The organism is Zoogloea oryzae (assembly GCF_030161255.1).
Lineage (GTDB): Bacteria > Pseudomonadota > Gammaproteobacteria > Burkholderiales > Rhodocyclaceae > Zoogloea > Zoogloea oryzae.
On sequence record NZ_BSPX01000005.1, the window covers coordinates 1 to 56,428 of the forward strand.

Consider the following 56,428-nt stretch of genomic DNA (forward strand, 5'->3'; position numbering starts at 1 on the left):
CTTTTTAAACTTCGCCGCAAACACCTGACTGCGCAGAAGCAGCCAATCCTCCGGCCTACCCCCCCTCCACCGCGCTGAACAACTGCGCTGCGAAGAGCGCCGAATTATAAAGAACTATCAGAACTCGTCAAGAGGTTTGGGGAAATTAATTCAAAACAGCGTCACACGCGCAAATTTGCATCGATGCCTGCACCTTGGCGTCACCCCTCTCTGGATACCAGGTGACAACGCACCACGCGGGTCGCCGAAACCGAAACTTCGTCCGGATAGCTCGTGCGACATGCGTCGTTCGCAACAGCGCACCGGGGATGAAAGTGGCAACCCTTTGGCGGATTGAGCGGCGATGGCATGTCCCCCTTGGCGCCCGCCCGCTTGGAAAGCCCGGCAGTCTCAATCCTGGGCACGGCATCAAGGAGCATTCGGGTGTAAGGATGGCGCGGATCACGCAGCACCTCCTCGACACGCCCTCGCTCGACAATCCTGCCCAGGTACATCACCGCCACATGGTGCGCGAGGTAATCCACGACAGCCAGGTTGTGGGTGATGAACAGATACGACAGCCCATACTCGGCCTGCAGTTCGCGCAGCAGGTTGAGGATCTGCGCCTGCACCGACACATCCAGGGCGCTCGTCGGTTCGTCGCAGACGATCAGCTTCGGCGACACCGCCAGCGCCCGGGCAATGGCGATGCGCTGACGCTGGCCGCCGGAGAACTCGTGGGGAAAACGATGGCGCATGGCCGCATCGAGCCCGACCCGACGCAGCAGCCCGTCGATACGAGCAGACCGGGCCGACATATCAGGTTCGACGCCCAGCGCCAGCATCCCTTCTTCAAGAATCTCGCCCACGCGCATGCGCGGATTGAGCGACGCAAAAGGATCCTGAAAGATCATCTGCAGATCGCGCCGCAGTGGCTGCCACTGGCGCGGCGACAAGGCCAGAAGATCGTGCTCGCCATAATGGGCGCTGCCGCCGCTTGAAGGCACCAGCTTGAGCAGCGCCTTGCCGGCAGTGGTCTTGCCGCAACCGGATTCACCGACGAGCGCCAGCGTCTCTCCGGCGGGTACATCCAGCGAAACACCGTCCACCGCCTTGACGTAACCCACCACGCGCCGAAACAACCCCTTCCGCACCGGGAAGTGAACCTGTAGCGCATCCACCTCGAGCGCCTTGCCCTCCGCCTCCTGACGGGTGAGCACCGCATCGGGCTGACGGGGCGATTCGACCCAGCCCATCTTTTCGACCGGATCATATAGATGGCAGCGCACCGCCTGCTCGCCGACGCCATGCATGGCGGGCGCCACGCGGCGGCAACGCTCATGGACCTGCGGGCAGCGATCGGCAAAGCGGCAGCCCGGGTGACGCTCGCCCAGTCGGGGAACCTGCCCGACCAGCGTCTCCAGCGCCCTGCCCCGCTGCTCCGACGTGGGGAGCGCCGCGAACAGCTTGCGTGAATAGGGGTGCAGCGGCTCGCTGAAGAAAACCTCCCGCGGCCCGGTCTCGACGAGTTCGCCGGCGTACATCACGCCAACCCGATGAGCCATCCGCGACACCACACCCAGATCGTGGGTGATCAGCAGCATGCCCATTCCACGGCTCACCTGCAGCTCTGCCAGCAGATCGAGCACCTGGGCCTGGATCGTCACGTCAAGCGCAGTGGTCGGCTCATCGGCGATCAGCACCTTCGGATCACCAGCCAGGGCGATGGCGATCATCACCCGCTGCTTCATGCCGCCGGAGAGCTGGAACGGGTACTCACCCAGACGACGCGCGGGATCCGGAATGCCGACGGCCGTGAGCAGCCGCTCGGCTTCATCCCAGGCCGGACGGCCATGCAGCCCCCGGTGACGGACGAGCACCTCGCCGATCTGGTCGCCGACGGTCATCACCGGATTGAGGCTGGTGGCCGGCTCCTGGAAGATCATTGCCAGCCGGTTGCCGCGCACATCGCGCATCTGCGTCTCGGGCATGGTGTGCAAGGCCTCGTCGCCCAGCATGATCGACCCATCGGCAATCCGCCCACCAGCAGGCAGCAAGCCCATGCAGGCCAGCGCCGTCATCGACTTGCCGCAGCCCGATTCGCCCACCAGCGCCAGCGTGCGCCCCGCCGACACCTCGAAGCTGATGCCATCCACCGGACGCAGGGGTTTATCCCTCGGCCCGAGTTCAACCCGTAACTGCTCGACCTTCAGCAAGCTTTGAGCTTCCATTTGGAGTCTGCACATCCCAAAGAAAACGGACCGCCAGGCGGTCCGCTCGAATCCATGAACCGGCTGAGGACACGGACGCGAAAGCGCCCCTCAGCCGACATGTGATCAGTGGTGATGACCACCTTCGCCATGCACATGACCGTGGCCGACTTCTTCGGCGCTGGCCGCACGCACGCTCTTCACGGTGATGTCGAAGATCAGCGCAGTGCCGGCGAGGGGATGATTGCCATCGACAACCACCTTGCCGTCGGCGATGTCGGTGATGCGGTAGACCATTTCCTCGTCGTCGTTATCGCCAACGCGCTCGAAGGACATGCCCACTTCGATGTTGTCCGGGAACAGGGAGGCGTCCTCCACCAGCACCAGTTCTTCGTCAAACTCGCCAAAGGCATCTTCCGGCGCCAGCTTGATCGTCAGCTTCTCGCCAACCTGCTTGCCGTGGAGCGCTTCTTCGATCACGGCGAAGATGCCGTCGTAACCGCCATGGAGGTACACCAGCGGGTGGTGACCGTCGTCGATCATGTTGCCATCCGGGTCCTTGACCGAGTAATCAAGCGTGACGACCGTGTTCTTGGCGATTTCCATTTACATTCCTTGAGTTGAGTTGCTTTACCAGCTGAAAGACTTCGGCCGCGTGGCCACGGGGATTCACATCGTGCAGCACATGGCGGAGCACGCCATCACTGGAAATGATGAAGGTCGAACGACGCACGCTGCGTTTCATGACGCCATCCACCACCGCCGACTGCCACACACCGTAAAGCCTGCACACGTCGCCATCTTCGTCGGACAAAAGCTCGACCGACAGGCCGTGCTGGTCGCGAAAATCAGCGTGGGTGAGGCAGTCATCGGGGCTGATGCCGATCACGATACATTTTTCCTTCGCGAAATCGGCATCGTGATCACTGAAATCGATCGCCTGACGGGTACAGCCGGGCGTGTTGTCACGGGGGTAGAAATACAGCACAACGTGGTGGGTGCCCAGCACCGACGCCAGATCGAACATTTCCATGTCGGCATCGGGCAGGGAAAAGAGCGGTGCGGACTGACCTTCGGTCGGGGCTACCGCTTCGGCGGGGGATTCTAACCGAGCCGCCTTGAGAACTCTACCCGAAGCGTGTTGAGGGCTGACAAGCATGAAAATCTCCTCTGGGGGCTGAGGGCCCGGCAAGCGGAGCCCTGCTGATTAGGCGATTCGGACACGTGCTGTTCTCTGTTCTTCTTGTCTTTGCTTATGATGCCTCGTCAGGCTTTTGGCGCGCGACGGGCACCCTTGAATGAATAGTCCATTGGCGCCCCAGCCTCAAGCGCTTTGTCTTCAGATTTTGATGTTTATCACGAGCAGAGCCCCCCGGAAAGCCCATCTACAGCTTGTCATGCGCAAAACCCTGTATATAATTACATAAGACTTCAGGAGTATGCCGTGTCCGAACAACTCACCGCCCGTCAGCAAGAAATCCTTCAACTCATCCGCGATACCGTCGAGCATGAAGGTCGCCCGCCCACGCGGGCGGAAATCTGTACTGCGTTTGGCTTCAAATCCCCCAACGCTGCCGAAACCCATCTGCGCGCGCTCGCCAGCAAGGGGGTCATCTCGCTGGAAGAAGGCCGTGCCCGGGGCATCCGTCTCGTCGAATCCCTCGGCCTGCCCCTCGTCGGGCGGGTGGCTGCAGGTAGCCCGATTCTTGCCGCCGAGCACATCCAGCGCCGCTTCCATGTTGACCCCAACATGTTCTCGCCCCGAGCCGATTACCTGCTTCAGGTTCGCGGCCAGAGCATGCGCGACGCAGGCATCCTCGACGGTGACCTGCTCGCCGTCCATCGCACCACCGAAGCCCGGGACGGCCAGATCATCGTGGCCCGCATGGAAGACGACGTCACCGTGAAGCGCCTGTCCCGCAAGGGGCCGATCGTCGAACTCCTGCCGGCAAACCCCGACTTTGAACCCATCATTGTCGACACCCGCAACGAGCCGCTGGAAATCGAAGGCCTCGCGGTCGGTTTGATCCGCAACGACAGCCTCTGATCCTCGTCAGCACAAACGGTTGCCCTGCCCTGCAATCGGCAGGCAACCGCGCTGCGGCACCTGGCGTGCAAGGCATGAAGCGTTCACTCACAGCCTAGTTCATTTATTGCCATGGCGCCTCCGGCTGTTTCTGTCCTTCGCTCCCCAGACGCGTTGCAGCATCTAGTGTGGCGTGGCGATCAGGTTGCCTCGGCAGCGCCAGGCATTGCCACCGGCCATCCCACCCTGGATGCCGTACTGCCCGGCAAGGGCTGGCCGGTCGGCGCACTCACCGAAATCCTCGTCCCCCACACAGGTGTCGGCGAGCTCGGCCTGATCCTGCCCCTGCTCCAGCGGGTGCCCGAAAGGCGCTGGGCCGTCTGCATTGCGCCGCCAGGCCAGCTTTATGCGCCGGCCCTCTCTGGCGCGGGCATTCCCCTCGAGCGGCTGCTCCTCGTTGATGCCGAAAGCCCCGCCCATGCCCGCTGGGCGGCCCGCCAGTCGCTCAACTCCCATAGCTGCGAAGCCGTCGTGATGTGGCTGGCCGAGGCTGACAACGGCGCCCTTCGCCGACTTCAGCTGGCTGCGGAAGAAAGCGCCACGACACTTATCCTGATACGGCCTGCCACAGTGGCGGGTCAGCCATCGCCGGCTGTGCTGCGTCTTGCGCTTACGGCACGGGATGGCGGGGTGGACGTGCGCGTACTCAAGCGCCGCGGCCCACAACTGGCCGGCCCAGTTGCCATTGATCTGCCTCGGCTGCCCGTCAGGCCGGCGCCATCGCCCCAATCCACCCAGCCTTCCGGTCATGCCGTCATCCATGCTCTGGTGCGCCCTCTACCTGCCCGATCTGCCCCTGCAGGTCTTCGCACGGGGGCAGGCTGAAACTGGCCCGCTGGCGGTTCTCAGCCCCCGTCCACGCCAACGCGTGCTGGCAGCAACGCCTGCTGCCCAGGCCTGCGGAATCGAAGCCGGGCTCAAACGCGCCAGCGCCCTGGCGCTCCTGCCCAGCCTGACACTGATTGATCGGGATATCGCCCGGGAAACCGCCGCCCTTGCAGAGATCGCTGGCTGGGCCGGGCGTTTCACCTCGTCAGTCAGCCTTGATCCGCCCGCCACCCTGCAACTCGAAATCCGTGCCAGTCTGCGTCTATTCGGCGGGCTCGACCCTGCCTGCGCAGCAATCACCGACGGTCTGACCGAGCTGGGCTTCACCGCCCTGCTCGCCGTAGCACCAACCCCGCTGGCTGCCCGCTGGCTCGCCCGCTGCGCCCCGGGCAGCCAGATCACCGACCCCGCAAAGTTGCCGGAAACCCTCGATGCCCTGCCCCTCGGCACCCTGGCCGACGAGCCCGGCCTCAGCGCGGACACCCTCGAACTCCTCACTGGCATCGGCGCCCGCTGCCTGGGTGATGTCCGTCGCCTGCCCCGCAGCGGCCTCGCCCGGCGTCAGGCCCAGGCGATCACCGATCTGCTTGATCGCGCCTACGGCGCCACACCCGACCCGCGTCGGTGGTATGTCGCACCGGAACACTACACCGCCAGCCTGCCCCTGCCGGCGCCCAGCGATCAGGTGGATACCCTGCTCTTCGCCGTGCGCCGTCTGCTTGGCGGGCTGGGCGGATGGCTGGACGGGCGCCAGGCCGGGCTGGAGCGTTTCTCCCTGGTGCTGGAATTCGAAGCCCTCACCAGCGCCCATCGAGGCCTCGCACGGGAAGCCCGGCTCGACATCGTGCTCGGCACCCTTACCCGCGACATGGCCCGCTGCCAGCTGCTGGCCCGGGAGCACCTGAGCCGCCAGGCCCTGCCGGCACCGGTGGACACCGTGCGCATCGAGGCCGACGCGCCCTGCCCCATCGCCCCGCCCCGCAGCGATCTGTTCGACGCCAAGGCCGGCGAAGACGGCGACCCCGACCTCCTCGTCGCCACCCTGCGCGCACGCCTCGGCCACGAAGCCGTGCGCTGCCTCGCCACCCACCCCGACCACCGGCCGGAACTCGCCTGGCGACGGGTCGATCCCCTCGCCCGGCCACGCGCGAGCGCTGCTTCCGACGCCCTGCCATCCGCACCACGCCCCCTGTGGCTGCTGGCCGAGCCGCGCCCCATCCAACAGCCAGCGGCCGAGAACCTTCTCGCCGGCCCCGAACGCATCGAATCCGGCTGGTGGGATGGCGACGACGCCGAGATCGCCCGGGACTACTACGTAGCCCGCCGCCGCGACCGCAGCCTGGTGTGGGTCTTCCGGGATCGCCGGCCGCCCCACGGGTGGTTCCTGCACGGCTACTTCGCCTGAAACACCCCGCCCCGCCGCGCTACACTACGCCGCCCATGAAATCCCCCGTCGCCCTCTTCCAGCGCATCGCAGCCCTCGCCTGGCCGGTGCTCATTGCCCAGCTCTCATCGATGACCCAGATGGTCAGCGACACCGTGCTCACGGGCCGCTACGGCACCACCGACCTCGCCGCCGTGGCGGTGGGCAGCGGCATCTACATCTCGGTCGTGATGCTGATGGTCGGCATCCTGCAGGCAGTGGCGCCCACCGTGGCACACCATGTGGGCGCCGGTCGCAACGACGAGATCGGGCCCGCCGTGCAGCAGGGCTTCTGGCTCGCCCTGGCGCTGTCGGTGCCCGCCGTGCTCTTCCTGCGCCACCCGGACTGGCTGATGCAGCTCGCCGACGTGAGCCCGGAGGTGGACACCCGCGCCCGGGATTACCTCGCCACCGTCGCCTGGGGATTGCCGGCGGTGTTCCTGTACCGCACGTTCTACGCCTTCACCAACGCCCTCGGGCGAACCCGGGTGCTGATGTTCATCAGCCTCGCCACCACCGCCGTGCACATTCCGCTCTCGTGGGCGCTCATCAACGGCCACCTGGGCCTGCCAGCAATGGGTGGTGTCGGCTGCGCGGTGTCGAGTGCCTGCATCTGCTGGCTGGCTGTGGTCTCAGCGCTGATCCACGTCCAGCGCACGCCCGCCTATCAGCCCTACCACCTGTTCTCCCGCTGGCAACCGCCCCGAGCCGCCCAGCTTGGCGAGCTCCTGCGGCTGGGGCTGCCGATGGGCTTTTCGAGCTTTGTCGAGATCACCTCGTTCACCCTCATTGCCCTGCTGGTGGCCCGGCTGGGCGCCACGGTGGTGGCGGGCCACCGGATCGTCGGCAACCTGTCGGCGCTGATCTACATGCTGCCGCTGGCCATCGCCATCGCCACCTTGGTGCTGGTCGGCCAGGCGCTGGGCGGGCACGACGGCACCGGCGCGCGGCGTGCCGCTCGGGCCGGCATCCTGTTCGCCACCGGGCTATCGACGCTGGTGAGCATCGGCGTGTGGTTCGTCCGCGAACCGATCATGGCCGCCTACACCACCGACCCAGCCGTGCGCGACCTCGCCGCATCGCTGGTGATCTACATCTGCCTCTACCAGTTCTTCGACGCCATCCAGACCGTCGCCGCCCACGCCCTGCGCGGCTACAAGATCACCTTCGGGCCGATGCTGATCCACACGGTGTGTTTCTGGGGCATCGGCCTCGCCGGTGGCAACTGGCTGAGCTTTCACGGGCTGGGCAGCCTGCTGCCGCCCCAGGGCGTGGCGGGTTTCTGGCAGGCTGCAGTGCTCAGCACCGTCGCGGCGTCGGTGCTGTTCGGGTTCTACCTGCACTACGCGTCGCAGGGCGCAACGCGGGATTAACCCGCCAGCCAGCCTTCCCGCAGCGCCATCACCGAAGCCGGTGCATCGTCGGCCAGCGCCAGCTTCGCCACATCGGCCGGCGCGGCGCGCAGTTCCACCTCAAAGCGCATCAGCTCGTCCCGACGGAAGACGTGAATCTCCACCCGCTCGCCGGCCATGCGCCGGGCGAGCTGCTTGTCGAAATTGCCGGACGTGACCTTCAGCCCGTCCAGCGCCACCAGCACGTCACCCGCCGACAGCCCCGCCGCTTGCGCCGGGCCACCGTCAAACACGTTGGCGATCTTCAGCGCGTCGCCGTCGGCGGTGGTGCGCACGCCGATGCCCGGCGCTTCGCTGGGCGCCTCCCAGGCAAGCTCGACGCCAACGCGCTTGAGCCATGCCTCCAGCGGCAGCTCGCCGGCGCCGTCGACGATCTCCCGCAGCCAGTCGCCGAGATCGGCACCGCCCAGCTCGGTGGCCAGTGCAAACAGACCGTCCTCGGCCACGCCCACACCCGTCTGGCCGTGGCGCTGCCACAGGGCCCGCATCAGGTCGTCCAGGCTTGTGCCGCCCTGGCTGTCGGCCCGCAGGTTGAGATCCAGCAGCAGGCCCACCAGCGCACCCTTGGTGTAATAGCTGACGATGGCGTTGGGGCTGTTCTCGTCCTGGCGGTAATACTTGGTCCACGCCTCGAAGGACGACTCTGCCACGCTCTGCTTGCGCCGGCCGCTGCCCTTGTGCACCTGGCTGATGGTCTTGCCCAGAAGGGCCAGGTAATCCGCCCGGGTGATGCGCCCGGTACGCACCAGCATCAGGTCGTCGTAATAAGACGTGAAGCCCTCGAAGGCCCACAGCAGCCGCGTGTAGTTCTCGCGGGAGAGGTCGTAGGGCACAAAGGCCGCCGGCTTGATGCGCTTGACGTTCCAGGTGTGGAAATACTCGTGGCTGCACAAGCCCAGGAACTGCCGATAGCCTTCCGTCGGCGCTTCCATGCCCGCGTGGGGCAGATCGGCCCGGCTGCACAGCAGCGCGGTGGACGCCCGATGCTCCAGCCCGCCATAGCCGTCGCCCACCGCCATCACCAGAAAGACGTAGCGGTCCATCGGCGCCGGTTCGCCAAACAGGCGGATCTGCGCTTCGCACACCGGCTTCAAGTCTTCCACCAGCCGCGTCAGGTCGCAGTCGTGGCGGCCGGTGACGGCCACCGCGTGGGGCACGCCGCAGGCGTCGAACTCCGCCAGCGAGAAGGTGCCCATCTCCACCGGATGGTCGATCAGCGCATCGTAGCTTTCGGCCTGATAGCGGCCAAAGCCGTAGCGCTCTGCGCCAGCCTCCGGCAGGCTGGTAGCCACGCGCCAGCCCGCATCTTCAAGGCCAGCGGGCGGCAGGATGTCCACCAGATGGGCCGCCCCCTCAAAGCCGTGGGCGCACAGGAAGACGCTGGTGCCGTTGAAGAAACCGTGGGTCTGGTCCAGATGCGCCGTGCGCACCGACAGATCCCACGCATAAACGGTGTAGCGCAGCGTCACCGGGCCGCTCACGTCGGCGGGCAGGCGCCAGGTGTGCTTGTCGGGCCGCGTCACCACGAGCGGCGTGTCGCCGCGCTGGGCGCTCAGGCTGACGACGTTCTTCGCGAACTCCCGGATCATGTAGCTGCCGGGAATCCACGCCGGCAAGCTGAACACCTGCCCGGTCGGATCGGGCGCATCGAGGTGCAGCGTGACTTCGAACAGATGGGCAGCCGGCTGGACAGCCTGGATCGTGTAGCGGACGGCGGAATTCATCGAGGCGCTTCATGCAGATTGACGGAAGGCGCCGATTCTACCCGCCACCGCCACACCCGGCCCGACGAAGGCTGCCTAAAATTTAGGCAATGGCACAATTCCCTTTCGGCAGAAGGTGTTGCCCCCCACTCTGGGGAAGTGATCGTTTTGACATCAAGGGGCGAGTGCGCGAAGCCGGCGTGAGATCAGGTGGGACGCGGGATCCGGGAGATGCTGTCCGCGGGAAGCCGCGACCTGGGATATCTGGAATCTGTCGAAAGTAATTAACACCGTGTCACCCGAGGCGGACTTCACGCGCGGGCTGTAACACGGGTCACGCCGCCGCGTCGAGCGCCCCCTCAGGCCCCAGCCCGTCTGGCGTGATCAGCCCGTCTTCGATTGCTTGCGCGTAGACCTTGGCAAAGTGGGCCTCAATGGCCTGCGGAGTGGCGGCTGGCACAGTTTTCAGTGCGTCCTCCAGGATTGCCGCGATTTCTCCGCCCGTGACCTGGTGCCGCGCATGGCCCGCGCCGACATGAGCGTGCCAACCTGGGCAGACGCCTTTCTGGCCGAGTTTCGCCGGCCCGAAAAGCCCAGTGTGGAGCCCGCCTAACTTCGACCACCTGAAGCCCAACGACGTGAGGAGCACCGACGGCCACATCCTTGATGAATTCGTGGCCGCGAGCTGCATCGTCAAGGCCCACTCAGCAGCACTGAGCCCCCTTGCTCGATGACCCCAAAGAACTGAGGCCATCGAGCAAGGCGACTCGCTGCCGCGTTGCACAAAAAAGAGGCGCCGTTACAAATCCGTGACGGATCAACGCAGTGCGGAAGCGCCCCACAACTTACCCACAGGCCTACCCACGCTGGGCGGGGATAAATCCACGTTATCAACAGACCACCATGCACACAGAGGCATCTCGGTGATCACAGCCGGGAATTTCGGTCCTTTATCGACCAGCGGCGACGCCATCAAAGATCTGTCGCAGACGTTGGGTTGCGGGGCTGCGTTCGAGTCCGCCAGGCGATGAGCCCCTCTGATCGATGTCCCCGAACACTTCAGGCATGGATCAAGGAAGCGCCCCACCACGTTGCACGAAAAATAAGCAGAACCTCAAAACCCTGATGGATCAAGGCCGTGCAGAACAGCCCCACAACTTACCCACAGGGCTGCCCACGGCAACCGGGGATAAATCCCCCCCTTTCTGCAGACCACCTGGCTCACAGGGGTGTCTCGATGATTGAAAGCCGGGGGAACACTGGGGCCATGGGGTAGGACAGAGCCACGCAGCATTGCTCAAAAAATAGGCAGCGTTACAAATCCGTGACGGATCAAGGCGGTGCAGAGAAGCCCCACAACTTACCCACAGGCCTGCCCACGGCCGACGGGGATAAATCCACGTTATTAACAGACCACCACGCATACAGGAGTAACGCAATGATCCCAGCGAGGAACCCCGATGCGCGGCGTGCGAGCATCAAGGCGATCAAGACGATGGTCGGCCCCAAGGGGCTGGCGCTCGATGAGGACACCTACCGCGCCATGATCGGCAACGTGGTTGCCGGCAAGCGCAGCCTGAAGGATCGAAGGCCCCGGAGAACCCATCGCGTTGCGTTCAACAGGCGTCAGCGAGGTGGTGCCGAAGAGCCTGCAAGGTGGTCGCCGCAGAGCGATGACCTCCACGAAATCGACTTTGATCTGTAACGAATCCGAGTGCCAAAAGCACCGCAAATCAGTGCCAAAACGGCCGCGAACTTACACCTTTTCCCAGGTCCGCTCGGGAAAACTATCCGTCAAATCGGGGTCAAAACACCCTGCACCAAATTGAGGCAGCGACTCTTTTTCCTTTTCGATCATTAACTTGCTGCACTGCCGCACAGCTTATCCACAGCTTGTCCCCGGATTTTTGTGAATAGATTGAAACTATCCAAAATCCGGTTTAAAAAGAACTGACCTATTTTTAAGCAAGCGTAAAAAACCCTTTTGTGTCCGGCAGATGACAGCGCCCCCCACAGTTTGTCCACAGCCTTGCCCACGCCTGTTGTGGGTTATTCAGGGGATGAAGGGGAGCTGGATCAGGTCGCTGCGGGTGACGCCGGCGGTCATCTGACGACACAGGGCGATGAACTCGCTCATCCCGGCCGTCACGTACTTGCGCTGATGGATGACGAACTGGAACTGCCGGCGCAGATCCAGCTCCGGCGTATCCAGTGGCACCAGGCTGCCCCGGCGGAAAGCCTCGCGCAGCGCCAGCCGCGAGATGCAGCCGATGCCCAGGCCGCTCTCCACCGCCCGCTTGATGGCTTCGGTGTGTTCCAGCTCCAGCCGCACCTTGAGCGGCCCGCCCACGTGGCGCAGGGCCTGGTCGAAGGTCTCGCGGGTGCCCGAGCCCACTTCGCGCAGGATCAGATCCTGGGTCAGCAGCTCATCCACGCCGACCTTTCCGGCCCGGGCGAGCGGATGCCCCGGCGCGCAGAACACCACCAGCTCGTCATCCACCCAGGGCTCGACGATCAGGTCGGGATGCCGACAGCTGCCTTCGATCAACCCCAGGTCGAGTTCATAGTGGGCCACCTGATGGATGATCGTCGCCGAGTTGTGCACCGACAGCTTTACCCGCGCGCTCGGGTGCCGGCGCAGGAAATCCGCGGCGATCAGCGTGGCGAGGTAATTGCCGATGGTGAGCGTGGCGCCGATCTGGATCGGCCCGAAATCCATCTTGCGGGCCAGCAAGGTCTCGATCTCGGCGGCGTGGCCGATGAGCTGCGCCGCGTGGGGCAGCAGCGTCTTGCCCAGCTCGTTGAGGCGCAGCGCCTTTCCGATGCGGTCGAAGAGCTGGGTGTCGAACTGGCGCTCCAGCTCGCCCAGAGCCGTGCTGGTGGCCGACTGGGACAGGGCGAGCTCGTCCGCGGCGCGAGAGACGCTCTGGTGCCGGGCGACGGCGACGAAGATTTCCAGCTGGCGTAAGGTGTACTTCATATATCTATAAAATCGAATAAATATATCAATACAAACCATTTTACAGATTTGTACCACTCACTAGAATTGCTGCATCACAACATCCGTTTCAGGCGCAATCATGAGCAAGCTGAGCACCCAAACCGTCCTTGAAGTCCGTCACTGGAACGAATCCCTGTTCAGCTTCAAGGTCACCCGCGACACCGGCCTGCGCTTCGAGAACGGCCAGTTCGTGATGATCGGCCTGGAAGTGGACGGCCGCCCCCTCACCCGCGCCTACAGCATCGCCAGCCCCAACTACGAAGAGCACCTGGAGTTCTTCAGCATCAAGGTGCCCAACGGCCCGCTCACCTCGCGGCTGCAGCACCTGCAGCCGGGCGATCCGATCGTGGTGAGCAAGAAGCCCACCGGCACGCTGGTGCTCCACGATCTGCTGCCCGGGCGCAACCTCTACCTCTTCTCCACCGGCACCGGCCTCGCCCCGTTCATGAGCGTGATCCAGGATCCGGAAACCTACGAGCGCTTCGAGAAGGTCGTGCTGCTCCACGGCGTGCGCTATGTGTCGGAGCTTGCCTACAGCGAGTTCATCGAGCAGGAGCTGCCCCAGAACGAGTTCTTCGGCGAGGAAGTGCGCCAGAAGCTGGTGTATTACCCCACCGTGACCCGCGAGGAGTTCCGCAACCAGGGCCGCGTCACCGAGGTCATCGAAACCGGCAAGCTCTTCGAAGACACCGGCCTGCCCCCCATCGACCCGGCCCTCGACCGCGCGATGATCTGCGGCAGCCCGGCGATGCTCGACGACTGCTGCAAGATGCTCGACGCCCGCGGCTTCAAGATCTCGCCGCACATTGGCGCCCCGGCCGACTACGTCATCGAACGGGCCTTCGTCGAGAAGTGAGCCTTCCGGCCCGCCCACAAAAAATCCGGCCTCGGCCGGATTTTTTCGTTCACCATGCCGGCGCCTCGGCCAGCCTGGAAATCATCTTGCGCACCGCCACCATCTGCGGCCCGTTGCGGGTGGCGTAATCCACCGCGCTGTAGCCCCACCAGTCCCAGCAGCCCTTCGGGTTGTACACCCAGCGCAGCGACCCCGACGCCCAGCCGCTCCGGGCCACCACCTGCGGATAGAGGATCACCAGCCGGTTCGATTCGGCCCAGGCGTTGTAGCCGGCCCCTTCGGCAAAGCGCCGGCCCAGCGCATCCACGCCCTGCCGGCAGCCATGAAACGCCACATGCACCCGGCAGCCCCCCGCACGGCAGGCGGCCGGCACGTAGGCGAAGCCCTCGTCCGCCATGCTGATGTCGATGGGCGCGCCGCCGATGAAGGGGCGCTGGTCGAAGCTGACAAGGTTGCCAGGCTCCGGCACCACCTTCGGGTTGAGCCCGCCAAGGAGATGGCCGAGCAGTTCGCCCGGCGCATCAAAATCGCCACAGCGGTTGATGAAGGGCGGCTCGGAGGTATCGCAGGCATTGGCCTTGCCGTCGGCCACCGAGATCATCGCGTGGCCGGCGCCGGGCAGCGTCACCAGCCGGGTGGACGCCGCCGGCACCCATTGCTGGTAGAAGGCCATCAGCGCATCGACCACCGGGCGTTCGACCGTGCGGTCGGCACTCCCGGTGAGCACCCACACCTTGTCGTCGGCGAGCGCCGAGGGCGGGTCGATGAGATCCAGCCGGGCGCGGGATTCGATCCGCGGCTTGATGTCGGCGGGCTTGGGCGGCGGCGTCCAGCGGTTGGGCGCCATGCACGCAGTCATGGCCCGGATGACGCTGCCGTCGGCACAGTCGTACGGCCCGGCGGCGAGGATGCCGACACCCCGGACGAGCTTCGAATACGCCACCTGAAACTGCCCCGCCATGTAGCCGCCGGACGAGATGCCCGAGACCGTCACCGCCGAGCCATCTGCCTGCAGCGCCGGCAGGGATGGCGCGGCCATGGCACTCGAAACCGCCAGCCCGGCCGCAGCAAACATCACGCAAGTCCGCTTCATCATTTCACCCCCACCAGTTGCGCGATCACCCCGCCCGCGGCCAGGAGCCCCAGCCCCCCGAAGGCCAGCGCCGCCACGGTAAAGCCCTTCGCCCGCAGCCCGGGCGCCTTCGCGTAGCCCACCGCGTACCACACCCGGCCCACGAGCCACACGCCACCCAGCGCCGCTGCGGCGACGTCGCTCACGTAGGCCGCGCAGATCCACAGGCACGGCAAAGTCATTGTCGCCCATTCGAGGGTGTTCATCTGCACCCGGTAGAGCCGCTCGAACACCGGATGCCCGGTGACGGCAGGCGCGGCCACGCCGTAGCGGTGGCGCCCCTTGCCCACGGCAAAACAGGTGCCAAACATCAGCAAGGCGATCAACAGCGTGACCCCGGCGGTGAGAGGAGAAGAAGACAGCATGGATTCAGGATTCCGGAAGACGAGCGCCATAGCTTACCGTCCCTCCGTCATACTGCGCATTACCGTTTGTTCCGCCACGCGCTCATGTTCCGCATCCTCGTCCAGTTGCTTTCCCCTTATCGTCGTCGTGTCTTCATCGCCGTCATCGCCCTGGTGATCGCGGCCGGCACCATGCTGGCCGTCGGCCAGGGCCTGCGGGCGGTGATCGACAAGGGCTTCTCGGCCGGCGATCCGGCCTGGCTCGATCGCACCCTCGCCACCATGGGCGGGCTGATCGTGCTCCTCGCCGGCGCCACCTATCTGCGCTTCTACAACGTGTCGTGGCTGGGCGAGCGGGTCACGGCCGACATCCGCCGGCGGGTCTTCGATCACCTGCTCACCCTGCCGCCGGCGTGGTTCGAGGCCGGGCGCACCGGCGAGGTGATCTCGCGCCTCACCGCCGACACCACCCAGCTCGAAAACGTCATCGGCTCCAGCCTCTCCATCGCCCTGCGCAACGCGCTGCTGCTGGCCGGCGGGCTGGTGATGCTGTTCACCACCAGCCTCAAGCTCAGCCTGCTCACCGTGGGCGGGGTGCCGCTGGTGGTGGTGCCGATCATCCTGTACGGCCGGCGGGTGCGCAGCCTTGCCCGCGAGAGCCAGGACCGGGTTGCTGAACTGGGCAACCGCATCGACGAGACCATCCACGAGATCCGCATCGTCCAGGCCTATGGCCACGAGGCCGCCGACCGCCGGGATTTTGGCCGGCTGGTCGAATCCAGCTTCGACACCGCCCGCAACCGCGTCGCCAACCGGGCGCGGCTGGTGGCCGCGGTGATGGTGCTGGTGTTCGGCGCGGTGGCCTTCATCCTGTGGGTGGGCGGCCACGACGTGCTGGCGGGCCGGCTGTCGGCAGGCGAGCTGTCGGCCTTCGTGTTTTACGCCGCCCTGGTGGCCGGCAGCGTCGGTGCGCTGTCGGAGGTATGGGGCGACCTGCAGCGGGCCTCGGGCGCCACCGAGCGGCTGATGGAAATCCTGAATGCCACCCCGGCCATCCTCGCCCCGGCCCGGCCCCAGCCGCTGCCCGAGCCCTCCCGGGGTGAACTGGCCTTCGAGCAGGTCCGCTTCTTCTACCCCAGCCGGCCCGACACCCCGGCGCTGGACGACTTCACCCTCACCATCGCACCGGGCGAGACGGTGGCCCTGGTCGGCCCGTCCGGCTCCGGCAAGAGCACCGTCTTCCAGTTGCTGCTGCGCTTCTACGATCCCCAGGCCGGCCGGGTGGTCCTGGACGGCGTGGATCTCACCGCTGCTGACCCGCTCGCCATCCGCCAACGCATCGCGCTGGTGCCCCAGGATGCGGTGATCTTCGCCACCAGCGTGGCCGACAATGTGCGCTACGCGCGCCCCGACGCCAGCCTCGACGAGGTACACGCCGCCTGTGCCGCGGCCTTCGCCGACGAGTTCATCGCCCGCTTGCCCGAAGGCTACGACACCGATCTGGGCGAGCGCGGCGTGCGTCTTTCTGGCGGCCAGCGCCAGCGCATCGCCATCGCACGGGCGATCCTCGCCGATCGGCCGGTGCTGCTCCTCGACGAGGCCACTTCGGCCCTCGACGCCGAGAGCGAGCGCATGGTCCAGACCGCCCTCGACGGCCTGATGCGCCGCCGCACCACCCTCGTCATCGCTCACCGCCTCGCCACCGTCCAGAAGGCCGACCGGATCATCGTGCTCGACGGAGGGCGCATCGTCCAGCAAGGCAGCCACGCCGAACTCGTCGCCCAGGATGGGCTATACGCCCGACTCGCCCAGCTGCAGTTCGTCGCATGACTGCGCCGAGAACTAGTTCCTCGGTGCGTGCACATTCAGCGCGGCAGTCGTCATACTTTAAAATTCGTGTGAGATATTTCGCACATGGCTTCACGGATGTGGAAGGCATCATGCATCCGATGAACACCAGCGTCCGCGCGTCCCCTTTTCGTCCAGACGAAGTCGAATTTCCCGAGTTCGGCACCAACCGGACGACCACCTACACGGTCGAGTGCGCGGACCCTCATCGGCACGACCACGCGGTGCGCCTGCTGATCGAACGCATGTACGAATGGCGCGGCCTCGCGCCCGTCGACACCGACCTCCACGCCACCCGACCCGACCGCATCACCCTGGTGGCATCCGATGAACACGAGATCTTCGGCACCGTCACCCTGGGCCTCGATGGCCGCGACGGCATCCTCGCCGATGCGCTCTACCCCGAAGAACTCAACCGCCTGCGCAGCCGCGGCGCTCGCCTGTGCGAACTCACCCGCCTGGCGATGGACACCCATCACAACGCCAAGGAAGTGCTGGGCGCCCTGCTCCATCTTGTCTACATCCACGGCCGCCTGATCCACGGCGTCACCGACGTGGTCATCGAAGTCCATCCCCGCCACGCCGGGTTTTACCAGCGCATGATCGGCTTCAGCTACATCGGCGAGGAACGCATCTGCCCGCGGGTCAACGCTCCGGCGGTGCTGCTCCACCTGGAGCTCGCCCACATGGACGAGCAGATCGCCCTGTACGGCGGCACCGGTGACCCCTGCGTGCGCACGCTCTACCCTTACTTCCTCTCGCCGGAAGAGCAGGACCGCATCCTCCTCAGCCTCAGTTCGGCCCACTGATCAGCGGCACGCCCCCGCCAGACGTCCAGCCCGGACGACTATGACAGTCCCATTTGACGATAGAATGCCAGTGCCCCTACTCGTCCTGTGGAGACTTCACCCATGCGTCGCGCTGCCTCCTGTTCCCGTCTTGCCCCCACCCTTGCCCTGATCGGCGGCCTGTTCCTCTCCGGCATCGCCCCCGGCGCCACGGCGCAGAGCCCCGAACTCACCGGCACCCTCAAGAAGATCCGCGACACCGGCGTGATCGCCCTCGGCCACCGGGCTGAATCCGCCCCCTTCTCCTTCGTCAATGCCGAAGGCCGGCCCGACGGCTACTCGGTCGACCTGTGCCTGCGCGTCGCCGACAGCATCAAGGAAACCCTCCAGCTGCCCAAGCTGCAGGTGAAGTGGGTGCCCGTCACCTCCGCCGACCGTATCGATCAGGTGACCAGCGGCAAGGTCGATCTCGAATGCGGCACCACCAGCGCCACCCTGTCCCGCCAGGCTTCGGTCGATTTCTCCAATCTGATCTTCGTGGATGGCACCGGCCTGCTTGTCCGCAACGACCGCAACGTGCGTCGCATCGCCGACCTGGCCAATGGAACGGTGGCCGTCACCGCGGGCACCACCACCGAGGCCGCCCTCCGCCAGGCCTTCGCCCAGCGCGCCATCACCGCCACCGTGGTCACCGTCAAGAACGAGCTCGAAGGCCTGGCCGCCGTCGAGGCCGGCCATTTCGACGCCTACGCCAACGACCGCCTGATCCTCATCGGCGTCGCCCGCAAGGCCAGGGATCTGAACGCCCTGTCGCTGGTGGACGAGGACGCCTCCATGGAACCCTACGCGCTGATGATGCGCCACGATCCGAGCTTCCGCCTCGCGGTAAACCGCTCGCTTTCGGCCCTCTACCGCTCCCCTGGCATCGGCGAGATCTACGACCGCTAGTTTGGCGGCTTCGGCAAGCCTGGCCCCCTGCTGGCGGCCATGTACTACCTCAACGCCACGCCGGAATAAGTCATGCCGATCTCGTCCAAGCTTTCGCGCCGCCTTGGCGCACGCGTCTCGGTGGCCGTCCTTGCCCTCTCGCTCACCGCCTGCGCCACCACCGGTGAGCAGGCCGCCACGGCGCCGGCCCCGTCTGGCAACGGCGTGGTGATGAGCATCGCCGAATCCGAGGTGGGCAGCACCACCGGTCGGGTGGTGGGCGCCATCGGCGGCGCGGTGGTCGGCTCCATGCTCGGCGGCAAGATCGGCGCCGGCTCGGGCCGCACGGCCGCATCGCTGGCGGCCAGCATCGGCGGCTCGATGGCCGGCAGCGCCCTCGGCTCCCGGGCCCTTGCCGATCATTATTGGGATGTCTCCGTCCGCTTCGCAGATGGCGTCGACCGCGAGGTGCGGGTCAAGGACCGCCCCAACTACGGCCCGGGCGACAAGGTCAGTGTGCACGACGGCCGGATCATCCGGCGCTGAGCCTCCTCCCGCCGGGCGTCGCCACCAGCCCCCGGGCGGCGATACCCGGCGATTCCCACCCAGCGAGCCCGCAGCACGCACGCCATCGCCCGATGTGCTACTGTCGCCGCCCGCTGGCATGCCCCAAGGCCGCTGCGCTGCCGCACGACACCCTCCCCGCACCAGCCCCCGATCCGCGGATAACCGGCTCCGTGTTGATCGCCTTCGATGACGCGCGGCGCAAGTGTTGGGATAATGCCGCCACCGCGAGATTTTCACCGGATCGCCCCGTGCTTCCGCCTTGAGCGAAACGACGGCGGGCCGTCCCCGAATCCACCCCAATCAATCAGAAAGGCACACACCTTGGCTCAATACGTCATGTCCATGCTGCGCGTCAGCAAGATCGTCCCGCCCAAGCGGCAGATCATCAAGGACATCTCCCTGTCGTTCTTCCCTGGCGCCAAGATCGGCCTGCTCGGCCTGAACGGCGCGGGCAAATCCACCGTGCTCAAGATCATGGCCGGTGTCGAAAAGGAATACGACGGCGAAGTCCAGTGGCAGCCCAACATGTCCATCGGCTACCTGCCCCAGGAGCCCCAGCTCGATCCGGACAAGACCGTCCGCGAAGAGGTTGAATCCGGCCTCGGCGAGGTGATGGAAGCCAAGCAGAAGCTCGAGGAGGTCTACGCCGCCTACGCCGAGCCCGACGCCGATTTCGACAAGCTGGCCGAACTCCAGGCCAAGTACGAGAACATCATCGCCACCAGCGGCGCCGACGTGGAAACCCAGCTCGAGATCGCCGCCGACGCCCTGCGCCTGCCGCCCTGGGACGCCAAGATCGGCCCGCTCTCCGGCGGTGAGAAGCGCCGCGTGGCCCTGTGCAAGCTGCTGCTGTCGCGCCCCGACATGCTGCTGCTGGACGAACCCACCAACCACCTCGACGCCGAATCCGTCGAGTGGCTCGAACAGTTCCTGTGCCGCTTCCCGGGCACCGTGGTGGCCGTCACCCACGACCGCTACTTCCTCGACAACGCCGCCGAGTGGATTCTCGAACTCGACCGCGGCCACGGCATCCCCTGGAAGGGCAACTACTCCAGCTGGCTCGAGCAGAAGGAGCAGCGCCTCGAGACGGAGTCCAAGCAGGAAGGCGCCCGCATGAAGGCCATGAAGCAGGAACTCGAATGGGTGCGCTCCAACCCCAAGGCGCGCCAGGCCAAGAGCAAGGCCCGTCTGGCCCGCTACGAGGAAATGTCCAGCGTCGAATACCAGAAGCGCAACGAAACCCAGGAAATCTTCATTCCGGTGGGCGAGCGTCTGGGCGATAAGGTCATCGAATTCACCGACGTCTCCAAGGGTTTTGGCGACAAGCTGCTGATGGACAAGGTGAACTTCAGCATTCCGCCGGGCGCCATCGTCGGCATCATCGGCCCCAACGGCGCCGGTAAGTCGACCCTGTTCAAGATGATCACCGGCCAGGACAAGCCCGACACCGGCGAAGTGGTGATCGGACCCACGGTCAAGATCGCCTACGTCGATCAATCCCGCGACTGCCTCGACGGCACCAAGACGGTATTCGACGAGCTCGCAGGCGGCGCCGACATCCTCACCATCGGCAAGTTCGAAATGCCCAGCCGCGCCTACATCGGCCGCTTCAACTTCAAGGGCGGCGACCAGCAGAAGCTGGTGGGCAACCTCTCCGGTGGCGAACGCGGCCGTCTGCACCTGGCCAAGACCCTGATGGCCGGCGGCAACGTGCTGCTCCTCGATGAACCGTCGAACGACCTTGACGTGGAAACCCTCCGCGCCCTGGAAGACGCGCTGCTGGAATTCGCCGGCTGCGCGCTGATCATCTCCCACGACCGCTGGTTCCTCGACCGGATCTGTACCCACATCCTGGCGGCCGAAGGCGATTCCCAGTGGACCTTCTTCGCTGGCAACTACCAGGAATATGAAGAAGACAAGCGGAAGCGTCTGGGCGAAGAAGGCGCCAAGCCCAAGCGTATCCGCTACAAGCCGATCGCCCGCTGATCGGCGGTGGTCTTACGGTGGCTGCCACGCGCCGCCACCCACCTCAAAAAAGCGACGCCCCCTTTCGGGGGCGTTGCTTTTTTAACGGCAGCCTGGGCAGTTACGGCAAGGCGACGATGTAGGTCGCACCGAGGTAGCTCACGCTCTGCTTCGGATTGAGATAGACGGTCGTGTTGTCGGAATACACGAAGGGCGTGCCGTTGTAGCCCCAGGTCCACTCGTTGAGCTTGGTACGCTGGTGGATGAAATCCACGCGCACGGCCGAGTTTTTCTCGATCGCATACTTGCCGAACATCCGCGCCGTGAATTGACGGAAGGTCACGTCGGGCAAGCCGCCGGAGGTGGCGAGGAGCGTCTTGCTGGCGGCCGAGGCGCTGGCGTCGAGATCCTGCTGATACTTGTCCTTGTCGGCGCTCAGGAGCAGATCGCCGCCTACGGTCAGACGTCCGGTGGGCTTGCCGTTGATGCCGAGGCCGAAGGTCTCGGTGCGGTTGCGCAGCGCCGCCATGTAGCCGGTGGAGTGGTCGATGTGCGTGGTCTGGTCGCCGCGGGACCAGAAGCCAGTAAGCCGCCAGTCGTCGCTGAGCGCATACACGGCGTCGATGCCGTAGAAGCCCATGTAGCTCGCGCTCAGGCCCTTGGTCGTCGGCGCCGAGAACTTGTCCTCACCCCATTCGGCCATGAACTGCAACGTGAGTCGCTCGGTGGCCGACCAATCGGCCGACGCCCTGATCTTCTCGCGGTTGCGGTCGACCATCGACATCGGGAAGATCGCCGTGCGGCTGTAGATCGCACCATCGGCGGTCGGCGTGACGCCCAGGCCGGTGTTGGGCTTGAGCCAGGTCCCGCCGGAGCGGTCGCTGTTCTGATAGGCGACGGCACCGCTCAGGGTCTCGGTCATCGCGCGGCGCAGCTCGAGGCGATAGCCTGCTTCCTCGGTCTTCTGGCGCAGGCCGCTGAGGCCGGCGACCGAATTCGTCGGCACGAACATGCCGCGGTCGACGGACTCGTAGTCGGCGCCCACGGTGCCACGGAAGCCCGCCGGCAGCTGGTAGCTGGCCTCGGCCTTGCCCACCAGGCGCTTGGGCGAGTAGTTGCCATTGGTGAAGGCCTTGGTGCCTTCGAGGTTGTAGTACTCGATGGGCGTCTTGTCGTTGCGGTCTTCGTAGCGCACGTTGGCCAGCAGCGACAGCTTCGGGATCGGGCGCGAGGTGATGCCGGCCTGGTAGAGCGCGGTGTCAACCTCGCCACCCAGGTTGCTGCGACCAGCGGGCGCGCCGGTGAAGGCGGCAAAGCTGTCGGTCTGGGTCGCGTGGGTGAAGGCGTACTTGAAGTTGGCCTTGGTCGTCGGCGTGAAGGCGTAGTTGCCGCTCAGGAAAATCTGGTGCGCTTGGTTGTCAGGCGGCAGCGCCATCGGCAGCTGCAGGATGCTGCGCAGCTGGGGCGTGAGCGCCGGTGACATCGGATTGCCCACCGGGTTGCCCAGGTTGCCATTGACGGTTGCACCCATCGAGGTGAACTGGTTGTTGTAGAACGAGCCGTAGTAGCCGCCCGACAGGAACAGTTTCTCGGTGGAGAAGTTGAGGCGTGCCTCAAACTGCTGCGTGGTCGAGTTGATCGGCTCTGGCAGCATCAGCAGCGCCCACTGGGTGCCAGAGGCTGGGCACGTCGGCGAGGGCGCGGCGCCCGAGGTGCACTGGAAACCGTTGCCGAACAGGCGGGCGCCGTTCTTGTCCTCGTTGCGGAAGCTGGCCTCGAACTGCAACGAATTGCTGAGCCACTTCTCGACGCCCACCGTGAAGATCTTGCGCTTCAGGTCGAGGTTGAGGTCGTCGCCCGAGCCCGGCGTGGCCAGCCGTGTCACCGACAGCGCGTTGCTGCCGGTGCCGGTCACCGCGGTATTGATGGTGCGCGGGTCGTGGCGGACCATCTCGTTGTAGTCGAAGGTGTACTTCCAGTCGCCCTGCTTCTGCTGGCCAAAGCGGAGCTCGCGGGTGTCGAGGCCCAGGTCACGGCCCTGGAAGGTGGTCCAGGTGCCGGTGGCGGCGTCGCGTTTGATGACGTCGATGTCGAGCAGCAGGTAGGTGTCGTCACGGCGCAGGCCGGAGTACTGGCCGAACCAGCTGCGTTCGCCGTTGGTGCCGGTCAGGCCGGCCGCGCCGACCGAGACGCTGCTGTCGGGCCGGATCAGGGCGGCGATCTCGTCGTCCGCGGCATGGGCGGCGCAGCCAAAGGCGGCAAGCAGGGCCAGCGCAACGATCTTGAGGCTGAAACCCGGATGTGTATTCGCGGTTCTCATGATGTTCTCCACCGTGATCTCAGCGCAGGTTGAACTGCGGAGTCGGATTGGTTGCGCTGGGGTTGTTGCTGCCGTGGATCTGGGTGTGGCAGTTCAGGCAACCGCGCGCCTGCGTGTAGTTGATGCCGGACTTGCCGCTGGAAGTGGCGGTCGGCTGGAGCGGCAGCTGGCCGCGCAACTGGGCAAGCTGGCCGCCGTGCGGGGTATGGCACTGGTGGCACAGGAAAGGCGGACGCGCCTTCAGCATGCTCTCGGCGACGGTGCCGTGGGGGTTGTGGCAGTTGCCGCAATCCTCATTCACGGGCTCGTGGCTATGCACGAAGGGGCCGCGCTTTTCCATGTGGCAGGTGTAGCAGGTGTCGACGACGCTATCGCGCTTGACGAGCTTGGGCCCGACGGAGCCGTGGGCATTGTGGCAGTCGGAACACGCCACCTTGCCTTCGAGCACCGGGTGGTGCGACGGCTTGCTGACCTGAACGCGCTGTTCCTTGTGGCAGGTGAAGCACACCTCGGGCTGGGTGCGCTTGTCGGCCACCTTGTCCTTGGCGGTGTGAAGCTGGTGGCAGGAGGTGCAGGCCACGTCGGCGCGCTCGTGGGCGCTGCCTTCCCAGTGGGAACGCTTCGAATCCTTGCGGTGACAGGAAATGCAGGATTCGTTGCGGGCCGCCACCGGCGTCTTGCTGCCCTTGGCAAAGCTGCGGTCGGTGGGCGGGCGCTCCTTAAGCTTGGCCGGATTGTTGGTGTGGAGATCGCTCTCGCCGTGACAGTTGGTGCAACTCGGCGCGCGCCCGTCGGCAACGGTGCCGTGCTTGGTCTTGCCAATATGCAGGAGCTTCGGTTCGTCCGATTCATCGTGGCACGACGTGCACTTGGCGTCGCCCTTCAGAACCAGATCCTTGGCCGGAGCCTTGGTCGCTGCCGGTGCAGCATCGGCCGCCACGGCACCCGTGGCTCCGGCCAGCGCCCCGAGCAGGACGCACGAGGCAAACAACTGTCGCAAGAACTTCATTTTTGATCTCCCTGATACTGCTGTTGCGTGAAAGGGCGCGAGCAAGCACGCCCTTCCGTAACACCTACTTGCCGAGGGACAGGATCCAGTCGGTCAGATTCTTGATTTCGGCCTTGTCCTTGGTCTTGAGGACCTTGTGCTCTTCCTCCTTGCCGTCCTCGAACTTGACCATCTCAGCCGAGGTAAGGTGATGGAGCAGCTTGGCTTCGGCGTCGGACTTGCCCTTCAGCGACTTGGAAATCTCGGTGAGGGACTTGGCTTCCTTCTTCTTGTCGACGGCGTGACACTTGGTACAGCCTTCTTTCTTGGCCAGCGCCTGGGCGGCATCGGCATCGAATGCGAGGGCATCGGCGGACAGAAACAGGCCTGCCGCGCAGAGGCCGGAGAGCGAGGCGGCAAAGGTGCGGAACTTCATCTTGGTTTCTCCTTGAGGATGACTTGTTGGTTTGTTCGGGAAGCTCAATGCTCGTACCAGCCCGTGATCATCATCTTGAACAGGCTGGACACCTTCGGCCCCATGGTGCCCAGGTAAATGTGGCTCACCATGAAAAGCAGGATGACCGCCGCCCCGAGGTAATGCAGCAAGGCAACGGGGAGCAGGCCATCGAGACCGAAGAGGGTGTCGGGCGCAAACTGGGGATACAGGAACACCAACCCCGTCGCGATCACCATCGGCAGCACCAGATACATGATCGACCAGTAGGTGATCGCCTGCAGCGCGTTGAAATTGACCTCCGGCGTGGGCGGGAAAGGCTCCGGCTCGCCCTTGAAGATGCCGCCGCCGTAGTACTTCATCTGGGTGATGCAGCGCCCGAGGATGCCGGGGGGCTTGGGGATGTACTGCCACCAGTTGCCGGTGACGATGTTGCCGATCACGAACACCACCCACAGCACCGCCAGGCACACGCCGGCCACGTTGTGGATGCGCGCGGCCAGCGAGAACTCCACCAGCGGCAGGTTGGGATCGGAGAAGTGCAGGCTGATGCCGGTGATCGACAGCACGATGATCGCCAGCGCGTTGCTCCAGTGCCACAGGCGGATCCACAGGGGCAGCATGAAAACGCGGTTAGTCATGGTTCTTCCTCCGGCGCAGGCTGTTCATCAGGGCGCGCACGATGCCGTGACCGATCACGCCCACCACCGTCGCCACAAACAGGCCGATCAGGATCATGTCGAGGGTGGGATTGCGCGTCGCACCCACCACGTAGGAACTGCTCAGCATCACGCTGTTGAGGAAGCCGTACTTGTTTTGCTCTTCCTTCGCCAGGTGCCGGTAGAGGCGCGCATTGAGCGAGCTGTTGGCGCTGTGACAGGTGGCGCACTTCTTCTCGGCCTTCTCCTTGTTCTGGATTTCGTGGGACAGGGACAGCTTGTCCTCGGTGGGCGTGTGGCATTCAATGCAGCGCACGGCCTTCCAGTGCAGACGGGTGTTGGGCAGCCAGCTGTGGATGTCGTCGATGGCCGGACGCTTTTTCTTTTCCGGCGCCATCTTGGCAAAGGCGATGTCGGAATCGTGGCAGTCGAGGCAGATCTTGTTGTCCTGGGCCACGATCTTGTGGGGATCACGCAGATTGGCCGCCAGGGTCATCACGTGGGGGTCGTGGCAGGTGGCGCAGGTGAACTTGTCACTAAGGTTCTCGGCGTGCACCGACTTGTCGAACTGGCGTTCGATGCGCATGGCCTTGCGGGCATGGCAGTCCTGGCACTCGGCCAGATCTTCCCTCGCCTTGGGGGCGTGGGGGTGGTCGTCGTAGCCGTCGCCGTGGCACTTGGAACAGGCCATCTGGCCGTGGTCGGATGTGGTGTAGGTACCCAGGTCGACCAGATGGTTGCGGAGCTTCTTGAGATCCAGCCCTTCCTTGGGCGGCTTCTTGAGCCCCGCTTCGGAGTGACAGGTCAGACACGCGTCATTGGCCGCACGGATCTTGACCAGCTCTTCGGGTGTCGGGGGGGGATCTTCGGCGAAGGCGGCCGGTGCTGCGAGAAAAGCGAGCAACACCGCCGCACTCCATATTTTTTTCTTGAGCTTGCCGAACACGTCGACTCCTTAAGCAACGAACCCGGCGAATTATCTGCTTACATTTTTTAGGCAATAACTTTCAAAACCCAAAACTCACGGTCTATTGACGAAGATCAAGTATCAGCGCCACTTTTCAGCAATTTGTTGCACTGCCGCAACGGTATTTTGTGCTTTATTCGAGAATGCTTATGGACATTCCGGGCACCAATTCGCCGCTATTTTCGGCGATCACGTTCTGGCCGAAAATCACCCCCGCCGGCGTCCTGCGGTAGGTGGCCAGGGTGCGCAGCGGCTCCTGATTCAGGCTCTTGCTGCCGGTCTCCGGGTCCACCGTGGTGAACACACAACGCTCGCAGGGCTTCTCGATCCGGAACACCACATCACCGATGCGGATGCGCTTCCATCCGTCCTCGGCAAAAGCCTCGGCACCGGCCACCACCAGGTTGGGACGGAACCTCGACATGGACACCGGTTTTCCGATGCGGGCCGACAGATCATCAAGGGACGACTGGCCGATCAGCAGAAGCGGATAGCCATCTGCAAACGACAGGGGCACGGCCGGGTCCACCTTCACACGGCGAGCCGTCTCGGCGCCGGTCCACAAGAACCGCACCGGCGAGCCGAGAAACGCCGACAGCCACGCGTCCGCCTCGGCGGCACCCTGCCAGGCCTGAAACTGGTCACCCCACACGGTGCTCTCGATCGGCGTGTCAAACGCGCCGTTGGGCACGAACAGATCGGCCCGGCCAGGCGCCGAGAGCGTCACGCCATCGTCCGACGGCTCAGCCCCCACCAGCACCAGTTGCGGATAGGTGCGGCCGGTCACGAACTTCCCGTTCGGATCGGCGACCATCCAGCTCCGATCGACAGGCAGGCCCTGCGGCCCGACCAGACTGGCATCGAGCTGCTGCCCCCGCATCGACTTGACGGGATAGCGGTAAAGGGCGGAAAGAACGGGCGACGTGCTCATGGGAAAAACCTCGCGGAACAAAGCCGGACAGGAAGAAGGATTGAAAAGCCATTATCCTTGCGACTTCGCGCACGGCGCAAATCCACCCCGGATCGACAATGACGTACGAAGAACACCTGGACGAAGTCACCACCCTCATCTTTGAACGCTTCGGCCTCAGCGAAGACGCAGCCATCAAGCTGGTCATGCGCGCCCAGGCCGACGGCTATTTCAGCGGGCATGACGACGATCCCTCCATCTGCACCCAGCTGCGCGCCGAGCAGGACGCCAAGCGCGTGTTCAAGCAATACAGCAAGCCCGTCGCCCCGGCCGAACCGGCCAAACGCCGCCCCGGCCCGCCCCGTCGCTGATCCCGCCCGGGGGCCAGGCCGGTGAGGCCCGCAGTGAGACGCCTTGTGTGGATGGCCCTGTGCGCCACCGCCACGGCCTGCGCAGCCCCCGTGCCGGGCATCGCCAGCCCGCGTCAGGTGATCATCGGTTTCGCTGAAACCACCGACACCACCGCCCCCGCCACCCTGGCGAGCCTCGCGCAGACCAGCCAGGTGGCGGTCAGCTTCGTGGCCGCGATCTCGCCCCGCAGCGCGGCCTACCGGCTTGACTGCCCGCCCGCCGACCCGGCCTGCGACAAGGCCATCGCAGCCCTCCGGGCGCACCCTGCCGTCCGCTACCTGGAACCCGACCGGATAAAGGATTCCCGATGAAAGCCACGCTCACCCTGGGCGCAGCCCTCCTCGCCCTCGCCGCCCTGAACGCCGTGCCGGCCAAGGCAGCCGAAACGCCCGAAGCCCGCGTGATCGTCAAGCTGAAGAGCGCCTCGCCCCTCAAGCAGATCCAGGCCGCCGGACGCGTCCAGACCCTCGGCCAGCGGATCGGCATCGCCGCCCAGCTGATCAACCAGCCCACGCCCGACACCCAAGTGATGCGCGCCAGCGGCATCAGCTCCGAAGCCCTCGCCGCCCGGCTGGCCCAGGAATCCGACGTGGCCTACGCGGTGCCCGACCGCATCAAGACCATCCGCGCCCTGCCCAACGACCCCCTGCTCAGCCACCAGTGGTATCTGCAGGCCGCCAGCAGCACCCAACCCGCCGCCACCGGCGCCCAGAACGCCTGGAACCTGACCCCGGGCTCGGCCAGCGTGGTGGTGGCCGTGGTGGATACCGGCGTGCGCTTTGACCACGAAGACCTCGCCGCCAAGCTCCTGCCCGGCTACGACTTCATCGCCAGCGATCTGCTCTCGGGCGACAGCGACACCGGCCGCGACGCCGACGCCAACGATCCCGGCGACTACCTCTCGTCGGCCGATCTGGCCAACACCGCCCTGCGCACCCTGTGCGGCAACCCCACCAGCACCCACGCCAGCTCGTGGCATGGCACCCAGGTGGCCGGCATCGTCGGCGCCGAAACCAACAACAGCCGCGGCATCGCCGGTATCGGCGGCGCCACGCGCATCCTGCCGGTGCGGGCCCTGGGCAAGTGCGGCGGCTACGACTCGGACATCATCGCCGGCATGCGCTGGGCCGCCGGCCTTTCGGTTTCCGGCGTGCCCGCCAACCCCAACCCCGCCAGGGTCATCAACCTGAGCCTCGCCGGCAGCGGCAGCTGCAGCGCCGCCTACGCCGACGCCATCGCCGAGATCCGCGCCGCCGGCGTGCTGATCGTCGCTGCGGCGGGCAACGAGACCGGCGCCGTCGAAGAACCCGCCAACTGCGCCGGCGTGCTCGCCGTGGCCGGCATCCGCCATGCCGGCACCAAGGTCGGCTACTCCAGCTACGGCAGTCAGGTCGGCATCAGCGCTCCGGCTGGCAACTGCGTGAACGTGGGCACCGGCCAGCCCTGCCTGTATCCCTTCATCAACACCATCAACCTCGGCACCACCGTTCCCACCACCAACGGCTACACCGGGATCAACGCCGTGACCATCGGTACCAGTTTTGCCGTGCCGCTGGTGTCCGGCTCCGCCGCCCTGATGCTAGCCGCCAACCCGGCCCTCGGCGAAGCCGAACTCGCCCGCCGCATCAAACTCACGTCCAACCCGTTCCCGACTGACAACAGCCTCCCACCCTGCCCCACCGTCACCACCGACGGCCAGTGCAACTGCACCACCGCCACCTGCGGCACCGGCATGCTGAACACCGCAGCAGCCGTCGCCGCCGCCCTCGACGGCAACGCGCTCAATCCCACCGTGGTCATCAGCCTGCCCGATTCGCCGGTCAAGAACACCACCCTCAGCCTGGGCTCCGGCAGCAGCAGTGCCGCGGCGGGCGCAAGCCTGGTGAGCTGGCACTGGAGCCAGCTCGCCGGGCCGGCCAGCGGCAGTTTTGGGTCCGACACCCCCAGCACCACCTTCACCGCGCCGGTCGCCGGTGACTACCTTCTGCGGCTCGCCGTCACCGACAGCGCCGGGCGCACCGGCGTCCAGGATGTCACCCTCAGCGTGCTGGATGCCGCACCCAAGTCTGGCGGCGGTGGCGGCGGCGCGCTCGATCTCTCCAGTCTCATCGGCCTTGGCCTGCTGGCTTTTGCAGCGCACCGCAGCCGGCAAGCCGGCGGCTGAATCAGTTCGCCGCTGCCTTCAGCCTGTCCACGAACTTCGACTGCACCGTCTGGATCATGGCTTCGACGGTATCGATGTAGCGCTTTTCATCGGCCGTCACCGTAAATTCCTGGGTGCTCGCGCTACCGACCCCACGGATGCCGGCAAGGCTGCCCACGACCGCGAGCGTCGCCGACACGGCGTTGCCCACTGTGGTTTCGGTGGAGTTCGTGTTCTTGGGCTCATCAATGGCGAAGTCGGCGCCGGCACTCAGCTTCTTGTCGAGCCGCACAAAGCCACTGCCATCCGCAGCCGGCGAGTTGTTGTTGCGCAGCCGGAACATCGACGTCTCACCCGGTACCCGCAAGGCCAGACGGGTGTCGGTCTTGTCCAGGTAGAGCTCGGCCGCAGCGTTGGCGGCGCTGGAAATCGTCTTCTCGCTCCGGTTGGTCGCGTAGTTGAAGGACGTCATCTCCGAAACACGCCCGCCAGCCTTGCCAAAACCCACCACGTAGTAGGCCTTAAGCAGGGTGATGCCACGGCTCTTGGCAAGCTCCTCCTCCACGTCGGCCACCGGCTTCTTGCCCGAGAACGCCCGGGAGAGGTTGGCCGACATCTTGTCGCCAGCACCAAACCGCGCGGCCTCCTCGTTGGCCGAGGGGATGTGCCATGGCAGACCGGTCGGGGAGAACACCAGGGCCTTGCTGTTCTTGAAGCCCTTCGACTTGTCAAAGACGAAACTCGTCTCGAAGGGTGAGGACAGCGGCTTGTCGCCCTTCAGATCCACATACAGGGGATCACTGCGCAGGTCTTCCAGCTTCACCACCTCGAGCCCGGCGGCGACGAGCTTGCGGACCAGATCGGCGTAGAGACGGTCCGTCGCGGCCTGCATCGCAGCGGACGAGACACCATTAAGCGTCACTTCAGCCGTGCTGGATGAGGTGCTTCCCCAGCTCGACGACATCTTGACCAGGAAAGTCTGCTGTTCGATCCCGTACCCGACGAGGGCCACCTTCGGGTACTTCTTCAGGGCGGCAAGGTCTTCAGCCTTGATCTCGAGGGCGCCGCCCTCAGCCGCCCGGACCACGGGCACGGTCTGTACGGCGACAAGGGCTGCAGCGATGCAGGTGCGGACAACACGATTCATGGGTAGCGCCTCCTTGAAAATCCTGCCTGGAATGAAATGCCGGCAGTCGGTGATGAAAGGCGCTGCACGGTGCTTGACGCAAAGACTGTATTTTTTTACAGTCAACCTCATGCAACCCATCGCGCCTGAGCCCTTCGCCGAGCTGTTCTGCCACACAAATTTTAGTTTTCTGACAGGCGCATCTCACCCCAAAGAAATGGTCGACCGTGCGATTTCTCTGGGTTATGCCGCTCTGGCAGTGACGGACGAATGCTCGATGGCCGGCATCGTGCGGGCCTGGGTTGCGTTGCAGGCTCACCCACCGGGCAGTCTTCGGCTGATCATCGGCACTTTCATCCGCCTTGCCGACGGGCCCGATCTCGTCCTCCTCGCCACCGACCGGGCAGCCTACGGGCAGCTCTCCAGCCTCGTCACCCGTGGCCGGCGGGCGGCCGACAAAGGCAGCTACCACCTCACCCGGGCCGATCTCGACCCCGGCCTGCCCGGCTGCCTCGCCCTGCTGGTGCCGCCGGACGACACCCGACCTGGCCTGGCCCTCGCCGACGATGCCCGCTGGCTCGCGGCGCGTTTTCCCGGTGATGCCTGGCTCGCCGCCCCCCTCTTCCTCGGGCCCGACGATGCCGCCCGGCGGGCCTGGATCGCCGACGCCGCAGCCACCGCCGGCATCCCGGTCGTCGCCACCGGCGCCCCGCTCATGCACGACGCCAGCCGCCGGCGTCTGGCCGACGTGCTCACCGCCCTGCGCCACCGGGTCACCCTCGAAGAGGCCGGCTACCGCCTCGCCGCCAACGCCGAGCGGCGGCTCCAGCCCGTTGCCACCCTGGCCCGTCGCCATCCCCCGGCATGGCTGGCCGAAACCCTCGTCATCGCCGGCCGGTGCAGCTTTTCGCCGGCCTCCCTGCGCTACGAATACCCCGAAGAGATCGTCCCGCCCGGCGCCACGCCCATCTCCCACCTGCGCGAACTCGTCCGCCAAGGGCTTGCGCGGCGCTACCCGCCAGGGCCCAACGGCGAGGATCAAGTCCCGCCCCGGGTCCGCACCCAGGCCGAAGCCGAACTCGCCCTGATCGCGGAGCTCCGCTACGAAGCCTTCTTCCTCACCGTCGAAGACATCGTCCGCTTCGCCCGCAGCCAGGGCATCCTCTGCCAGGGGCGCGGCTCGGCAGCCAACTCGGTGGTGTGCTACGCCCTCGGCGTCACCGAGGTCGATCCCCATCAGGCCACCCTGCTCTTCGAGCGCTTCATCTCCCGCGAGCGCAACGAGCCGCCCGACATCGACGTGGATTTCGAGCACGACCGGCGCGAGGAGGTCATCCAGTACATCTACCGCAAGTACGGCCGCGACCGGGCCGCCCTTGCCGCCACGGTGATCCGCTACCGCCCCCGGAGTGCCCTGCGCGACGTGGGCCGGGTGCTGGGCTTCGATCTGGGCCAGCTCGACCAGCTCTCCCGCCGCCTAGCCTGGTGGGACGGAAGCCAAGTGGCCCCCGAACGCATCCTCGAAGCCGGCCTCGACCCGTCCAGCCCGCGGGTGCAGCTCCTCCTTGATCTCGCCAACCAGCTCGTCGGCTTTCCCCGGCATCTCTCCCAGCACGTGGGCGGCTTCGTGATCTCTCGCGGGCCACTGGCCGAGCTCGTGCCGGTCGAGAACGCCGCCATGGCAGATCGCACCGTCATCCAGTGGGACAAGGACGACCTGGAAGCCCTGGGCCTCCTCAAGGTGGACGTGCTCGCCCTCGGCATGCTGTCGGCCATCCGGCGCAGCCTGCAGCTCATCGGCCAGTGGCTGGGCCGGCCCTTCGGCGTACCCGACATCCCCCGCGAAGAGAAAGCCGTCTACGACATGCTGTGCGAAGCCGACGCGATGGGCGTGTTCCAGGTGGAATCCCGCGCCCAGATGAGCATGCTGCCCCGCCTGCGGCCCCGCTGTTACTACGATCTGGTGGTCGAAGTCGCCATCGTCCGGCCCGGCCCCATCCAGGGCGGCATGGTCCATCCCTATCTCGCGGCCCGCGAAAAGATCGCCCGCCTTCAACCCATCGACTACCCCAGGCCCGAGATCAAGCCCGTGCTCGAACGCACCCACGGCGTGCCGATCTTTCAGGAGCAGGTGATGCAACTGGCCATGGTGGCCGCCGGCTTCACCGCCGGCGAGGCCGACCAGCTCCGCCGCGCCATGGGCGCCTGGGGCCGCAAGGGCGATCTGCTGAGCTACCAGGACAAGCTCACCGCCGGCATGCTGGCCCGCGGCTACAGCCGCGATTTTGCCGACGCCCTGTGCCGCCAGATCCAGGGCTTCGGCAGCTACGGCTTTCCCGAATCCCACGCCGCCAGCTTTGCGCTGCTGGTTTATGTGTCGGCCTGGAGCAAGCGTTTTCATCCCGCCGCCTTCCTGTGCGGCCTGCTCAACAGCCAGCCGATGGGCTTCTACGGCCCCTCGCAACTCATCCAGGACGCCCGCCGGCATGGGGTAGAGGTCCGCCCCGTCGATGTGCAGGCCAGCCACTGGGAATGCACCCTCGAACCCTCCGCCACCGACGCCGCCCAGCCCGCCGCCCGGCTCGGGCTGAGGTTGGTTAAAGGCTTCGGGCCCGACGCAGCCAGACGCATCGTCAACGCCAGGGCGGGCGGGCCTTTTGCCTCGGTGGACGAACTCGCCCGCCGGGCCCGGCTCGCCACGGCCGACCTGCGCACCCTCGCCTCCGCCGGCGCACTGGCAAGCCTCGCCGGTCATCGCCGCCAGGCCTGGTGGGCCGCCGCAGGAAGCCAGGCCGCCCCCGGGGTACTCCACGAAGCCCCGATTGCCGATGCGCCGCCCGCCCTGCCACCGCCAGCCGAAACCCACGACATCGTCGCCGACTACGCCCGGCTCGGCTTCAGCCTGGGGCGACATCCGCTATCCTTCCTGCGCGGCATGCTCAGCGCCGAGCGCTTCCTCAGCGCCGCCGAAATCGCCGACTGCCCCGACCGCAAGCTCGCCCGCTGCGCCGGCATCGTCACCTGCCGCCAGCGTCCAGGCACCGCCAAGGGCACGATGTTCGTCACCCTTGAAGACGAAACCGGCTGGGTCAATGTGATCGTCCGTCCCGAGCTCCTCGAAGCAGAGCGTCGCATCCTGTTGGGCGCCAGCCTGATCGGCATCTACGGCCAGATCGCCCGCCAGGGCAACGTCGTACACCTGCACGCCAAGCGGGTTGTCGACCGCTCACCCATGCTCGGCCGCCTCAACACCCGCAGCCGCGACTTTCATTAAGCGACACACGTCACAATTCACACAACATAAACCTGCCCACCACCATGCGTGTGGTGCCTACAATCACGCCTGCCCGGCTTCACCCGAATTCACACTTCAGCCGCCACGCCGATGCCTCGGCGGGCTGAAACGCCACAATCAACCCGGATACCAGCATGGTCTGGCTCGACAATTCGCGGATCATCGCCATCCTCGCGGTGGTCGTCCTGCACGCAGCCGTCAGTCCGGTGGTGGATACCCCCTTCGGTTCCACCGACTGGTGGGCCGGCAACCTGATCAACGCCTTCAGCCGCTGGTGCGTACCGGTCTTCGTGATGATCAGCGGCGCCCTGCTCCTCGCTCCCGGCAAGACCGAGGGCGCCGGCACCTTCTACCGCAAGCGCGCCGCCCGCGTCGTTGTGCCCCTGCTGTTCTGGTCGGCCTTCTATCTGCTGTGGGTGTTCATCAAGGGCAGCCTGAAGGGCAATCCGCCGGGCGCAGCCGCCCTGCTTCATCGCATCTCCATCGGCGAGCCCTACTACCACCTGTGGTTCCTCTACATGCTGGTGCCGCTCTACCTCGTCACACCCGTTCTCCGCCAGATCGTCGCCAGAACAACGCGGAAGCAGCTGACGTGGCTGGTTGCACTTGCTTTCGTCCTCGCGGCCCTCAATGCCATCGACGCCCGCCTCTCGCCCCGGAGCAGCACCTTCTTTCCCGCGTGGTTCCTGTCGTATGTGCCGTACTTCCTCCTCGGTCACCTGATCGCCACCGACCCGCGCACCCGGTCCCCGGCCCTGCTGTGGAGCACCCTCGTGGCCTCGGGCCTCCTCACCGCCGTCGGCTGCCACGCGCTGGCAACCCGCGCCGGCCTCCAGACCGGGCTGTACTTCTACGACTACCTCAGCCTCACCGTCATTCCGATGGCGGCAAGCTGCCTCTACCTGCTCAAGTCCCGCAGCCAGCCCCTCGCCGGCAGGCACACACGCCAGCTATCCGGCCTGACAATGGGCGTCTATCTGCTTCACCCCCTCGCGATTGAAGTGCTGCAGCGCATCGGTTTCGGCCCGCTGGATTACAACCCGGCGATGGCCATCCCCGCAGTGGCGGCTGTCGCCTTCCTCGCCGCCCTTGCCGCCTCCGTCGCGATCAGCCGCCTGCCCTACCTGCGGCGGACAATCTGATCCATTCCGCAGAAGAACAGGCATCTTCATGCATCGCTTCCGTGATCCGGCAGCCCGCTGATCATTCCCATCCGGGCACCGGACGCTGCGTGCAGGAAACGTAAAGTTCGTCCGTGCCGGGGCCGTCCCTGTTTTACACTCCCGCCCGTGACCCCGCTGCACCTCCTGACCGTCCTTCAACTGCTCATCATCGGCAACCTGCTGGCGATGGCGATGGTGCTTGCCTACGAAAAACGGGCAAGCAGCCGGGGGCCGGTAAGGCTATTCATCCTGAGCAAGCTGCTGCAAGCCACAGGCTGGACCCTGATCTGCCTACGCGGAACCATCCCGCTCGTGCTTTCCGCCCACGTCGGCAACCCGCTGATCATGGCCGGCTTCGCACTGGAAGTCGGGGTACTGGTGATCCCTTGGCGAATCCGCACGCCGGTCAATGCGCTGCTTGCCATTCAGGTGCTGGCGGGCTGCTTTCTGCTATGGGCGCTCGGCACAACCCCCGGCGCCCTTGTAACCATCTCGGGCTCGGTCGTCGCCACCATCTACGCAACCGGCGGGGTCACACTGCTCCGCGACCGGAGCACCTCGCGGGTCCAGAAACTCACCGGCATCCTGTTTCTGATCTTTGTCCCCGTCATGCTGCTGCGGGTTGCCCATTCGGCAAGCACCGGCGCCGGGCTGCTCAATACGACTCATGTCCAGTCGATCACCTTCGTCGTCCAGTTCAGCTTCCTGCTGATCGGCACACTCGCCTTCCTGCTCCTGATGAAGGAAGCCGACGACCAGCTGCTGAACAAGAGCGAGGCGCGCGAACGCGAACGCCTGCTGCTCCAGAGCCAGTTCATGGACATGCTGACCCACGAACTTCGCGCCGCGCTGTCCGTCGTCAGCATGTCCGGCAGCTCCCTCCGCCATCAGCTGACCAACCAGCCGCCCGAAGTGCTCCGGCGCCTCGACTCCATCCAGATGGCGAGCGACGCAATGCGCGGGGTGATCGAACGCTGCATCCAGCTTGATCGCCTGGACCGGGACGACCAACCCGTCCTTTGCGAAGACTGCACACTCTCCGAGGTGATCGACGCGATCAGGCCACGCCTCAAGAGCGGTGCAGACCGCCTCGACATCGCGATTCCCGCCGAGAGCCGGATGTGGGCCGACCGTCAACTGCTCTCGATCATGCTCGAAAACCTGCTCGACAACGCCCTGAAGTATTCACTGCCGGGTTCCCGCATCCAGGTTGAAGCCCAGACCACCGCCGACGACGCCGGCCATCCCCAGACCACCCTCCAGATCCGCAACCTCGCCAACCCCGCCGGCCTGCCCGACCCCGAACAGGTGTTCCTTCGCTACTATCGCGGCCCCGAAGCCCACATGCACACGGGCACCGGCCTCGGCCTGTATCTCGTCCGCACCCTCGCCCGCGTCCAGGATGGCGACGTCGGCTACCGGATCGTCGGAGATGCAACCGTCGAACTCAGCCTCCACCTTCCCGCCACGCCGCCCGCCAAGCCATGACTCACGAAATCATCATCGTCGAGGACTACGGCATCCTGCGGGAAGAGCTCACCCACTTCCTGAACCTTCACGGCTACCAGACCAGCGGCGTGAATTGCGGGCTCGCCCTGGACGACTGGCTGCTGGATCGCGGCCGTCCACCCGACATCGCCATCATCGACCTCAATCTCCCCGGCGAGGACGGCCTGTCCATCTCGCGCCGGCTCCGGCAGGCCTATCCAGGCATGGGGCTGATCATCCTCACCGGACGAAAACTTCCCGCCGACCGGATCAGCGGCTACGACTCCGGCGCCGACATCTACCTCAGCAAACCCATCTCCGGCGAAGAACTGGTCGCCGCGCTCCGCAGCCTCCAGCGCCGGCTGCATCCCGAGCCCAAGCCGGTCTGGCGCCTCGCCAGGCAATCCTGCACGATCACCAGCCCCTGCGGCACATGCAGCACCCTCTCTCCGCTCGAAAGCGCCATCCTCTGCGCCCTGGCCGCCAGCATCGACCGGACCGTCGACTCCAGCCAGCTCATGCTGCTGTGCAACGACAAGGCCACCGAACTGGAAAAAAATTACCTCGAAGTTGCCATCAGCCGCCTGCGGCGCAAACTGGCGCCCCTCCAGCCCGATCTCGACTTCCCGCTGATCCGGGCCATCCGCGGAAAAGGCTATCAACTCCTCATTCCCCTCGAGATCCACTGATCACCCGGGGCTCAAGCGCCCGCGACCACCGCTCTCCGCGCCTCAAGGCAGCCCGCAAGGTTTTGACAGGAATAACCATGCGAGCCGCGTAGGATAAAAGCCTATATCCATGAGACACGAATCCCCACCGGCTCAAGCAGACGGGCTCGGGTAACGGCGGTACGCACATGACCACCTGGGAAGACGACTTTAGCATTGGCGACCCCGCGCTCGACTCCCAACACAGGCAGCTGATCCTTCTCGCCACCAGAGCCTGCCTGAAGATCGACGCCGATACCCGCCTGGCCGACGCCGACATCAAGCACCTGCTCCTTGATTTTGCCGCGTTCGTCGCCCACCACTTCTCCTGCGAAGAGCGCCTCCTGGCCAGACTGAACTATCCGGCACTGGAAAACCACGCCCGCAACCACGCAAAATTCACTGACAGCCTCATTTCGTGCATTGCCCGGATCGACACCCAGTCCGTAACGTGCAGCGAACTGTGCGTCCTCCTCGAAGACCGCCTGATCCATCACATCCTCGTCGAGGACGCAGCCCTCCGGCCCTTCCTGAGCGCGCTTCCCGACTGGATGAAAACAGGCACATCCGACCCTCCCAGAGTGCCTTGCCCGACACATCTGGAAACGCCGGAGCTGACCTGGATCGGGACTCCCTGGTCGGCAAACCAAGGCCACGGTGAACGAAAAATCGCCAGTCAATGAGACAGGCGATTTTCTTGACTCCCGCAATCAGATACTGCAGGCCAACAACGCTCCCATCAGCAACGACCTGTTCGTACCCAAGTGGACAACAAAAAAGCCCTTGATTGCTCAAGGGCTTCTTCGTAGTTTGTGGCGGAGAGTGAGGGATTCGAACCCTCGATGCAAGTTTTAGCTCGCATGCTCCCTTAGCAGGGGAGTGCCTTCGACCTCTCGGCCAACTCTCCGCAACAGCCCGCCATTATAGGTAAGAGCGGACTGTCTGTCAAATCAAGAAGTGGCCTGATCGAGGCCGAATGCGCGATGCAGCACGCGGACGGCCAGCTCGAGGTACTTCTCGTCGATGGCGACGGAAATCTTGATTTCGGAGGTGGAGATCATCTGAAGATTGATGCCCTCTTCCGCCAGGGTACGGAACATGCGCGATGCAACGCCCGGGTGGGAGCGCATGCCGACGCCAACGATGGACACCTTGGCCATCGTGCGGTCGCCCTTGATCTCGCGGGCGCCGATGTGGGTCTGCACGCCTTCGAGGATCTTCATCGCCTTGTCGTAGTCCGGGCGATTCACCGTGAAGGAGAAGTCGGTGGTGCCATCGTGGCCGACGTTCTGGATGATCATGTCCACATCGACGTTGGCATCCGCCACCGGGCCGAGGATCTGATAGGCGATGCCCGGCTTGTCGGGAACACCCAGCACGGTGATCTTGGCTTCGTCACGGTTGAAAGCAATGCCGGAGATGATCGGCTGTTCCATGTTCTTGTCTTCCTCAACGGTAATCAGGGTGCCCTCGCCTTCCTCCTGGAACGAGGAGAGAACCCGCAGCTTGACTTTGTACTTGCCGGCAAATTCCACCGAGCGGATCTGCAGCACCTTGGAACCGAGGCTGGCCATTTCCAGCATCTCTTCGAAGGTGATGGTGTCCAGCTTGCGTGCTTCCGGCACGACGCGGGGATCGGTGGTGTAGACACCATCCACGTCGGTGTAGATCTGGCACTCATCGGCCTGGATCGCGGCGGCAAGCGCCACACCGGTGGTGTCGGAACCGCCACGACCAAGCGTGGTGATGTTCCCGACCTCATCGACACCCTGGAATCCGGCCACGACCACCACGGCGCCCGCATCGAGATCGCGGCGGATGTTGTCGCCGTCGATATCCAGAATGCGTGCCTTGGTGAACGAACTATCGGTTAGGATACGCACCTGGCCGCCGGTGTAACTGCGGGCCTTGATGCCGATTTCTTCGAGGGCCATGCACAGCAGACCAATCGTGACCTGCTCGCCGGTGGAGATCACCACGTCGAGTTCACGGGGGCTGGGGTTAGCGCTGACTTCCTTGGCCAGTGCGATCAGACGGTTGGTCTCGCCGCTCATCGCGGACAGGACGATCACCATCTTGTGCCCCTGGGCATGGAACTTCGCGACCCGCTTGGCCACGTTCTTGATCCGTTCGGGGTTGCCGACGGAAGTGCCGCCATATTTCTGAACTATGAGCGCCATCTTGACTTCTAAGAAGATGAGGATGTGGAAAGCGCGTGATCTTAGCGGATAACGCGAACTCTTGCAGCTTTGACGCAGTGCCGGCTACTACCCGGGGGCGGGTGTGCATCTCGTCACAAAGAATTCGTGTGGTAAACCCTAACCCATCCAAATATACCGTTGTATGTGTTGCGAGTAGTGATCTATACTTTCCGACATATAACGAAAGTTATAGCAGACAACAGCGAAACCGTTGTTAATAACGAACAGAGTCAAACCCTTGAGGAACAAAGAGATGAAAACCACCGAAAAAGTTGATGTCCGTGAAATCCGCCGCAAGCTGGGCATGAACCAGTCCCAGTTCTGGTCCAAGATCGGCGTGACCCAGAGTGGCGGTTCGCGCTACGAGAGCGGCCGCAACATCCCCCGTCCGGTTCAGGCGCTGCTCCGTCTGGTGCACATCGAACAGGTCGATATCACCAAGATCAAGAAGGACGACGTCGAAGTGGTCGAGTACCTGAAGGCCACCAACCCCGAGCTCTTCAAGACCCTGAAGAAGGAAGCCCGTGCCAAGCGCAAGGAACGCGTTTCGCACTGAGCAGCCGGCGTAGCAGTACTCAAGGGCTGACCGTCACGGTCAGCCCTTTCCCTTGCAGCCTGTCACGTATCTGGCTGGCGATCGCATCAAGCTCTTCCGGCGTGAGGCGCTGCAGGTGCACGGCCTCCGGCTGATACGACGGTCGCGCGACGCCGTACAGCAGCACGCCCTTCAGCCCCGCTGACGGGTCGTTTTTGCGCGCCTGCTGCAGGGCGTATTCCAGCATCGCCAGGTAGTTTCCGATCAGATCCTGTGATGGCAGCACGCCATCCCAGGCGAACACGCACGTCTGTACCCATGTCGGGCACAACGACATGCACAGCGCCAGCCGCCGGGCATGGGTCCGCGGGTCCACATCGATCCCGTTGATGCGCTGGATGTCGTCCGCCGTCCCCGCATCGAACTTGAACCACACTTCGCCCCCCGCCAACGCCAGCCGCTTCAGCGCCGCCTGCACATAGGGCCGGTCAATCAGGCTTCCATTGGTGATGAGCCGCACCGGCACCGCCGCGAGGCCGGCCTCGTCCCGCGCCGCGATCACCCGTTCGACGATCTCGTCGAAGGCCTTGCTGCTGGTGGGCTCGCCGTTGCCCGAGAAGGCGATGTCACGGATCACCCGCACATCTGGCGGCACGTGCTCTTCCATGAAACGCCCGTTGCACAGCTCCGCCAGAAACCCGCGCAGTTCCGCATCCAGCAGCGCCATGTCGATCTCCGGCGCCGCGCCGCGGACCAGCCCGGGCACCTGACAGTAGGCGCAGTGCCAGTTGCAGGCATTGTTCGGGTTGAGGTTGATACCTACCGACACGCCGCCGGCCCGGCGCGACACCACCGGATACACGTAGGTCAGGCTGCTGAAACTGCGGTTGTGATCGGTGACAGTGAGCATCTGCCCGGGGGTTTTCATGGCGCTGTCCAGCTGTAAAAACGAGGTGCGTATAATACGGGACCTTTTTTCCTACCCGGAGCCTTGCGCCCGGAGCATCCATGCAGATCACGCGCCGCCTTGAATTCGACGCCGGCCACCGGATTCCCGATCACGCCAGCCAGTGCCGCCACCTCCACGGGCACCGCTACGCGCTGGAGATCACCTTGTCCGGCGACATCATCCGCGCCGACGGCCTGCCAGCCAACGGCATGGTGGTGGATTTCGGCGACGTGAAGGCCATCGCCAAACAGCACGTGGTGGACGTGTGGGATCACGCCTTCCTCGCCTACCGGGGCGACACCGCAGTGGTGAACTTCCTCCAGGCCATCCCCGGCCATAAAACGGTGCTCCTCGACGTGGTGCCCACTGCCGAGAACCTCGCCGTCGCCGCTTTCCGCATCCTCGACCCGCTCTACACCGGCGTGTATCAAAACCACGTCCGCCTCGAGCAGGTCCGCATCTACGAAACCCCCAACTGCTGGGCCGACGCCCACCGCAGCGACCTGGGCTGACACTCAGGCGATCTTCAGCGCCAGCCGCCCCACGCCTTCCACCCCGGCCTCGATCGCATCGCCCGACACCACCGGGCCGACGCCTTCGGGCGTGCCGGTGAAGATCAGATCACCCGGCTCCAGCCGGAAGAGCGTGGAAAGCCGCGCGACGATCTCCGCCACCGACCAGATCATGTCCGCCAGATCACCCCGCTGGCGGCGCTGGCCGTTCACCGTCAGCCAGATCGCCCCGGCCTGCGGATAGCCGCAATCCACCACCGGCACCAGCGGCGCGATGGGTGCCGAGCGGTCGAAGGCCTTGGCGGCCTCCCACGGATGGCCCTTCGACTTGAGCGCCGCCTGCAGGTCGCGGCGGGTCATGTCGAGCCCCACGGTGTAACCCCAGATGTGCGCCAGCGCCGCATCCACGGGGATGTCGGCACCGCCCTGGCCGATCGCCACCACCAGCTCCGCCTCGTAATGAAAATCCCGCGTCTGGGACGGGTAAGGCAGCGCCAGCGATGCATCCGGCAGCGCCGGCACCACCGCATCGGCCGGCTTGCAGAAGAAGAACGGCGCCTCGCGGGTCGGGTCGGCACCCATCTCGCGGGCGTGGGCGGCATAGTTGCGCCCCACGCAGTAAATCCGCCGCACCGGAAACACCCTGGCACTGCCCGCCACCGGCACCACCGCCTGGGCCGGCGGAGGAATCACGAAATCGGTCATCGTCTGTCTCTCCAAAACGCCCATGATGCGCACCCGCCGCCCGGCTGGCAAACCCTGGCGCGGTAACCGGCTACCACCCGCCCCGGCTGGCGTGCGGCCACACTTTCTCCGCGGTTTCCCATCCACCCGAACGGAGCAAGACATGGCCAAGAAAATCCTGATGATCTGCGGCGACTTCTGCGAAGACTACGAAACCATGGTGCCCTTCCAGGCGCTCCAGGCCGTCGGCCACACGGTCGATGCCGTCTGCCCCGACAAGAAGGCCGGCGACACCATCGCCACCGCCATCCACGATTTCGAGGGCGACCAGACCTACACCGAAAAGCGCGGCCACAACTTCACCCTCAACGCCACCTTCGCCGACATCGACCCGGCAGACTACGACGCCCTGGTGATCCCCGGCGGCCGCGGCCCCGAATACCTGCGCATGTACCCGGAAGTGATCGCCGCGGTGCGCCACTTCTTCACCGCCGACAAGCCGGTGGCCGCCATCTGTCACGGCGCCCAGCTCCTCGCCGGCGCCCGCGTGCTCGAGGGCCGCACCTGTTCCGCCTACCCGGCCTGCCGGGCCGAGGTCGAGCTTGCCGGCGGCACCTACGCCAACATCCCGGTGGATCAGGCCATCACCGACGGCAATCTGGTGAGCGCCCCCGCCTGGCCTGCCCACCCGGCGTGGATCGCCCAGTTCCTGGCGGTGCTCGGCACCCGCATCAGCTGATATCTGCCCATCGGCACAAAAATCCCCGCCAGCTCCTACAATGAGCTGACGGGGTTTTCCCGCTTTCCTGAGCCCGAACGATGTGCCAGATCTTCATCAACGCCGACCCTGAGCTCTACGCCACCCGCAGCCGCTCGATCCGCCTGCATGGCGTCGCCACCAGCCTGCGCCTCGAGAACCTGTTCTGGCAGGTGCTCGGCGAGATCGGCGAGCGCGACGGCCTCAGCGTGCCCCAGCTCCTCGGGCGGCTCTACGACGAACTCACCGTCAGCGGCCGACTCGACGAAAGCACGAACTTCACGTCCTTCCTGCGTGTCTCCTGCCTGCGTTACCTGCAGTTGCAACTGGCCGGCCGCATCCCCGCCGACCCCCGCGTGCCGATCCGCGACCTCGACCCCGCCTGGGTTCTAGCCGCCGAACGCCGCCCCTCCGCCTGAAGGACACCCTCGATGATCGACCTGTACTACTGGACCACCCCCAACGGCCACAAGATCACCCTCTTCCTCGAAGAAGCCGGCCTGCCCTACACGCTTCACCCCATCAACATCGGCAAGGGCGAGCAGTTCCAGCCGGATTTCCTGCGCATCGCCCCGAACAACCGCATCCCCGCCATCGTCGACAACACCCCGGCCGATGGCGGCGAGCCCGTCTCGATCTTCGAATCCGGCGCGATCCTGCTCTACCTCGCCGAAAAGACCGGCCAGTTTCTCTCCACCGACCTGCGCCAGCGCGTCGACACCCTGCAGTGGCTGTTCTGGCAGATGGCGGGCCTCGGCCCGATGGCCGGGCAGAACCACCACTTCACCCAGTACGCCCCCGAGCAGGTGCCCTACGCCATCGACCGCTACGTGAAGGAAACCGCCCGCCTCTACGCCGTGCTCGACCGCCGCCTCGCCGACCGCGCCTTCATCACCGGCGACGACTACACCATCGCCGACATGGCCTGCTACCCGTGGATCGTGCCCCACGAACGCCAGCGCCAGAGCCTCGACGACTTCCCCAACATCAAGCGCTGGTTCGACGTCATCCAGCAGCGGCCGGCCACCGTGCGCGCCTACGAAATCGCCGAGCGCATCAACCCCAGCCAGCCGCCCATGAGCGACGAAGCGAAGAAAGTGTTGTTCGGACAGGACGCCAGCACCGTCTCCGGGCGCTGACTTTCCTCAAGCAACAGGACGGCGGGGCGCGCTTACGGTAAAATTGAGTGTTTTGCTGAAGCCGCCTTAACGCCCCGGGCCCAAGACCGCTTCACCCTCCACCCGGCCCGCGCCCCCGCTCCCATGATTGCTCCCATCGAACGCTTCGATCAGCTCGACCTCCAGGCGCCGATTCTGGCCGCCCTCGCCGAGATCGGCTACGAAACCCCCTCGCCCATCCAGGCCGCCTGTATTCCGCACCTCCTCGCCGGCCACGACATCCTCGGCGAAGCCCAGACCGGCACCGGCAAGACCGCCGCTTTCGCCCTCCCGGCCCTCGACCGCGTCGACCTCGCCCAGCGCAACCCGCAGGTGCTCGTCCTCGCCCCCACCCGCGAGCTCGCCATCCAGGTGGCCGAAGCCTTCCAGCGCTACGCCAGCAAGATGCCCGGCTTCCACGTGCTGCCGATCTACGGCGGCCAGAGCATGGTCGTCCAACTGCGCCAGCTCCAGCGCGGCGCCCACGTGATCGTCGGCACGCCGGGCCGGGTCATGGACCACCTCGAGCGCAAGAGCCTCAACCTCGACAACCTGACCACCCTGGTTCTTGACGAAGCCGACGAAATGCTGCGCATGGGCTTCATCGACGACGTGGAATGGATTCTCGAGCACACCCCCACCGCCCGCCAGACGGCCCTCTTCTCGGCCACCATGCCGGACGCCATCCGCCGCGTCGCCCACCGCTACCTGCGCGACCCGAAGGAAATCAAGATCAAGGCCGCCACGGCCACCGTCTCCACCATCCGCCAGCGCTTCCTGCAGATCGCCGGCCCGCACAAGCTCGACGCGCTCACCCGCATCCTCGAGGTCGAGGACGACTTCGACGCCGCCATCGTCTTCGTGCGCACCAAGACCGCCACCGTCGAACTGGCCGAGAAGCTCGAAGCCCGCGGCTACGCGGCCGCCTGTCTCAACGGCGACATGACCCAGCAGCTGCGTGAGCGGGTCATCGAACAGCTCAAGAACGAAACCCTCGACATCGTCGTCGCCACCGACGTGGCCGCCCGCGGCATCGACGTGCCCCGCGTCAGCCACGTCATCAACTACGACATCCCCTACGACACCGAGGCCTACGTCCACCGCATCGGCCGCACCGGCCGCGCCGGACGCTCCGGCAATGCGATCCTGTTCGTCGCCCCGCGCGAGAACCACCTGCTGCGCCAGATCGAACGCGCCACCAAGCAGCCGATCGAGCTCCTCAAGCTGCCCAGCCGCGAAGCCGTCGCCGACAAGCGCGTCGCCGCCTTCCGCCAGCAGGTGAGCGAAGTCCTCGAATCCGAAGACCTGAGCTTCTTCCTCGACGTCATCGCCGGCATCGAAGAAAAGCAGGACGTGGACGTCCACGAGATCGCCGCCGCACTGGCCTTCCTCGCCCAGAAGGATCGCCCGCTGCAGATGCAGGACACCGGCAAACCTGACATCGCCCAGATCGCAGCCGGCAAGCCCGACCGCCCGGCCCGCGAGCCGCGCGAGAACCGCGGCGAGATCCTCGAGCGCCGCCGCGACTACGCCGAAGGCCGCCTCGCCCGCTACCGCATCGACGTGGGTCGCGAGCACATGGCCAGCCCCAAGGACATCGTCGGCGCCATCGCCAACGAGGCCGGCATCGAAAGCCGCTTCATCGGCCAGATCAACCTGTTCGAGGACTACAGCACCGTCGAACTGCCCGCCGATCTGTCCAACGACGTCGTCCAGATCCTCCGTCGCGCCCGCGTGCGCCAGCAGCCGCTCAACCTGCGCCTCGCCAGCCCCGAAGAGGCCAGCCGTGAACGCGGCCGCCCCGCGGGCCGCGGCGCCCCGCCGAAGAAGCCGTTCCGCAAGGACGGCCCTCCGGGCGGCTTCAGTGGCGGTTTCAAGGGCCCCAAAAAGCCCAAGTTCTGACAAGGATCAGAAGCTCCGCCTCAATACGGTGCGTAGATGAGGCGGGGCTCTGTTAAAATCGGGTTACAGTCATACTCCTGCAACAAACAAACTATGTTCGGACGCCTGCTGCCCCAAGAGGGCCGTTTTTTTGAACTTTTCAACAGCCACGCCGAGCAGATCGTTCTTGGCGCCCAGGCGCTGGTCGCCCTGATGGACGATCTCGGTGGTGCCGAAAAGCACATCGCAGCCATCGAAGAAATCGAACAGATCGCAGACAAGATCACCCACGAGACCGTCGCCCAGGCTCACAAGAGCTTCATCACCCCGCTCGACCGCGACGAGATCCACAGCCTCATCAACGCCATGGACGACATCCTCGACACCGTCCAGGACGTCGCCGAGTGCACCACGCTCTACCACATCCAGCGCATCACCCCCGAAGCGCAGCAGCTGGCCAACGTCAGCCTGTCCTGTTGCACCCGCGTCAAGATCGTGGTCGGCCTCATCTCCAACATGGACAACGCCAGCGCCGTGCTGCAGACGTGCCAGGAGATCGACCGCCTCGAGACCGACGCCGACCGCATCATGCGCAGCGCCATGTCCAAGCTCTTCCGTGACGAACGAGACGCGCTGCAGGTCATGAAACTCAAAGCCATCTACGAACAACTCGAATCGATCACCGATCGCTGCGAGGACGTCGCCAAGATCGTCGAAGGCATCGTGCTGGAAAACGCCTGAGCATCGCCATGGAACCCGTACAGATCGGTTTCTGGGTCATTGCCGGCCTGGTCGTCGTTGCGCTCGTCTTTGACTTCATGAACGGCTTTCACGACGCGGCGAATGCCATCGCCACCGTCGTGTCCACCGGGGTGCTCAAGCCCCACCAGGCTGTTGCCTGGGCCGCCTTCTTCAACTTCATTGCCCTGTTCATCTTCCAGCTGAAGGTGGCCAGCACCGTCGGCAAGGGCATCATCGACCCATCCATTGTCGATCACCACCTCATCTTTGGCGCGCTCCTTGGTGCCATCGCGTGGAACATCGTCACCTGGTACTACGGCATCCCTTCCAGTTCGTCCCACGCGCTCATCGGCGGCATCGTCGGCGCGGCCATCGCCAAGGCCGGCACCGATCCGCTGATCGGCGCCGGCATCGCCAAGACAGTCTCCTTCATCATCATTTCGCCGCTGCTCGGCTACATCCTCGGTTCGCTCATCCTCGTGATCGTCGCCTGGATCTGCCGCAACAAGACCCAGCGACGGGTCGACAAGTGGTTCCGTCGGCTCCAGCTCGTCTCGGCTGCGCTGTACAGCCTCGGCCACGGCGGCAACGATGCCCAGAAGACGGTCGGGATCATCTGGATGCTGCTGCTTGCCGCGGGCGTCACCGCCCAAGGTGACCCGGTTCCGTCGTGGGTCGTCGTGCTGTGCTACATGGCCATCGGCCTCGGCACCCTGTTCGGCGGCTGGCGGATCGTCAAGACGATGGGCCAGCGCATCACCAAGCTCAAGCCGGTCGGCGGTTTCTGTGCCGAAACCGGCGGTGCGATCACGCTGTTCCTGGCCACCGCGTTGGGCATCCCGGTGTCCACCACCCACACCATCACCGGCGCCATCGTCGGTGTCGGTTCGGTGCGCCGGACGGCCGCCGTCCGCTGGGGCGTCGCCGGCAGCATCGTCTGGGCATGGATCCTCACCATTCCCTGCTCGGCCCTGATCGCCGCTGGCGGCTACTGGATCGGTCGCACCCTGTTCTGACCTGACAACCGGCTTGACGCGCCGGATCGGAAACCCGATCCTCTCGCATCGAGCCGGTTTTTCATTGAACAACGCCCCATGGCCACCCCCACCCTCAAGCAACAGAAAACCTTTGCCCTCGTCCGCATCATCGGCGGCTTCGCCGCGGCGATGGTGCTCGGCTATTCCTTCATCGCCAACGTGATCGCCGGCCAGCCAATGGAAGGCGCGGTGCTGCTGACCGGCATCATGGCCCTCGTCGGCCTGGGCTATTCAGCCTTCTACACCCGCAGCCTGAGCCGCATCGCCGAGGCGGAAAAAACCGCCGGCGGATCTTGATCCGTAGCGGCTCCAGCCTAGCGGCCAGCGCCCTGGCGGTTGGCGCGCTACTGCTCGGCGGCTGCGCGAGCACCGGGCCGGTGGAATCCCGGCCGTCCCCGAAGCTTCCTCCGGCAAGCGGCAGCACGCCTCCCCTGCCCCAGACGATTCCGGCCCCTCAGCCCGAAGCGCCGAAACCGATTCTCACGCAGCCAGCTCCGGCACTCCCCCCCACCGTTCAGCCCGTGCCGCGCCCTGCCGCGCCGGTCGTGCTCGGTGAGCGGGAAGGCCGCGCCCTCATAGCCGGCTTCCTGCCGCCCTACGTCAAGGACCGGGACGGCTGGGCCACCGACATCCACACCGCCTTCAGCAGCCTGCGCCTGCCGCTCACGCCGGACAACATCTGCGCCGCAGTTGCCGTCATCGAGCAGGAATCCACCTTCCAGGCAGACCCGGTGGTACCCGGCCTGTCCCAGATCGTCTGGAAGGAAATCGACACCCGGCGCGAAAAGATCCACCTGCCCCGTCTGCTGGTGGACGCCGCCCTCCTCAAGACCAGTCCCGACGGCCGCAGCTACAAGGCGCGCATCGACAGCCTGCGCACCGAGAAGCAGATGAACGCGCTGTTCGAGGACATGATCTCCGAGTTGCCCAATGGCAGATCCCTGCTGGGCGGCTACAACCCGGTGCGTACCGGCGGCCCGATGCAGGTCAGCATCGCGTTTGCCGAAGAGCAGGTGCGCGAGAAGGCCTACCCCTATCCGCGCCGTGACTCCGTGCGCACCGAAGTCTTCACCCGCCGCGGCGGCGTGTATTTCGGCATCGCGATTCTGCTCGACTACCCGGCGCCCTACAGCAAGATCCTCTACCGCTTTGCTGACTTCAACGCCGGTCGCTTCAGCAGCCGCAACGCGGCCTTCCAGTCGGCGGTCGCCCGCCTGTCCGGCCAGGCGCTGGCCCTCGATGGCGACCTGCTGCGCTACAAGGACGGTGCGCCGTCGTCTGAGCCCAGCGCGACACTGTCGGCCCTCGCCACCATCAACGGGCGGCTGGGCCTTTCCCGGGATGCCCTGATCCGCGACCTGCGCCTCGAAAAAACCCCCGCTTTCGCCCAGACCGCGCTCTATGCCAGGGTCTTCGCCCTCGCCGATGCGGCAGCCGGTGCGCCCATACCCCGCGAAGCGATGCCGCAGATCGACCTGAAGAGCCCCAAGATCCAGCGCAAGCTCACCACCGCGTGGTTCGCCGAGCGCGTGGACGGCCGCCACCGAACCTGTCTCGGACGCGACCGCTCGACCCTGCCCTAGGCCGGCAGCCCCGCTCATTTCCTTGATCCAGGCCAGATTCCGGGCCACTCCCACGCTATACAATCGAGTACAAATCGCGGCTTCAAGCCGTGGTTTAATGCTGCGCTATAACGATGACCATGGGAGATAAACAGATGACCGTCCAGGCGCAATACGCCGCCAAGCGCGTAACTCCGGCCGAAGCCATCCGCAATGTTCATAACGGCGACACCATCGTCGTGCCGACTGCGGTAGCCGAACCCCCCGCGCTCCTTACCGCCCTTTCCGAACACCGCCGCGACTTCCGCGACGTGAAGGTGTCGCAGATCCTCGCCGTGCGCAAGTTCGGCTACCTGGATCCGACCACCGCCGAAAACGTGCGCCACGTGGCGTACTTCTTCAGCGGCGCGACCCGCCCCGGTTTCAAGGAAGGCGTGGGTGATTTCTACCCGAGCTACTTCTCCGAGATGCCGCAGCTCATCGATCGTGGCCTGATGCCTGCCGAGGTGGTGTTCACCCAGGTGTCCCCGATGGACGAGCACGGTTATTTCTCCCTGGGCCTCGCCCCCGACTACACGATGGCCGCCATCCGCAAGGCCCGCGCCGTCATCGTCGAAGTCAACCCGAACGTTCCGTTCGCCTTTGGCAACTGCCACATCCACATCTCCCAGGTCACTGCCCTGGTCGAGAACGATGAGCCGGTGCTCGAAGTGGGCCTGCCCACCATCGGGCCCGTCCAGGAAGCCATCGGCAAGTACGTCGCCGACATGATCGAGGACGGCTCGACCCTGCAGATCGGCTACGGCGGCATTCCCGACGCGGTGGTGATGCAGCTCACCCACAAGCACGATCTGGGCATCCACACCGAGATGGTCGGCGACGGCATCCTCACGCTGCTCGAAGCCGGCGCGGTCACCAACCGCCGCAAGAACTTCATGCCGGGCAAGATGGTCGCGACCTTCGCCCTCGGCTCCAAGAAGCTCTACAAGTTCCTCGACCGCAACCCGATGGTCGAGATGCACCCGGTGGACTTCACCAACGACCCGTACATCGCCGGTCAGAACGACAACCTGATGTGCATCAACGCCACCCTGGAGATCGATTTCCTCGGCCAGTGCGGCTCCGAGAGCCTGGGCCCGCTGCCCTACTCCGGCACCGGTGGTCAGTCGGACTTCGTGCGTTCGGCCAACCGCTCCAAGGGCGGCAAGGCCTTCATCGTGCTGCCGTCCACCGCCAAGGATGGCACGATCTCGCGCATCGTCCCGACCCTCACCCCGGGCACCCACGTGTCGACCAGCAAGAACGACATCAACTACGTGGTGACCGAGTACGGCGTGGCCCAGCTGCGCGGCAAGACCGCCAAGCAGCGCACCAAGGAGCTCATCAGCATCGCCCACCCGGACTTCCGCGGGCAGCTGACCGAAGCCGCCAAGAAGATGCATCTGCTGTAAATCGCCCGCGGCAGCCTTCGCTGCCGCCCGCGTGGATCAACGCTTCAACAAAAAGCCCCGGTCACCCGGGGCTTTTTGCATCCTGCGTCTGGCCTGAGCGGCCGGCGCGCTCAGGGAATCTCGGATTCCAGCTGGAAGCCAGCACCTTCGTCGATGCCCAGCACCTTCACCAGATAAGGCATCACCTTCTTCAGCACTGGCGGCAGGGTCCACGGCGGATTGACGATGAAGAGGCCGCTGCCATGCATCCCGAAACCATCCTCGGAGGGCTTCTGCACATCGAGGCTGACGTGCAGCCAGCTGGTGATCGGCAGGCGCTTGAGCTTCTCGGGGAGCTCCCGCGAGGCCATGCTGTGGAGCTTGGGATACCAGATGATGTAGGTGCCGGTCGGGAAGCGGCGCAGGCTCTCCTTCATCATCGTCAGCACGGTGCGGTAGTCGGTCTTCACCTCGTAGGGCGGGTCGATCAGCACCAGCCCGCGGCGCGACGGCGGCGGCAGGAAGGCGTTGATGCCGGTGAAGCCGTCCTGCTCCAGCACCATCGTCTGGTTGCCCGCGTTCTCGAAGGTCTTGGCGAGCAGGCGGCTGTCGGCCGGATGCAGCTCGAACAGGCGCATCTTGTCGTCCGGGCGCATCAGCGGCGCCGCACAGCACGGCGACCCCGGATACAGCCGCAGCTTGCCGCCGGGGTTGAGGTCGCGCACCACGCGCAGGTATTCCTTAAGCTCGGACGGCACGTCCTTGCGGCCCAGCAGCCGGCCGACGCCCTCTTCGTACTCGGCGTTCTTGCGGGCGAAGGCTTCGTCCAGCGCATAACAGCCGGCACCCGCGTGGGTGTCGATGTAGAAGTAAGGCTTGTCCTTCTGGTTGAAGTATTCCAGCACCTGGACGAGGACGAAGTGCTTGAGCACGTCGGCGTGATTGCCGGCGTGAAAGGCGTGGCGGTAACTCAGCATGGCGGTTGCACCCGGGCAAGCGGGCGGCAAGGGTCGATAGATCAGGGGCGCGATGCTAACACCTCGGCCGGTGGCACGCCTCCCCGGCGTTCAATCGGGCGCGTCGTACTTCCGGCGCGAACCCCGGAAACGCTCGACCGGATACTTGGCTTCGTTCTTGGCAAGCTTGGCGCGGGTCGCGGCATCCAGGTCGATGCCGGCCCGGTCGGCGATCAGCAGCAGGTAGAGCAGCACGTCGGCGCATTCGTCCTCCAGCGCCTCGCGGGCGTGGAGGTCCGCCGGAATGGCGGCGATCTCGTCGTCGGTCTTCCACTGGGTGAGCTCCAGCAGCTCGCCGGCCTCGAGGTTGAGCGACACGATGAGGTTGCGCAGGGAATGGAACTGCGACCAGTCCCGCGCGTCCCGGAAGGCCGTCACCAGCCCTGCAAGGCTGTCGAGATCACCGGCCATCGCCCTGCCCCGTTCCGAGACCATCTGAAGCGTTCACAAACATCCAGACTCCTTGTCGCCGTCCGCGGCATTGAAGACGCGCTCACGGGCCTCGGCCACCGCCGCTAAGCCCTTATTTCGCTTACCGAAAGTGTGGCAAAAAGGGCGCCAATCCCCTTGCACTCGAGCGTCACCCTGTTATTATGGCGCGCTCTTCACCCGGCCATTCGGCGGTACGGGTGAAATTCAAACCATAACAGGAAAATAACATGCCGATTTATCGCCTCGGAGAGCATACCCCGCAACTGCAGGAGGGCGTCTGGATTGCCGACACTGCCACCCTGATCGGCGACGTGCATCTTGGTCGCAACGTCAATGTGTGGTTCGGGGCGATCCTGCGGGGCGACAACGACCCGATCACCATCGGCGAGAACACCAACATCCAGGACGGCTCGGTGCTCCACACCGATGACGGCGTCCCCCTCACCATCGGCAGCAACGTCACCGTCGGCCACAAGGTGATGCTGCACGGCTGTGCGGTGGGCGATGGCTCCCTGATCGGCATCAACGCGGTGGTGCTCAACCGCGCAGTGATCGGCAAGCACTGCCTGATCGGCGCCAACTCGCTGATTCCCGAAGGCAAGGTGATTCCCGATCGCTCGCTGGTGTGCGGCTCTCCGGGTCGGATCATCCGCGAGCTCACCGACCACGAGATCGTCAAGCTCCAGGCCAGCGCCGACGGCTACGTGAACAACGCCCTGCGCTACCAGGAACAGCTCTCCGAACTGTAAACACACAACGGCCCTGCCGCGGCGTGTGCCGCCTGCAGGGCAGCTGCATCCTGCCAACCCCGGCCGGATGTGATGTACCCGAATCCTGGACTGCTCAGTCCAGGATCAACCGGATCGGCTGGTGATCCGAGGCCGCCGTGGCCTGATCCACCGCCACCGCATCCACCCGATCGACCAGATCGGCGCTCACGAAGAAATAATCACAGCAATACGGCCTGTCCGGCCATTCGGCGCCATTCAGGCCCACCGTGTTCAGGTGCGGAATGTCGCCGTAGCAGGCACGCCAGGCGTCTTCCCAGCCCGACACGTCGGCGCTGATCGGCGCGGTCATCCGGTAATACTCGGGGCTGCCGGGCTCGCAGTTGAAATCCCCGCAGATGATCGCCGACACCGGCCGCGGCCACACCGCAAAGGGCGAATCCTGCTTGCGCTCATCCAGCGTCGGCGGCGCGCTGGCGGCGAGCCGCACCGCATCGCACTGCAGCGCGTGGAGCGCAGCGATCTGGGTCATGCGCTGGACGCGGGAGTAGTACTCCAGATGGGTGTTGAGCACCCGTACCGGGCCATGCGCACCTTCCACGACCACCTCGAGGCACACCCGCGGCATGCTCGGCACGCCGTCTTCGGGCGGGCGCGGCAGACTGTGGCGGAACACCTGCCCCACCGGCAGGCGGCTGAGGGTAAGGTTGCCAAACTGGCTGCGACCGCCGGCCGCATCCGGCAGATCCACCGCCGGCGCAAAGTGCGCGCCATAGCCCGGGAAGGCCTCGGCCAGACGGGCAACACTGTCCGTGGCCACGCCGCCCTGCAGCCCGGCAAAACCCACCGCGACTTCCTGCAGGCAGATCACATCAAAATCACCCAGCGTCCGGATGGCCGAAATCGTGCGCGGGAGATTCACTTCACCATCCGCACCGCGCCCCCACTGAATGTTCCAGCTCAGTAGCTTCATCGGGAAAACCTTATTTTCTTGCTCGACAAACCGGGCCGACGCCAGCGCGCCGACCACCGCCGAAAAGCATAGCAAGCCCGTGTCCCCCGCTCGCCCTCAATCCATGCACCGCTGTGCGCAATTGCCGGTCGTCGTGCCTTGGCGGCAGGCGTGCTGTGGATTATCTCCCCCAATTTGGGGCGCATCCAGGGTGTCATCGCTAAAGCAGCTTGCCACGCCGCCGTAAATCACTTCGTCTCCCGTTCTCAAGAGCCGCCCACGATCATGTCTACGCCCCAGGAACTTGTCGCCTGCATCGAAAAGCTCGCCAGCCTACCCGCCGCATACCATCGCATCCGCGAACTGCTCGACGATCCGGACAGCTCGGTCTATCAGGTGGCCGATGCGGTGGCCAGCGACCCGGGCATCACTGCCCGCGTGCTCCGTGTCGTCAACAGCGTGCTGTACGGCTTTCCGGGGAAGATCGAAACGGTTGCCCGGGCGGTCAATCTGATGGGGATGCAGCAGGTGCATGATCTGGTGCTGAGCACCGCGATCATCGGCGCCTTCTCGGGCATCCGCCCGGCGCGGATGCACATGACCCGCTACTGGCAGGACTGCATCTACCGGGGTCTGGCGGCCCGCGCCAGTGCCAAGCTGATGGGCACGGGCGATCCGGAGCGGATGTTCGTCGAAGGCCTGCTCGCCGACATCGGCCATCTGGTGATGTACCAGGCCAACCCCGAAGGCGCCTCGGCGGCCCTCGAAACCGCCCGCACCCGCCACATCCCGCTCCCCGAGGCCGAGATCAGCCACCTGGGCTGCACCCACGCCGAAGTAGGCGCAGCGCTGGCGTCGGCGTGGCACCTGCCCAACGGCTTTGCCACCGCCATCGGCGCCCAGCTGATGCCGGCCATGGGCGGCCACCACATGACCGAGGCCGCCCTCATCCATCTGGCCAACCAGATCGTCGCCACCGAAGGGCAGGAGAACGCCGACGAGGCCGCCCTCGCCGGGATGGACCCGATGACCGTCGCCACCCTCGAGATGAGCGTCGAAAGGATCGGTTCGATCCGCGCCGCCGTCCAGGCCGAGATGCCGGCGGTGATCGCCCTGTTCTTTCCCCAGGCCTGAGCGCGGATCAGATCCGGCGCAGGATCGTCTCCACGAACATCCCGGGCTCGAGGGTCCCCCGCCACTCGACGGTCGTGCTCGGCGACCGCTGGTCGTACCCCCGGGAAACCCAGCCTGCCAGCGGCTCGTCGGCGCCGCGCAGGATGCTCACCTCGCCATCGGGCGGCAACACCATCGTCAGGCACACCGGGCCATTGGACACCGACAAGCCATCCGGCGTGCAGGTGACGTTGCAGGCCTCGCTGAAATGCCAGTGCAGCGTGACGGACTGCGGGCCGGCAGCCTGCACCTCGTCGCGGATCGTCACCCTGTCGGCCAGGCGATCCACTTCCCAGCTGCGGCGATGCACCGGCCGCCCCGGCAGGCGCCGGTAGCCGTCGTGCTCGGCCACCAGACGATCGACGATACGGGTGGATTCCCGTTCGAGTACCGTCGTCCGGTACTTCCGCACCCACATGAACTTGCCGCCCGATACCGCCTGATCCTCACCGGCGATGGACAGGGTGTTGTGCATTGCCGTGCCGCGGAAGCCATCCCGCCAGGCCCGTGGCCCGTGGTAGGTGCCGGTGCCCGGATCGACGAGAAACTCCCGTCCGGCCACCGACAGGGTGAAGGACAGTGCATCCGCATGACCGTGGGCCGCGATGCCGCCAAGGCCCAGGGGGCCGGCATCGGCCACCAGGCGAATCTCGTCCAGCGTATCCAGATGGGCGCCGAGCACGAACACGCCACCATCCGGAAAATCCACCCGGGTGGTGGCCGGCGCAGCCTTGAGCAGCAGATCATCGAAGGGCACGCAGGCCTCTCGACCAAGCAGCCAGCGGGTGCGTAGATCCACAAAGCCGGCCTTGCGGGCCAGGGAGGCGTTCTCGAACAGCAGCGCACCGGTGGCAAGCTGGCTCTGGAAGGCGCAGCCGCCGGCGCTGAGGGAAAAGCCGGTCACCCGGCCGTCGTCCGCATCGCCGAACATCGGCACGTTGCCGCCGCTGTCCATCACCGCCGCCACATACACCAGCATCG

General features: G+C 65.4%; 54 protein-coding genes and 1 tRNA gene (1 of these 55 cut by a window edge). 32 read left to right on the top strand and 23 right to left on the bottom strand.

All coding sequences use genetic code 11. The features are described from left to right. Positions 1-200: 200 nt before the first annotated feature. The 3 genes from QQK25_RS03130 to QQK25_RS03140 all read right to left on the bottom strand — a co-directional run bounded on the left by QQK25_RS03130 (position 201) and on the right by QQK25_RS03140 (position 3,348). Entirely contained in the window at positions 201-2,210 is a 2,010-nt protein-coding gene (locus QQK25_RS03130) for an ABC transporter ATP-binding protein (protein ID WP_284186629.1), read from the bottom strand. 105 nt (positions 2,211-2,315) lie between these two features. Beyond that, entirely contained in the window at positions 2,316-2,795 is a 480-nt protein-coding gene (locus QQK25_RS03135; RefSeq protein WP_284186630.1) for an FKBP-type peptidyl-prolyl cis-trans isomerase, read from the bottom strand. Then, a complete protein-coding gene (locus tag QQK25_RS03140) occupies positions 2,761-3,348 on the bottom strand; it encodes a peroxiredoxin (RefSeq protein WP_284186631.1) in 588 nt (195 codons plus the stop codon). The genes QQK25_RS03135 and QQK25_RS03140 overlap by 35 nt, the downstream gene beginning before the upstream one ends. Positions 3,349-3,633: 285 nt before the next feature. Here QQK25_RS03140 and lexA point away from each other — a divergent pair, with 285 nt between their 5' ends. The 4 genes from lexA (at position 3,634) to QQK25_RS03160 (ending at position 7,899) form a co-directional block, all read left to right on the top strand. Continuing rightward, positions 3,634-4,236: a transcriptional repressor LexA gene (lexA, locus tag QQK25_RS03145; RefSeq protein WP_194271308.1), complete on the top strand. Its 603-nt coding sequence runs from the start codon at positions 3,634-3,636 to the stop codon at positions 4,234-4,236. Positions 4,237-4,347: 111 nt separating this feature from the next. Continuing rightward, positions 4,348-5,100, top strand: coding sequence for a translesion DNA synthesis-associated protein ImuA (gene imuA, locus QQK25_RS03150; RefSeq protein WP_284186632.1), 753 nt, complete (start codon positions 4,348-4,350; stop codon positions 5,098-5,100). Beyond that, a complete protein-coding gene (locus QQK25_RS03155) occupies positions 5,036-6,508 on the top strand; it encodes a Y-family DNA polymerase (protein WP_284186633.1) in 1,473 nt (490 codons plus the stop codon). The genes imuA and QQK25_RS03155 overlap by 65 nt, the downstream gene beginning before the upstream one ends. Positions 6,509-6,543: 35 nt before the next feature. Further along, positions 6,544-7,899 carry an MATE family efflux transporter gene (locus QQK25_RS03160; protein WP_284186634.1) on the top strand — a complete coding sequence of 452 codons (1,356 nt, stop codon included), beginning with the start codon at positions 6,544-6,546 and terminating at the stop codon, positions 7,897-7,899. On the opposite strand, the gene QQK25_RS03165 is transcribed toward QQK25_RS03160, so the two are convergent. Together QQK25_RS03165 and QQK25_RS03170 are read right to left on the bottom strand one after the other, a co-directional pair. Further along, positions 7,896-9,662: a M61 family metallopeptidase gene (locus tag QQK25_RS03165; protein ID WP_284186635.1), complete on the bottom strand. Its 1,767-nt coding sequence runs from the start codon at positions 9,660-9,662 to the stop codon at positions 7,896-7,898. The two genes, QQK25_RS03160 and QQK25_RS03165, sit on opposite strands and share 4 nt — an antisense overlap. 313 nt (positions 9,663-9,975) lie before the next feature. Further along, positions 9,976-10,338, bottom strand: coding sequence for a hypothetical protein (locus tag QQK25_RS03170; RefSeq protein WP_284186636.1), 363 nt, complete (start codon positions 10,336-10,338; stop codon positions 9,976-9,978). Between the two features lie 741 nt (positions 10,339-11,079). Here QQK25_RS03170 and QQK25_RS03175 point away from each other — a divergent pair. Further along, on the top strand, positions 11,080-11,346 hold the full coding sequence (locus tag QQK25_RS03175; protein WP_284186637.1) for a hypothetical protein: 267 nt from the start codon (positions 11,080-11,082) through the stop codon (positions 11,344-11,346). Positions 11,347-11,694: 348 nt separating this feature from the next. On the opposite strand, the gene QQK25_RS03180 is transcribed toward QQK25_RS03175, so the two are convergent. Further along, the gene (locus QQK25_RS03180; RefSeq protein ID WP_284186638.1) at positions 11,695-12,621 is read right to left on the bottom strand and encodes a LysR family transcriptional regulator; all 927 of its coding nucleotides are present in this window, start codon (positions 12,619-12,621) and stop codon (positions 11,695-11,697) included. Between the two features lie 100 nt (positions 12,622-12,721). Here QQK25_RS03180 and QQK25_RS03185 point away from each other — a divergent pair, with 100 nt between their 5' ends. Beyond that, on the top strand, positions 12,722-13,498 hold the full coding sequence (locus QQK25_RS03185) for a ferredoxin--NADP reductase (RefSeq protein ID WP_153163542.1): 777 nt from the start codon (positions 12,722-12,724) through the stop codon (positions 13,496-13,498). Positions 13,499-13,547: 49 nt separating this feature from the next. Here QQK25_RS03185 and QQK25_RS03190 read toward each other — a convergent pair whose 3' ends face one another. After that, entirely contained in the window at positions 13,548-14,594 is a 1,047-nt protein-coding gene (locus QQK25_RS03190) for an extracellular catalytic domain type 2 short-chain-length polyhydroxyalkanoate depolymerase (RefSeq protein WP_284186639.1), read from the bottom strand. Continuing rightward, complete coding sequence (locus tag QQK25_RS03195) at positions 14,591-14,995, bottom strand: MAPEG family protein (protein ID WP_284186640.1); 405 nt, start codon at positions 14,993-14,995, stop codon at positions 14,591-14,593. The genes QQK25_RS03190 and QQK25_RS03195 overlap by 4 nt, the downstream gene beginning before the upstream one ends. Before the next feature lie 84 nt (positions 14,996-15,079). Here QQK25_RS03195 and QQK25_RS03200 point away from each other — a divergent pair, with 84 nt between their 5' ends. From QQK25_RS03200 to ettA, 5 genes are all read left to right on the top strand, one after another. Further along, positions 15,080-16,804 (top strand): ABC transporter transmembrane domain-containing protein, encoded by a 1,725-nt coding sequence (locus QQK25_RS03200; protein ID WP_284186641.1) that lies wholly within the window; start codon positions 15,080-15,082, stop codon positions 16,802-16,804. 110 nt (positions 16,805-16,914) lie between these two features. After that, positions 16,915-17,631, top strand: coding sequence for an N-acyl amino acid synthase FeeM domain-containing protein (locus QQK25_RS03205; protein ID WP_284186642.1), 717 nt, complete (start codon positions 16,915-16,917; stop codon positions 17,629-17,631). Between the two features lie 102 nt (positions 17,632-17,733). Continuing rightward, positions 17,734-18,558: an amino acid ABC transporter substrate-binding protein gene (locus tag QQK25_RS03210; RefSeq protein ID WP_284186643.1), complete on the top strand. Its 825-nt coding sequence runs from the start codon at positions 17,734-17,736 to the stop codon at positions 18,556-18,558. A gap of 72 nt (positions 18,559-18,630) precedes the next feature. Then, positions 18,631-19,083 carry a hypothetical protein gene (locus QQK25_RS03215; RefSeq protein WP_284186644.1) on the top strand — a complete coding sequence of 151 codons (453 nt, stop codon included), beginning with the start codon at positions 18,631-18,633 and terminating at the stop codon, positions 19,081-19,083. 342 nt (positions 19,084-19,425) lie between these two features. After that, entirely contained in the window at positions 19,426-21,090 is a 1,665-nt protein-coding gene (ettA, locus tag QQK25_RS03220; RefSeq protein WP_284186645.1) for an energy-dependent translational throttle protein EttA, read from the top strand. A 100-nt stretch (positions 21,091-21,190) separates the two neighbouring features. Here ettA and QQK25_RS03225 read toward each other — a convergent pair whose 3' ends face one another. The 6 genes from QQK25_RS03225 to QQK25_RS03250 all read right to left on the bottom strand — a co-directional run bounded on the left by QQK25_RS03225 (position 21,191) and on the right by QQK25_RS03250 (position 27,388). Continuing rightward, positions 21,191-23,389 carry an MtrB/PioB family decaheme-associated outer membrane protein gene (locus tag QQK25_RS03225; protein WP_284186646.1) on the bottom strand — a complete coding sequence of 733 codons (2,199 nt, stop codon included), beginning with the start codon at positions 23,387-23,389 and terminating at the stop codon, positions 21,191-21,193. Between the two features lie 19 nt (positions 23,390-23,408). After that, on the bottom strand, positions 23,409-24,398 hold the full coding sequence (locus QQK25_RS03230; protein WP_284186647.1) for a DmsE family decaheme c-type cytochrome: 990 nt from the start codon (positions 24,396-24,398) through the stop codon (positions 23,409-23,411). A gap of 64 nt (positions 24,399-24,462) precedes the next feature. Further along, positions 24,463-24,813 (bottom strand): c-type cytochrome, encoded by a 351-nt coding sequence (locus QQK25_RS03235; protein WP_284186648.1) that lies wholly within the window; start codon positions 24,811-24,813, stop codon positions 24,463-24,465. Between the two features lie 44 nt (positions 24,814-24,857). Then, on the bottom strand, positions 24,858-25,472 hold the full coding sequence (locus QQK25_RS03240) for a cytochrome b/b6 domain-containing protein (RefSeq protein WP_284186649.1): 615 nt from the start codon (positions 25,470-25,472) through the stop codon (positions 24,858-24,860). Continuing rightward, positions 25,465-26,397: a cytochrome c3 family protein gene (locus QQK25_RS03245; protein WP_284186650.1), complete on the bottom strand. Its 933-nt coding sequence runs from the start codon at positions 26,395-26,397 to the stop codon at positions 25,465-25,467. The genes QQK25_RS03240 and QQK25_RS03245 overlap by 8 nt, the downstream gene beginning before the upstream one ends. Before the next feature lie 193 nt (positions 26,398-26,590). Then, positions 26,591-27,388, bottom strand: coding sequence for an MOSC domain-containing protein (locus tag QQK25_RS03250; protein ID WP_284186651.1), 798 nt, complete (start codon positions 27,386-27,388; stop codon positions 26,591-26,593). 98 nt (positions 27,389-27,486) lie between these two features. Here QQK25_RS03250 and QQK25_RS03255 point away from each other — a divergent pair, with 98 nt between their 5' ends. The 3 genes from QQK25_RS03255 to QQK25_RS03265 are packed head-to-tail and all read left to right on the top strand — an operon-like array spanning position 27,487 to position 29,942. After that, positions 27,487-27,738: a hypothetical protein gene (locus QQK25_RS03255; protein WP_284186652.1), complete on the top strand. Its 252-nt coding sequence runs from the start codon at positions 27,487-27,489 to the stop codon at positions 27,736-27,738. A 33-nt stretch (positions 27,739-27,771) separates the two neighbouring features. Continuing rightward, a complete protein-coding gene (locus QQK25_RS03260; RefSeq protein ID WP_284186653.1) occupies positions 27,772-28,089 on the top strand; it encodes a S8 family serine peptidase in 318 nt (105 codons plus the stop codon). Then, positions 28,086-29,942 carry a S8 family peptidase gene (locus tag QQK25_RS03265; protein ID WP_284186654.1) on the top strand — a complete coding sequence of 619 codons (1,857 nt, stop codon included), beginning with the start codon at positions 28,086-28,088 and terminating at the stop codon, positions 29,940-29,942. Before QQK25_RS03260 ends, QQK25_RS03265 begins: the two co-directional genes overlap by 4 nt. A 1-nt stretch (position 29,943) precedes the next feature. Here QQK25_RS03265 and QQK25_RS03270 read toward each other — a convergent pair whose 3' ends face one another. Further along, positions 29,944-31,068 carry a hypothetical protein gene (locus QQK25_RS03270; protein WP_284186655.1) on the bottom strand — a complete coding sequence of 375 codons (1,125 nt, stop codon included), beginning with the start codon at positions 31,066-31,068 and terminating at the stop codon, positions 29,944-29,946. 109 nt (positions 31,069-31,177) lie between these two features. Here QQK25_RS03270 and QQK25_RS03275 point away from each other — a divergent pair, with 109 nt between their 5' ends. The 5 genes from QQK25_RS03275 (at position 31,178) to QQK25_RS03295 (ending at position 38,383) form a co-directional block, all read left to right on the top strand. Next, the gene (locus QQK25_RS03275; RefSeq protein ID WP_284186656.1) at positions 31,178-34,321 is read left to right on the top strand and encodes an error-prone DNA polymerase; all 3,144 of its coding nucleotides are present in this window, start codon (positions 31,178-31,180) and stop codon (positions 34,319-34,321) included. Between the two features lie 155 nt (positions 34,322-34,476). Continuing rightward, positions 34,477-35,484 carry an acyltransferase gene (locus tag QQK25_RS03280; RefSeq protein ID WP_284186657.1) on the top strand — a complete coding sequence of 336 codons (1,008 nt, stop codon included), beginning with the start codon at positions 34,477-34,479 and terminating at the stop codon, positions 35,482-35,484. A 147-nt stretch (positions 35,485-35,631) separates the two neighbouring features. Beyond that, a complete protein-coding gene (locus QQK25_RS03285; RefSeq protein ID WP_284186658.1) occupies positions 35,632-36,993 on the top strand; it encodes a sensor histidine kinase in 1,362 nt (453 codons plus the stop codon). After that, positions 36,990-37,682, top strand: a complete 693-nt coding sequence (locus tag QQK25_RS03290; RefSeq protein WP_284186659.1) for a response regulator transcription factor — start codon at positions 36,990-36,992, stop codon at positions 37,680-37,682. The genes QQK25_RS03285 and QQK25_RS03290 overlap by 4 nt, the downstream gene beginning before the upstream one ends. 167 nt (positions 37,683-37,849) lie before the next feature. After that, positions 37,850-38,383 (top strand): bacteriohemerythrin, encoded by a 534-nt coding sequence (locus tag QQK25_RS03295; protein WP_284186660.1) that lies wholly within the window; start codon positions 37,850-37,852, stop codon positions 38,381-38,383. A gap of 130 nt (positions 38,384-38,513) precedes the next feature. On the opposite strand, the gene QQK25_RS03300 is transcribed toward QQK25_RS03295, so the two are convergent. Together QQK25_RS03300 and QQK25_RS03305 are read right to left on the bottom strand one after the other, a co-directional pair. Beyond that, a tRNA-Ser gene (locus QQK25_RS03300) sits at positions 38,514-38,607 on the bottom strand. A gap of 43 nt (positions 38,608-38,650) precedes the next feature. After that, complete coding sequence (locus QQK25_RS03305) at positions 38,651-39,880, bottom strand: aspartate kinase (RefSeq protein WP_284186661.1); 1,230 nt, start codon at positions 39,878-39,880, stop codon at positions 38,651-38,653. A gap of 274 nt (positions 39,881-40,154) precedes the next feature. Between QQK25_RS03305 and QQK25_RS03310 the strand changes: the two genes are divergently transcribed. Then, a complete protein-coding gene (locus QQK25_RS03310; RefSeq protein WP_153163469.1) occupies positions 40,155-40,457 on the top strand; it encodes a helix-turn-helix domain-containing protein in 303 nt (100 codons plus the stop codon). 19 nt (positions 40,458-40,476) lie between these two features. Here the strand turns inward: QQK25_RS03310 and QQK25_RS03315 are convergent, their stop codons facing one another. Beyond that, entirely contained in the window at positions 40,477-41,364 is an 888-nt protein-coding gene (locus QQK25_RS03315; RefSeq protein WP_284186662.1) for a radical SAM protein, read from the bottom strand. A gap of 80 nt (positions 41,365-41,444) precedes the next feature. Between QQK25_RS03315 and queD the strand changes: the two genes are divergently transcribed. Continuing rightward, the gene (queD, locus tag QQK25_RS03320; RefSeq protein ID WP_153163471.1) at positions 41,445-41,897 is read left to right on the top strand and encodes a 6-carboxytetrahydropterin synthase QueD; all 453 of its coding nucleotides are present in this window, start codon (positions 41,445-41,447) and stop codon (positions 41,895-41,897) included. Between the two features lie 3 nt (positions 41,898-41,900). Here queD and QQK25_RS03325 read toward each other — a convergent pair whose 3' ends face one another. Beyond that, complete coding sequence (locus QQK25_RS03325; RefSeq protein ID WP_284186663.1) at positions 41,901-42,602, bottom strand: fumarylacetoacetate hydrolase family protein; 702 nt, start codon at positions 42,600-42,602, stop codon at positions 41,901-41,903. 142 nt (positions 42,603-42,744) lie between these two features. Between QQK25_RS03325 and QQK25_RS03330 the strand changes: the two genes are divergently transcribed. The 9 genes from QQK25_RS03330 to QQK25_RS03370 all read left to right on the top strand — a co-directional run bounded on the left by QQK25_RS03330 (position 42,745) and on the right by QQK25_RS03370 (position 51,167). Further along, on the top strand, positions 42,745-43,320 hold the full coding sequence (locus tag QQK25_RS03330) for a DJ-1/PfpI family protein (protein ID WP_284186664.1): 576 nt from the start codon (positions 42,745-42,747) through the stop codon (positions 43,318-43,320). 80 nt (positions 43,321-43,400) lie between these two features. Then, positions 43,401-43,757, top strand: coding sequence for a ribbon-helix-helix domain-containing protein (locus QQK25_RS03335; RefSeq protein ID WP_284186665.1), 357 nt, complete (start codon positions 43,401-43,403; stop codon positions 43,755-43,757). Between the two features lie 12 nt (positions 43,758-43,769). Then, positions 43,770-44,477 carry a glutathione binding-like protein gene (locus QQK25_RS03340; protein ID WP_284186666.1) on the top strand — a complete coding sequence of 236 codons (708 nt, stop codon included), beginning with the start codon at positions 43,770-43,772 and terminating at the stop codon, positions 44,475-44,477. Between the two features lie 123 nt (positions 44,478-44,600). Beyond that, the gene (locus tag QQK25_RS03345) at positions 44,601-46,397 is read left to right on the top strand and encodes a DEAD/DEAH box helicase (protein WP_284186667.1); all 1,797 of its coding nucleotides are present in this window, start codon (positions 44,601-44,603) and stop codon (positions 46,395-46,397) included. 93 nt (positions 46,398-46,490) lie between these two features. Continuing rightward, a complete protein-coding gene (locus QQK25_RS03350) occupies positions 46,491-47,117 on the top strand; it encodes a DUF47 domain-containing protein (protein WP_284186668.1) in 627 nt (208 codons plus the stop codon). 8 nt (positions 47,118-47,125) lie between these two features. Next, positions 47,126-48,133 (top strand): inorganic phosphate transporter, encoded by a 1,008-nt coding sequence (locus QQK25_RS03355; protein ID WP_284186669.1) that lies wholly within the window; start codon positions 47,126-47,128, stop codon positions 48,131-48,133. Between the two features lie 78 nt (positions 48,134-48,211). Beyond that, entirely contained in the window at positions 48,212-48,451 is a 240-nt protein-coding gene (locus tag QQK25_RS03360) for a hypothetical protein (RefSeq protein WP_153163478.1), read from the top strand. Positions 48,452-48,675: 224 nt separating this feature from the next. Further along, positions 48,676-49,737, top strand: coding sequence for a DUF1615 domain-containing protein (locus tag QQK25_RS03365; RefSeq protein ID WP_284186670.1), 1,062 nt, complete (start codon positions 48,676-48,678; stop codon positions 49,735-49,737). Between the two features lie 134 nt (positions 49,738-49,871). Then, the gene (locus QQK25_RS03370; RefSeq protein ID WP_153163479.1) at positions 49,872-51,167 is read left to right on the top strand and encodes an acetyl-CoA hydrolase/transferase family protein; all 1,296 of its coding nucleotides are present in this window, start codon (positions 49,872-49,874) and stop codon (positions 51,165-51,167) included. A gap of 110 nt (positions 51,168-51,277) precedes the next feature. Here QQK25_RS03370 and QQK25_RS03375 read toward each other — a convergent pair whose 3' ends face one another. Then, entirely contained in the window at positions 51,278-52,123 is an 846-nt protein-coding gene (locus QQK25_RS03375; protein WP_284186671.1) for a 23S rRNA (adenine(2030)-N(6))-methyltransferase RlmJ, read from the bottom strand. A gap of 90 nt (positions 52,124-52,213) precedes the next feature. Beyond that, entirely contained in the window at positions 52,214-52,573 is a 360-nt protein-coding gene (locus QQK25_RS03380; protein WP_153163481.1) for a nucleotide pyrophosphohydrolase, read from the bottom strand. 248 nt (positions 52,574-52,821) lie between these two features. Between QQK25_RS03380 and QQK25_RS03385 the strand changes: the two genes are divergently transcribed. Then, complete coding sequence (locus tag QQK25_RS03385) at positions 52,822-53,343, top strand: gamma carbonic anhydrase family protein (RefSeq protein WP_284186672.1); 522 nt, start codon at positions 52,822-52,824, stop codon at positions 53,341-53,343. A gap of 94 nt (positions 53,344-53,437) precedes the next feature. On the opposite strand, the gene QQK25_RS03390 is transcribed toward QQK25_RS03385, so the two are convergent. After that, complete coding sequence (locus tag QQK25_RS03390) at positions 53,438-54,295, bottom strand: endonuclease/exonuclease/phosphatase family protein (protein ID WP_284186673.1); 858 nt, start codon at positions 54,293-54,295, stop codon at positions 53,438-53,440. A gap of 264 nt (positions 54,296-54,559) precedes the next feature. Between QQK25_RS03390 and QQK25_RS03395 the strand changes: the two genes are divergently transcribed. Continuing rightward, positions 54,560-55,408, top strand: a complete 849-nt coding sequence (locus tag QQK25_RS03395) for an HDOD domain-containing protein (RefSeq protein ID WP_284186674.1) — start codon at positions 54,560-54,562, stop codon at positions 55,406-55,408. A gap of 7 nt (positions 55,409-55,415) precedes the next feature. On the opposite strand, the gene QQK25_RS03400 is transcribed toward QQK25_RS03395, so the two are convergent. After that, positions 55,416-56,428, bottom strand: partial view of a heparinase II/III family protein gene (locus QQK25_RS03400; protein WP_284186675.1) — the 3' portion only. It continues 967 nt past the right edge of the window; the window shows 1,013 of its 1,980 coding nt (coding positions 968-1,980); its start codon lies off the right edge, out of view; its stop codon occupies positions 55,416-55,418.

Bases quoted from the DNA above. Each gene is read 5' to 3' on its own strand.
- QQK25_RS03130 (WP_284186629.1), bottom strand. From the start codon at position 2,210: ATGGAAGCTCAAAGCTTGCTGAAGGTCGAGCAGTTACGGGTTGAACTC.
- QQK25_RS03135 (WP_284186630.1), bottom strand. From the start codon at position 2,795: ATGGAAATCGCCAAGAACACGGTCGTCACGCTTGATTACTCGGTCAAG.
- QQK25_RS03140 (WP_284186631.1), bottom strand. From the start codon at position 3,348: ATGCTTGTCAGCCCTCAACACGCTTCGGGTAGAGTTCTCAAGGCGGCT.
- imuA (WP_284186632.1), top strand. From the start codon at position 4,348: ATGGCGCCTCCGGCTGTTTCTGTCCTTCGCTCCCCAGACGCGTTGCAG.
- QQK25_RS03155 (WP_284186633.1), top strand. From the start codon at position 5,036: ATGCTCTGGTGCGCCCTCTACCTGCCCGATCTGCCCCTGCAGGTCTTC.
- QQK25_RS03160 (WP_284186634.1), top strand. From the start codon at position 6,544: ATGAAATCCCCCGTCGCCCTCTTCCAGCGCATCGCAGCCCTCGCCTGG.
- QQK25_RS03165 (WP_284186635.1), bottom strand. From the start codon at position 9,662: ATGAATTCCGCCGTCCGCTACACGATCCAGGCTGTCCAGCCGGCTGCC.
- QQK25_RS03175 (WP_284186637.1), top strand. From the start codon at position 11,080: ATGATCCCAGCGAGGAACCCCGATGCGCGGCGTGCGAGCATCAAGGCG.
- QQK25_RS03180 (WP_284186638.1), bottom strand. From the start codon at position 12,621: ATGAAGTACACCTTACGCCAGCTGGAAATCTTCGTCGCCGTCGCCCGG.
- QQK25_RS03185 (WP_153163542.1), top strand. From the start codon at position 12,722: ATGAGCAAGCTGAGCACCCAAACCGTCCTTGAAGTCCGTCACTGGAAC.
- QQK25_RS03190 (WP_284186639.1), bottom strand. From the start codon at position 14,594: ATGATGAAGCGGACTTGCGTGATGTTTGCTGCGGCCGGGCTGGCGGTT.
- QQK25_RS03195 (WP_284186640.1), bottom strand. From the start codon at position 14,995: ATGCTGTCTTCTTCTCCTCTCACCGCCGGGGTCACGCTGTTGATCGCC.
- QQK25_RS03200 (WP_284186641.1), top strand. From the start codon at position 15,080: ATGTTCCGCATCCTCGTCCAGTTGCTTTCCCCTTATCGTCGTCGTGTC.
- QQK25_RS03205 (WP_284186642.1), top strand. From the start codon at position 16,915: ATGCATCCGATGAACACCAGCGTCCGCGCGTCCCCTTTTCGTCCAGAC.
- QQK25_RS03210 (WP_284186643.1), top strand. From the start codon at position 17,734: ATGCGTCGCGCTGCCTCCTGTTCCCGTCTTGCCCCCACCCTTGCCCTG.
- QQK25_RS03215 (WP_284186644.1), top strand. From the start codon at position 18,631: ATGCCGATCTCGTCCAAGCTTTCGCGCCGCCTTGGCGCACGCGTCTCG.
- QQK25_RS03225 (WP_284186646.1), bottom strand. From the start codon at position 23,389: ATGAGAACCGCGAATACACATCCGGGTTTCAGCCTCAAGATCGTTGCG.
- QQK25_RS03230 (WP_284186647.1), bottom strand. From the start codon at position 24,398: ATGAAGTTCTTGCGACAGTTGTTTGCCTCGTGCGTCCTGCTCGGGGCG.
- QQK25_RS03235 (WP_284186648.1), bottom strand. From the start codon at position 24,813: ATGAAGTTCCGCACCTTTGCCGCCTCGCTCTCCGGCCTCTGCGCGGCA.
- QQK25_RS03240 (WP_284186649.1), bottom strand. From the start codon at position 25,472: ATGACTAACCGCGTTTTCATGCTGCCCCTGTGGATCCGCCTGTGGCAC.
- QQK25_RS03250 (WP_284186651.1), bottom strand. From the start codon at position 27,388: ATGAGCACGTCGCCCGTTCTTTCCGCCCTTTACCGCTATCCCGTCAAG.
- QQK25_RS03255 (WP_284186652.1), top strand. From the start codon at position 27,487: ATGACGTACGAAGAACACCTGGACGAAGTCACCACCCTCATCTTTGAA.
- QQK25_RS03265 (WP_284186654.1), top strand. From the start codon at position 28,086: ATGAAAGCCACGCTCACCCTGGGCGCAGCCCTCCTCGCCCTCGCCGCC.
- QQK25_RS03270 (WP_284186655.1), bottom strand. From the start codon at position 31,068: ATGAATCGTGTTGTCCGCACCTGCATCGCTGCAGCCCTTGTCGCCGTA.
- QQK25_RS03275 (WP_284186656.1), top strand. From the start codon at position 31,178: ATGCAACCCATCGCGCCTGAGCCCTTCGCCGAGCTGTTCTGCCACACA.
- QQK25_RS03280 (WP_284186657.1), top strand. From the start codon at position 34,477: ATGGTCTGGCTCGACAATTCGCGGATCATCGCCATCCTCGCGGTGGTC.
- QQK25_RS03290 (WP_284186659.1), top strand. From the start codon at position 36,990: ATGACTCACGAAATCATCATCGTCGAGGACTACGGCATCCTGCGGGAA.
- QQK25_RS03295 (WP_284186660.1), top strand. From the start codon at position 37,850: ATGACCACCTGGGAAGACGACTTTAGCATTGGCGACCCCGCGCTCGAC.
- QQK25_RS03305 (WP_284186661.1), bottom strand. From the start codon at position 39,880: ATGGCGCTCATAGTTCAGAAATATGGCGGCACTTCCGTCGGCAACCCC.
- QQK25_RS03310 (WP_153163469.1), top strand. From the start codon at position 40,155: ATGAAAACCACCGAAAAAGTTGATGTCCGTGAAATCCGCCGCAAGCTG.
- QQK25_RS03315 (WP_284186662.1), bottom strand. From the start codon at position 41,364: ATGAAAACCCCCGGGCAGATGCTCACTGTCACCGATCACAACCGCAGT.
- queD (WP_153163471.1), top strand. From the start codon at position 41,445: ATGCAGATCACGCGCCGCCTTGAATTCGACGCCGGCCACCGGATTCCC.
- QQK25_RS03325 (WP_284186663.1), bottom strand. From the start codon at position 42,602: ATGACCGATTTCGTGATTCCTCCGCCGGCCCAGGCGGTGGTGCCGGTG.
- QQK25_RS03330 (WP_284186664.1), top strand. From the start codon at position 42,745: ATGGCCAAGAAAATCCTGATGATCTGCGGCGACTTCTGCGAAGACTAC.
- QQK25_RS03335 (WP_284186665.1), top strand. From the start codon at position 43,401: ATGTGCCAGATCTTCATCAACGCCGACCCTGAGCTCTACGCCACCCGC.
- QQK25_RS03340 (WP_284186666.1), top strand. From the start codon at position 43,770: ATGATCGACCTGTACTACTGGACCACCCCCAACGGCCACAAGATCACC.
- QQK25_RS03345 (WP_284186667.1), top strand. From the start codon at position 44,601: ATGATTGCTCCCATCGAACGCTTCGATCAGCTCGACCTCCAGGCGCCG.
- QQK25_RS03350 (WP_284186668.1), top strand. From the start codon at position 46,491: ATGTTCGGACGCCTGCTGCCCCAAGAGGGCCGTTTTTTTGAACTTTTC.
- QQK25_RS03355 (WP_284186669.1), top strand. From the start codon at position 47,126: ATGGAACCCGTACAGATCGGTTTCTGGGTCATTGCCGGCCTGGTCGTC.
- QQK25_RS03360 (WP_153163478.1), top strand. From the start codon at position 48,212: ATGGCCACCCCCACCCTCAAGCAACAGAAAACCTTTGCCCTCGTCCGC.
- QQK25_RS03370 (WP_153163479.1), top strand. From the start codon at position 49,872: ATGACCGTCCAGGCGCAATACGCCGCCAAGCGCGTAACTCCGGCCGAA.
- QQK25_RS03375 (WP_284186671.1), bottom strand. From the start codon at position 52,123: ATGCTGAGTTACCGCCACGCCTTTCACGCCGGCAATCACGCCGACGTG.
- QQK25_RS03380 (WP_153163481.1), bottom strand. From the start codon at position 52,573: ATGGCCGGTGATCTCGACAGCCTTGCAGGGCTGGTGACGGCCTTCCGG.
- QQK25_RS03385 (WP_284186672.1), top strand. From the start codon at position 52,822: ATGCCGATTTATCGCCTCGGAGAGCATACCCCGCAACTGCAGGAGGGC.
- QQK25_RS03390 (WP_284186673.1), bottom strand. From the start codon at position 54,295: ATGAAGCTACTGAGCTGGAACATTCAGTGGGGGCGCGGTGCGGATGGT.
- QQK25_RS03395 (WP_284186674.1), top strand. From the start codon at position 54,560: ATGTCTACGCCCCAGGAACTTGTCGCCTGCATCGAAAAGCTCGCCAGC.